Source organism: Streptomyces sp. NPDC002787, assembly GCF_053592095.1.
Window position 1 is genome coordinate 1 of the sequence record NZ_JBSFVC010000003.1, and the last position, 57,671, is coordinate 57,671.

General features: G+C 71.3%; 42 protein-coding genes, 2 tRNA genes, 1 rRNA gene, 3 pseudogenes and 1 riboswitch (1 of these 49 running past the window's edge). Of the genes and pseudogenes, 18 read left to right on the forward strand and 30 right to left on the reverse strand.

The genetic code is table 11. The annotated features are described in order from the left end of the window. Positions 1 to 76: ribosomal RNA gene (locus tag ACWD26_RS04100) — 16S ribosomal RNA — on the reverse strand; the annotation flags it as partial. Positions 77 to 751: 675 nt separating this feature from the next. After that, on the reverse strand, positions 752 to 1,309 hold the full coding sequence (locus ACWD26_RS04105) for a MarR family winged helix-turn-helix transcriptional regulator (RefSeq protein ID WP_451266007.1): 558 nt from the start codon (positions 1,307 to 1,309) through the stop codon (positions 752 to 754). Between the two features lie 152 nt (positions 1,310 to 1,461). Between ACWD26_RS04105 and ACWD26_RS04110 the strand changes: the two genes are divergently transcribed. Continuing rightward, positions 1,462 to 2,739, forward strand: coding sequence for an MFS transporter (locus ACWD26_RS04110; RefSeq protein WP_451266622.1), 1,278 nt, complete (start codon positions 1,462 to 1,464; stop codon positions 2,737 to 2,739). Between the two features lie 36 nt (positions 2,740 to 2,775). Here ACWD26_RS04110 and ACWD26_RS04115 read toward each other — a convergent pair whose 3' ends face one another. From ACWD26_RS04115 to ACWD26_RS04125, 3 genes are read right to left on the reverse strand one after another with little or no spacing between them, the layout of a single operon-like run. Then, positions 2,776 to 5,451, reverse strand: a complete 2,676-nt coding sequence (locus tag ACWD26_RS04115) for a hypothetical protein (protein ID WP_451266009.1) — start codon at positions 5,449 to 5,451, stop codon at positions 2,776 to 2,778. Between the two features lie 34 nt (positions 5,452 to 5,485). Beyond that, positions 5,486 to 6,178: an ABC transporter ATP-binding protein gene (locus ACWD26_RS04120; protein ID WP_451266011.1), complete on the reverse strand. Its 693-nt coding sequence runs from the start codon at positions 6,176 to 6,178 to the stop codon at positions 5,486 to 5,488. A 1-nt stretch (position 6,179) separates the two neighbouring features. Then, the gene (locus tag ACWD26_RS04125) at positions 6,180 to 6,548 is read right to left on the reverse strand and encodes a hypothetical protein (RefSeq protein ID WP_451266013.1); all 369 of its coding nucleotides are present in this window, start codon (positions 6,546 to 6,548) and stop codon (positions 6,180 to 6,182) included. 297 nt (positions 6,549 to 6,845) lie between these two features. Here ACWD26_RS04125 and ACWD26_RS04130 point away from each other — a divergent pair, with 297 nt between their 5' ends. Continuing rightward, on the forward strand, positions 6,846 to 7,493 hold the full coding sequence (locus ACWD26_RS04130; RefSeq protein WP_451266015.1) for a LuxR C-terminal-related transcriptional regulator: 648 nt from the start codon (positions 6,846 to 6,848) through the stop codon (positions 7,491 to 7,493). A gap of 30 nt (positions 7,494 to 7,523) precedes the next feature. On the opposite strand, the gene ACWD26_RS04135 is transcribed toward ACWD26_RS04130, so the two are convergent. Together ACWD26_RS04135 and ACWD26_RS04140 are read right to left on the reverse strand one after the other, a co-directional pair. After that, positions 7,524 to 9,194, reverse strand: coding sequence for an ATP-binding SpoIIE family protein phosphatase (locus tag ACWD26_RS04135; RefSeq protein ID WP_451266017.1), 1,671 nt, complete (start codon positions 9,192 to 9,194; stop codon positions 7,524 to 7,526). Between the two features lie 294 nt (positions 9,195 to 9,488). Beyond that, positions 9,489 to 10,853: an NAD(P)/FAD-dependent oxidoreductase gene (locus ACWD26_RS04140; RefSeq protein WP_451266019.1), complete on the reverse strand. Its 1,365-nt coding sequence runs from the start codon at positions 10,851 to 10,853 to the stop codon at positions 9,489 to 9,491. Positions 10,854 to 11,329: 476 nt separating this feature from the next. On the opposite strand from ACWD26_RS04140, the gene ACWD26_RS04145 reads away from it, so the two are divergent. After that, positions 11,330 to 12,154, forward strand: a complete 825-nt coding sequence (locus tag ACWD26_RS04145; RefSeq protein ID WP_451266021.1) for a TetR/AcrR family transcriptional regulator — start codon at positions 11,330 to 11,332, stop codon at positions 12,152 to 12,154. A 377-nt stretch (positions 12,155 to 12,531) separates the two neighbouring features. Next, the gene (locus ACWD26_RS04150) at positions 12,532 to 14,415 is read left to right on the forward strand and encodes a sigma-70 family RNA polymerase sigma factor (RefSeq protein ID WP_451266023.1); all 1,884 of its coding nucleotides are present in this window, start codon (positions 12,532 to 12,534) and stop codon (positions 14,413 to 14,415) included. 53 nt (positions 14,416 to 14,468) lie between these two features. Here ACWD26_RS04150 and ACWD26_RS04155 read toward each other — a convergent pair whose 3' ends face one another. Together ACWD26_RS04155 and ACWD26_RS04160 are read right to left on the reverse strand one after the other, a co-directional pair. Then, on the reverse strand, positions 14,469 to 17,819 hold the full coding sequence (locus tag ACWD26_RS04155; protein ID WP_451266025.1) for a BTAD domain-containing putative transcriptional regulator: 3,351 nt from the start codon (positions 17,817 to 17,819) through the stop codon (positions 14,469 to 14,471). Between the two features lie 214 nt (positions 17,820 to 18,033). Beyond that, complete coding sequence (locus ACWD26_RS04160) at positions 18,034 to 20,127, reverse strand: asparagine synthase-related protein (RefSeq protein ID WP_451266027.1); 2,094 nt, start codon at positions 20,125 to 20,127, stop codon at positions 18,034 to 18,036. A 724-nt stretch (positions 20,128 to 20,851) separates the two neighbouring features. On the opposite strand from ACWD26_RS04160, the gene ACWD26_RS04165 reads away from it, so the two are divergent. The 4 genes from ACWD26_RS04165 (at position 20,852) to ACWD26_RS04180 (ending at position 26,763) form a co-directional block, all read left to right on the forward strand. Then, positions 20,852 to 22,276, forward strand: coding sequence for an MFS transporter (locus tag ACWD26_RS04165; protein ID WP_451266029.1), 1,425 nt, complete (start codon positions 20,852 to 20,854; stop codon positions 22,274 to 22,276). A gap of 200 nt (positions 22,277 to 22,476) precedes the next feature. Continuing rightward, entirely contained in the window at positions 22,477 to 23,688 is a 1,212-nt protein-coding gene (lhgO, locus tag ACWD26_RS04170; RefSeq protein WP_451266031.1) for an L-2-hydroxyglutarate oxidase, read from the forward strand. A gap of 790 nt (positions 23,689 to 24,478) precedes the next feature. After that, a complete protein-coding gene (gene trmB / locus ACWD26_RS04175) occupies positions 24,479 to 25,324 on the forward strand; it encodes a tRNA (guanosine(46)-N7)-methyltransferase TrmB (protein WP_451266033.1) in 846 nt (281 codons plus the stop codon). 134 nt (positions 25,325 to 25,458) lie between these two features. Then, complete coding sequence (locus tag ACWD26_RS04180) at positions 25,459 to 26,763, forward strand: PrsW family intramembrane metalloprotease (protein ID WP_451266035.1); 1,305 nt, start codon at positions 25,459 to 25,461, stop codon at positions 26,761 to 26,763. Between the two features lie 176 nt (positions 26,764 to 26,939). Here the strand turns inward: ACWD26_RS04180 and ACWD26_RS04185 are convergent, their stop codons facing one another. The 5 genes from ACWD26_RS04185 to ACWD26_RS04205 all read right to left on the reverse strand — a co-directional run bounded on the left by ACWD26_RS04185 (position 26,940) and on the right by ACWD26_RS04205 (position 32,187). After that, positions 26,940 to 27,884 carry an aldo/keto reductase gene (locus ACWD26_RS04185; RefSeq protein WP_451266037.1) on the reverse strand — a complete coding sequence of 315 codons (945 nt, stop codon included), beginning with the start codon at positions 27,882 to 27,884 and terminating at the stop codon, positions 26,940 to 26,942. Between the two features lie 141 nt (positions 27,885 to 28,025). Further along, positions 28,026 to 29,087, reverse strand: coding sequence for a M23 family metallopeptidase (locus ACWD26_RS04190; protein WP_451266039.1), 1,062 nt, complete (start codon positions 29,085 to 29,087; stop codon positions 28,026 to 28,028). 11 nt (positions 29,088 to 29,098) lie between these two features. Continuing rightward, a riboswitch (cyclic di-AMP (ydaO/yuaA leader) is annotated at positions 29,099 to 29,256 on the reverse strand. Between the two features lie 269 nt (positions 29,257 to 29,525). Beyond that, on the reverse strand, positions 29,526 to 30,647 hold the full coding sequence (locus ACWD26_RS04195; protein ID WP_451266041.1) for a PP2C family protein-serine/threonine phosphatase: 1,122 nt from the start codon (positions 30,645 to 30,647) through the stop codon (positions 29,526 to 29,528). Between the two features lie 109 nt (positions 30,648 to 30,756). After that, positions 30,757 to 31,416, reverse strand: a complete 660-nt coding sequence (locus tag ACWD26_RS04200) for a GTP cyclohydrolase II (protein WP_451266042.1) — start codon at positions 31,414 to 31,416, stop codon at positions 30,757 to 30,759. A 216-nt stretch (positions 31,417 to 31,632) separates the two neighbouring features. Continuing rightward, the gene (locus tag ACWD26_RS04205; RefSeq protein WP_451266043.1) at positions 31,633 to 32,187 is read right to left on the reverse strand and encodes a MarR family winged helix-turn-helix transcriptional regulator; all 555 of its coding nucleotides are present in this window, start codon (positions 32,185 to 32,187) and stop codon (positions 31,633 to 31,635) included. 93 nt (positions 32,188 to 32,280) lie between these two features. On the opposite strand from ACWD26_RS04205, the gene ACWD26_RS04210 reads away from it, so the two are divergent. Next, on the forward strand, positions 32,281 to 33,444 hold the full coding sequence (locus ACWD26_RS04210; RefSeq protein ID WP_451266045.1) for a dihydrofolate reductase family protein: 1,164 nt from the start codon (positions 32,281 to 32,283) through the stop codon (positions 33,442 to 33,444). 115 nt (positions 33,445 to 33,559) lie between these two features. After that, positions 33,560 to 33,633: transfer RNA gene (locus ACWD26_RS04215), tRNA-Met, on the forward strand. Positions 33,634 to 33,708: 75 nt separating this feature from the next. Here ACWD26_RS04215 and cyaB read toward each other — a convergent pair. The 5 genes and pseudogenes from cyaB to ACWD26_RS04240 all read right to left on the reverse strand — a co-directional run bounded on the left by cyaB (position 33,709) and on the right by ACWD26_RS04240 (position 40,277). Next, positions 33,709 to 34,278 (reverse strand): class IV adenylate cyclase, encoded by a 570-nt coding sequence (gene cyaB / locus ACWD26_RS04220; protein ID WP_451266624.1) that lies wholly within the window; start codon positions 34,276 to 34,278, stop codon positions 33,709 to 33,711. Between the two features lie 389 nt (positions 34,279 to 34,667). Further along, on the reverse strand, positions 34,668 to 37,001 hold the full coding sequence (locus ACWD26_RS04225) for a beta-alanine-activating enzyme beta-propeller domain-containing protein (RefSeq protein WP_451266047.1): 2,334 nt from the start codon (positions 36,999 to 37,001) through the stop codon (positions 34,668 to 34,670). A gap of 237 nt (positions 37,002 to 37,238) precedes the next feature. Next, positions 37,239 to 38,512: pseudogene (locus ACWD26_RS04230) on the reverse strand (epoxide hydrolase family protein). After that, positions 38,509 to 39,009, reverse strand: coding sequence for a hypothetical protein (locus ACWD26_RS04235; RefSeq protein WP_451266049.1), 501 nt, complete (start codon positions 39,007 to 39,009; stop codon positions 38,509 to 38,511). The pseudogene ACWD26_RS04230 and the gene ACWD26_RS04235 overlap by 4 nt, the downstream one beginning before the upstream one ends. Before the next feature lie 125 nt (positions 39,010 to 39,134). Continuing rightward, positions 39,135 to 40,277, reverse strand: a complete 1,143-nt coding sequence (locus tag ACWD26_RS04240; RefSeq protein ID WP_451266051.1) for a substrate-binding domain-containing protein — start codon at positions 40,275 to 40,277, stop codon at positions 39,135 to 39,137. Between the two features lie 516 nt (positions 40,278 to 40,793). Here ACWD26_RS04240 and ACWD26_RS04245 point away from each other — a divergent pair. From ACWD26_RS04245 to ACWD26_RS04260, 4 genes are all read left to right on the forward strand, one after another. Next, the gene (locus tag ACWD26_RS04245) at positions 40,794 to 43,481 is read left to right on the forward strand and encodes an ATP-binding protein (RefSeq protein WP_451266053.1); all 2,688 of its coding nucleotides are present in this window, start codon (positions 40,794 to 40,796) and stop codon (positions 43,479 to 43,481) included. Then, complete coding sequence (locus ACWD26_RS04250; RefSeq protein WP_451266055.1) at positions 43,462 to 43,938, forward strand: roadblock/LC7 domain-containing protein; 477 nt, start codon at positions 43,462 to 43,464, stop codon at positions 43,936 to 43,938. Before ACWD26_RS04245 ends, ACWD26_RS04250 begins: the two co-directional genes overlap by 20 nt. 117 nt (positions 43,939 to 44,055) lie before the next feature. Next, positions 44,056 to 44,499, forward strand: coding sequence for a DUF742 domain-containing protein (locus tag ACWD26_RS04255; RefSeq protein ID WP_451266057.1), 444 nt, complete (start codon positions 44,056 to 44,058; stop codon positions 44,497 to 44,499). After that, complete coding sequence (locus ACWD26_RS04260) at positions 44,447 to 45,064, forward strand: GTP-binding protein (RefSeq protein WP_451266059.1); 618 nt, start codon at positions 44,447 to 44,449, stop codon at positions 45,062 to 45,064. Before ACWD26_RS04255 ends, ACWD26_RS04260 begins: the two co-directional genes overlap by 53 nt. Before the next feature lie 732 nt (positions 45,065 to 45,796). Here the strand turns inward: ACWD26_RS04260 and ACWD26_RS04265 are convergent. The 4 genes from ACWD26_RS04265 to ACWD26_RS04280 form a co-directional block, all read right to left on the reverse strand. After that, entirely contained in the window at positions 45,797 to 46,612 is an 816-nt protein-coding gene (locus ACWD26_RS04265; RefSeq protein ID WP_451266060.1) for an RNA polymerase sigma factor, read from the reverse strand. 464 nt (positions 46,613 to 47,076) lie between these two features. After that, positions 47,077 to 48,156 (reverse strand): MFS transporter, encoded by a 1,080-nt coding sequence (locus ACWD26_RS04270; RefSeq protein ID WP_451266626.1) that lies wholly within the window; start codon positions 48,154 to 48,156, stop codon positions 47,077 to 47,079. A 148-nt stretch (positions 48,157 to 48,304) separates the two neighbouring features. After that, a complete protein-coding gene (locus ACWD26_RS04275) occupies positions 48,305 to 48,772 on the reverse strand; it encodes an ArsI/CadI family heavy metal resistance metalloenzyme (RefSeq protein ID WP_451266062.1) in 468 nt (155 codons plus the stop codon). 27 nt (positions 48,773 to 48,799) lie between these two features. After that, the gene (locus ACWD26_RS04280; RefSeq protein ID WP_451266064.1) at positions 48,800 to 50,188 is read right to left on the reverse strand and encodes an NAD(P)-binding domain-containing protein; all 1,389 of its coding nucleotides are present in this window, start codon (positions 50,186 to 50,188) and stop codon (positions 48,800 to 48,802) included. Positions 50,189 to 50,292: 104 nt separating this feature from the next. On the opposite strand from ACWD26_RS04280, the gene ACWD26_RS04285 reads away from it, so the two are divergent. Continuing rightward, positions 50,293 to 51,351: a flavin-containing monooxygenase gene (locus ACWD26_RS04285; RefSeq protein WP_451266066.1), complete on the forward strand. Its 1,059-nt coding sequence runs from the start codon at positions 50,293 to 50,295 to the stop codon at positions 51,349 to 51,351. Between the two features lie 49 nt (positions 51,352 to 51,400). Continuing rightward, the gene (locus ACWD26_RS04290) at positions 51,401 to 51,778 is read left to right on the forward strand and encodes an ArsR/SmtB family transcription factor (protein WP_451266068.1); all 378 of its coding nucleotides are present in this window, start codon (positions 51,401 to 51,403) and stop codon (positions 51,776 to 51,778) included. A 3-nt stretch (positions 51,779 to 51,781) separates the two neighbouring features. On the opposite strand, the gene ACWD26_RS04295 is transcribed toward ACWD26_RS04290, so the two are convergent. The 4 genes from ACWD26_RS04295 to ACWD26_RS04310 form a co-directional block, all read right to left on the reverse strand. Further along, positions 51,782 to 53,098, reverse strand: coding sequence for a hypothetical protein (locus tag ACWD26_RS04295; protein ID WP_451266070.1), 1,317 nt, complete (start codon positions 53,096 to 53,098; stop codon positions 51,782 to 51,784). A gap of 118 nt (positions 53,099 to 53,216) precedes the next feature. Further along, the gene (locus tag ACWD26_RS04300) at positions 53,217 to 54,284 is read right to left on the reverse strand and encodes an ArsO family NAD(P)H-dependent flavin-containing monooxygenase (RefSeq protein WP_451266072.1); all 1,068 of its coding nucleotides are present in this window, start codon (positions 54,282 to 54,284) and stop codon (positions 53,217 to 53,219) included. Beyond that, positions 54,281 to 55,060, reverse strand: coding sequence for an aquaporin (locus ACWD26_RS04305; protein ID WP_451266074.1), 780 nt, complete (start codon positions 55,058 to 55,060; stop codon positions 54,281 to 54,283). Before ACWD26_RS04305 ends, ACWD26_RS04300 begins: the two co-directional genes overlap by 4 nt. After that, entirely contained in the window at positions 55,057 to 55,365 is a 309-nt protein-coding gene (locus ACWD26_RS04310; protein WP_451266075.1) for an ArsR/SmtB family transcription factor, read from the reverse strand. The genes ACWD26_RS04305 and ACWD26_RS04310 overlap by 4 nt, the downstream gene beginning before the upstream one ends. Positions 55,366 to 55,456: 91 nt before the next feature. Between ACWD26_RS04310 and ACWD26_RS04315 the strand changes: the two genes are divergently transcribed. Both ACWD26_RS04315 and ACWD26_RS04320 read left to right on the forward strand, forming a co-directional pair. Continuing rightward, on the forward strand, positions 55,457 to 55,870 hold the full coding sequence (locus tag ACWD26_RS04315; protein ID WP_060905627.1) for an arsenate reductase ArsC: 414 nt from the start codon (positions 55,457 to 55,459) through the stop codon (positions 55,868 to 55,870). After that, positions 55,867 to 56,025, forward strand: a pseudogene (locus ACWD26_RS04320) (FAD-dependent oxidoreductase); the annotation flags it as partial. The gene ACWD26_RS04315 and the pseudogene ACWD26_RS04320, both read left to right, overlap by 4 nt. On the opposite strand, the pseudogene ACWD26_RS04325 reads toward ACWD26_RS04320, so the two are convergent. The 3 genes and pseudogenes from ACWD26_RS04325 to ACWD26_RS04335 form a co-directional block, all read right to left on the reverse strand. After that, positions 55,998 to 56,655, reverse strand: a pseudogene (locus ACWD26_RS04325) (bifunctional metallophosphatase/5'-nucleotidase); the annotation flags it as partial. The pseudogenes ACWD26_RS04320 and ACWD26_RS04325 sit on opposite strands and share 28 nt — an antisense overlap. A gap of 264 nt (positions 56,656 to 56,919) precedes the next feature. Continuing rightward, positions 56,920 to 56,992 (reverse strand) — tRNA-Lys (locus tag ACWD26_RS04330). Positions 56,993 to 57,270: 278 nt separating this feature from the next. Continuing rightward, positions 57,271 to 57,671 carry the 3' portion of an amino acid permease gene (locus ACWD26_RS04335; RefSeq protein WP_451266078.1) on the reverse strand. The gene runs 1,186 nt beyond the window's last position, so 401 of the gene's 1,587 nt are visible here — the last part of the coding sequence; its start codon lies off the right edge, out of view; its stop codon occupies positions 57,271 to 57,273.

A 57,671-nucleotide genomic window follows, 5' to 3' on the forward strand; every position in this document is an offset into this window, starting at 1 on the left:
TGGTTCATCGTTCGACTTGCATGTGTTAAGCACGCCGCCAGCGTTCGTCCTGAGCCAGGATCAAACTCTCCGTGAATGTGTACCCGTAATCGGGTGCAAACCACGAGAGCGGAACAGTCAGGCGGAATAAGCCCGACCGTTCACAGCGTCCTCGCTGTGTTTGTTTCAAAGGAACCTCGCCCCAACCGAGATGGCCGGGAACGGGGTATCAACATATCTGGCGTTGATTTTTGGCACGCTGTTGAGTTCTCAAGGAACGGACGCTTCCTTTGTACTCACCCGAGTCACTCTCGGGCTTTCCTCCGGGCGCTTCCCTTCGGTCTTGCGTTTCCGACTCTATCAGATCGTTTTCCGGTCCGATTTCCTCGGTGCCTTCCAGGTTCTCGCTTTCGCGTTTCCCTTTCCGGCGATTCCGACTCTATCAGATCCTTTCGGGCCTGATTCCCAGTCAGCGGGAGTTGTCTTCGCGGCTGTTGGGCCGTTCCGACGTTCCAAACCTTAGCGGATCTGCTCGGCAGTTCCCAATCGGGACTGTCGAACCCAAATCGAATTGAATTCGGGCGCGCCGAATTCACCCCGGTTGGGAGATCGTGCTGATTGGTTTGGGTGCCGCTTTAGCGGCTGAGGTGCTGTCGCAGAACCGTTACGGCTCCGCGGCAACCCGAAGAACTCTACGGATCGCGGGGTGGACTGTCAAGCCTCCCCAGGGTGACTCGCGGCCAAACCTTGGGCGCCCCTCAAGCGTACGGCTTCAGTCCAGGTCGGTGAGCCGGCCGCCGGCGTCCGGCTGGGCGTGCTCGACGCGGCGGAGTAGACGGGTCAGGACCTCGCCCAGGACGGTGCGTTCCAGGGGGGAGAGGTCCTGGAGGAGGTCCTCCTCGAAGACCGAGGCGAGGCGCATGGCCTCCAGCCACTTCTCGCGGCCCTCGGGGGTGAGCTCGACGATGACGCGTACGCGGTTGGTCTCGTCGCGCTCCCTCGTCACCAGGCCCTCGGCGACCATGCGGTCGATGCGGTGGGTCATGGCGGCCGGGGTGAGGCCGAGCCGCTTGGCGAGCTCGCTCGGGCCCATGCGGTACGGGGCGCCGGAGAGGACAAGTGCCTTGAGGACCTCCCACTCGGCGTTGCTGATGCCGAGCGCCGAAGTCTGGCGGCCGTAGGCGACGTTCATGCGGCGGTTCAGGCGGGAGAGCGCCGAGACGATCTTCTCGACCTGGGGGTCCAGGTCCTGGAACTCGCGCTGATAGGCGGCGATCTGCTCTTCGAGGGTCGGCTCGGTGCTGCCGGAGGTGCTCGGGGTGTCGCCCATGGGCGCAGTATGGCACGCCATCGCTTGGCGTCGAAGTCCTTCGACGTGTACTGTTTAGGTTCTAAGTTTTAGCTTCGAAGTCTTCAGTGCTAACGCTTGAGCGTTCCAGCGGGCGGCTTCCTCTACCTAGGCAGGTGAACGTGACCAGGGGGATGGGCGCAGCGATGCGCCGGATTCACGTGGGCAACGCGCTCGGCGCGTTCGGACTCGGCTTCACGGTCCCGTATCTGTACGTCTATGTGGCGCAGGTGCGGGATCTCGGTGCGATGACGGCGGGGCTCGTGCTCGCGGTGTTCGCTGTGGCCGCGTTGGTGGTGCTGCCGTTCGCCGGGCGGGCCATAGTCCGGCGTGGTCCGCTTCCGGTGCTGCTCGCCGCCCTGGTCACCGCTGCCGTCGGGTCGCTGAGCCTCGGGCTGGCCGCCGGCGCGACGTCCGTTCTGTTGTCCGCGGCGGCGCTCGGGGCCGGGCAGGCCGTGATGCAGCCGGCGCTCGCGACGATGATCGTGGACTGTTCGCGTGCGGAGACGCGGTCGCGGGACTTCGCGACGCAGTTCTTTCTGCAGAACCTCGGGCTCGGGGTCGGTGGGCTGATAGGCGGGCATCTCGTCGATGCCACGCGCGCGGGGTCCTTCACGCTGCTGTTCTCCATACAGGCGGCGATGTTCCTGCTGCTCGTCGGTGTGATGGCGACCGTGCGGATGCCTCGGGCGCCGAAGCTCGAGGGTGTGCCGGCGGGGGTGACGGCGAAGGGGAGCTGGAAGCAGCTGCTCGGCAACCAGGCCATGGTGCGGCTGTGTGTGCTGGGGTTCGTGCTGTTCTTCGCCTGCTACGGGCAGTTCGAGTCGGGGCTCAGCGCGTACGGGGTCGAGGCGGCCGGGATATCGACGTCCGCGCTCGGGACGGCGCTGGCGGCCAACACCGCGGTGATCGTGGTCGCGCAGTTCGCCGTGCTGCGGTTCGTCGCGCGCCGGAGGCGGTCGCGGGTGATCGCGGCCGTGGGGCTGATCTGGGCCCTGGCCTGGGGCGTGGCGGGCTTCGCGGGGTTGGGTCACGGCAGTCAGGAGATGGCCGTGGCCGCGTTCGTCTCGACGTACGCGCTGTTCGGGCTGGGTGAGGCGATGCTGTCGCCGACCGTCGCTCCGCTGGTCGCGGATCTCGCGCCGACCGGGATGGCGGGGCAGTACAACTCCGCCTTCGCGCTGGTGAAGCAGCTCGCGTTGGCCGTCGGTCCGGCGGTGGGCGGGCCGATGGGTGCCTCGCTGCACGCGCCGTACATCGTGGCGTTCCTGCTGTGTTCGCTCGGCATCAGCGTGCTGGCGCTGCGGCTCGGGCGGCATCTCACGGACGTGCAGGACCAGCCGTCGCTCGCGCGGAGCCGAGTGGTGGCCGAGGGTGGAGCCGCCTCGGAGCCGGTGGTGGCGCGGGCTTGATGCGCCGGCCCCTGGGGGCGTCGAGGGGGACGCCCCTCACGTCGCTCGGGCCTCGGTCACGCGGAGCTTGTGTGCGGAGAGGACGGCGGCGAGGAGTGCCGCGGCATAGGTCGCCGCGGCGAGTACGCCCAGTTGCCACCACGGGACGCTCAGGACGAAGCCGGAGATCTGGGAGGCGAGGACCACGCTGGGGAGCATGGCGATCACCAGGCCGAGCAGGGTGCTCACCGCGATGAGGACGGCGTGCTGGCAGAGCAGCACCTGGCGTGCCCAGCGCGGGGGGATGCCGACGGCGATCAGCCGGGCGAGGTAGCGGCGCAGGATGCGGGTCTGGCTGCGGGTGGCGGCCAGTACGGCGGCGAGAGCGAGGAGCACCAGGCCCACGGCGGTGGCCAGGAGTGCCGCCGGGGGTACGGGGTCGTCGGGTTCCACGTGGATCAGGACGGCTCCGGCGTCCATGCCGGCGTTGACGACGGCCTGTTGCAGGGCTCGGGCCTCGGTGTCGGGGACGCCGGTGACCATGATCGGTCCGTGGGTCTGGATCGGCAGGTCGAGCGAGTCCGCCGTGGCGCGGAGCATGATGCCGTCGGAGCCGGTCCGCCACTCGGCCGGGGAGACGTCGACGGGGGCCTCGGGCAGTTCGGCGGTGCTGCCGAGGACCTTGTCGCCCCGGCGGACGACGAGACGGGTGTGCGCGTTCGGGCCGGTGGGGGCGTCGGAGGCGTGCGCCCAGACCAGCAGGCCGCCGTCGCGCAGTACGGAGGTCTGGGTGGAGTCGAGTCGGCTGCCGATCAGCCGTTCGACGTCGGTGGGGGTGTCCGCGGTGAGCAGACTGCCGTCGTTGCCTTCGCGGCTGGCCATCCGGGGGTTGTCGGCGTCGCCGTCCATCAGGTAGCGCGGCTCCGTGCGGGGCAGGCCGTCCAGGGCGTTCGAGGCGTCGACCGCGCGGAGCAGTGCCTCGCCGGGCGGGAAGGTGTCGCTCTCGTGGCCGGCCAGCAGGACCTGGCCGGGAAGCACCGCGGGGTACGACTGTTTCTCGGCCGTGCGGATGAGGGTGTCCAGGAGGGTGACGTAGCCCAGCGAGGCTCCGAACAGGACGGTGAGGACGGCCAGGGCGGCGCAGGCCCTGGAGCGGTCGGCGGCGAGCTGGCGGCGGACCAGGCGTCGGCGGGGCCCGCCCTCCGGCAGGAGTCTGAGCACCCCGGAGAACACCTCGGGGATGATCAGCAGTACGGCGGCGATCAGGATGCCGGTGAGGATCATGGCCTGGGCGGGCGAGTCGACCCAGGTGGCGTACACCACGGTGGCGCACCAGGCGGCGACGGCCAGCAGGTGACGGGCGTCGCGGGCCCGGCGGCCGGACGGGCGGTCGGTGCCCTGGGCGCTGTCGTCCTCGCCGTGCGGACGGGCGGGTTCGTCGCGCCGGGTGCGGGCGAGGACCGCTCCGGCGACCAGGCCGGTCGCGAGGACCACGGCGAGCAGTCGCAGGGCGGGCGAGGCGAGGTCGTCGAGCGGGCCTGCCGGGTGGTCGAGCAGGTGGGAGATCAGCAGGCGGGCGCCGATCCCGACCACGACTCCGGCCACGGCTCCGCAGACGGCCGCGGCCAGTGACCAGGCCAGCGCGGCCAGGGCGGGGGCGACCGCCGCCGTCGTACGGGCGACGCCCACGGAGGTCAGGGAGGCCGTGGTGCGTCGGAAGCGGCGGCCGTTCAGGCCGAAGACCAGCAGGACGGCCGCCGCGGGCACCAGGAGCGAGGGGACGGTGTAGCCGGCCGGGGTCTTCTCGATCCAGGTCTTCTGTGGGCGGGCCACGACCTGGTCCCTGGTGACCAGGGTGGCGGCCACGGCGTTCTGGCCGTCCTGGCGGATCGCGTCGGCTTCCGGGCTGTCGGTCCGGCCCTCGGCCCAGGTGCGGGCCGCGGCGGTGAACGCGTCGACGACCGCCTGCTCCCGGTCCCCCGCCCACAGCACGTCCATCTGGGCGGTCAGCACGGGGAATCCCTTGCTGAGGGCGGGGTCGAGTCCGGCCCAGGTGCCCGGTCCGAGCAGCAGGTTGGTGGTGCCGGCGGCCCGGTCGTCGACGGTGGCGACGACCTTGAGCCGGACGTCGCCCAGCACCGTGAGGGTCTCCCCCACCGGGGTCCGCACGTCGCCCGGCTCGGTGACGGCCACCTCGCCCGGCCGGCTCGGCCACTTGCCCGACAGCAGTTCGTACCGCTCGGGGTACGGCCGGGAGGTCCAGTCGCTCTCCAGTGCCGTCACATTGCGGGCCGGTGTGGTGTTCAGCTGGACGTCGGTCGCGCTGAGCACGACCTCGGGGTGCGTGGCCCCGGCGTCGCGCACGCGGGACCGGAGGTCGGCGAGGAACGTGTCGTCGCCCGGCGACAGGGACACCCCGCTGCCGTAACCGACTTTGGCGCCGAAGCGGCCCAGTTCGTTGTCGGCGACCTGTTCGCCCGACAGGGACAGCGTCCGCAGGGTGACGAACATGCCCATCACCAGCAGCGCGGCGACGAACACGATCGCCACCGACCTGGCCAGCGCCCGTGAGCGGGCCAGCCGCCGGGCGATCCGGGAGGTCAGGCGGGCCCGGTCGGCGAACGTCATACGGCCGTACGGCGTGCGGCCGTGAGCCGTACGGTCGTCAGCCGTGCCCTCGTCGGCCGGGCGGTCTTCTGTCGGGCGGTCTTCTGTCGGGCGGTCGTGGGTCATGCGGCGCCGTGCCCCCGGGTGGTCTGCGTGGTGGTCACGAGCGGGATTCCAGGCGGCCGTCGACGACCTCGTAGACCGTGTCGGCGAAGTCGCGACAGCGCGGGTCGTGCGAGCAGATCACGGCCAGTACGCCGTCGTCGCACAGTTTCCGGAACAGCTCGAACAGTTCGCGTGTGGTCGTTGAGTCCAGGGCGCCGGTCGGCTCGTCCGCGAGCAGGACCGAGCGCTGTCCGGTGAGCGCTCGCGCGACGCCCACCCGCTGCCGCTGTCCGCCGGACATCTGCCACGGCAGGCGGTCCTCCAGCCCGGCCAGGCCGACGCGGGCCAGTTCGGCCAGCGCCTGCTCACGGGCTTCGGCGACCGGGAAGCCACATGCCTCCAGGGGCAGCGCGACGTTCTCCACCGCGCTGAACTCCTCGATCAGGTTGTGCTCCTGGAACACCACACCGACGGTGCGCAGCCGGAGATCCGCGCGCCGCGCCTCGTCGGCCGTGCTCACGTCGACGCCGCCGACCCGGATCTCGCCGGAGTCGGCGAGGTCCAGGCCGGCGAGCAGATTCAGCAGGGTCGACTTGCCGGAGCCGCTGGCACCGTAGATGCACACGAACTCCCCCGCCCGGGCGGTGAAGTCCACGTCCCGCGCGGCCCATACGGTCTCGGCCGCGGAGTGGTAGGCCTTGCACACTCCGCTCGTCCGGACGAGCGGTGCGCCAGCGGCTGTCGTCAACTCAGCACCCGTTCCTTGTACGCCACGAGGTGATCTCGTCGCTGTTCCAGGGGGCGACGTTGTCGTCGGTGTCGTTCCTGTGCATGTCCTGCTTGTCGCCGGAGCCGTTGGAGTGCTCCGCCATGCAACCGGTGTGGCTGGCGGAGCGGTTGGCCCACGAGTCCATCTCGTCGTTGCGGTCGCCGCTGAGGTTCGTCCACGTGGTGGAGCCGTGGGTGCGCTCGCCGATCAGCCACCGGAAGTCGTTGTTGCCCCACATGCACATGTTGTTGGTGTTGCACTCGCTCAGGGCCGCGTTGGCCACGCCCCCGGTGGTGAGCAGGCTCGCCCCCACGAACATGGTCGCCGCTATGGCTGTCTTGATTCTCATGGTTTTCGTTCCCCCATCGTGTGCGGTCTGTTCGATTCACCACCCTGGGGCACCACCCGTCACCGCTGTACCCCACTCTCGGGGGAGGCCTGATCACCTTCCACCCGGCAGGGGAGTTGACATCGGTGCGAGGTCGTCCTAGGGGCCGTAACCGCTTGACCGACCCATCCCCAAGTGTGAAGCTGCACGCGGTTGTTGAAGCCTTAAGAACGCGTTCTTGACCACAGCGCGTCTTTCGTGTCGAACCAGCCTGACCTGACGGGGGAACAGATGTTTCGTGTCGCGTTGGTGGCTCCCATGCTCTCCGCACGCATCGCGGTCCGCACGGTATTGGAGGAAGTACAGCAGTTCACTCTCGTCGCCGAAGGGGCTCCCGGCACTCTGGCCGACATCGTGCGCTGGTCCCGGCCCGACGTCGTGGTGATCAGCCACGCGGCGGAGAGCGAGGCCCTGCACACCCTTCTGCGGCTCGACGGACCCGCGGGGGTCGTCCTCTGCGAGCAGCTCACCGGCCACGGCACGCGCCAGCTGCTCCGGCACGGCGCGACGGGCATCCTGCGCCGGGGCACCGCCTCCCGGCATCTGTCCTGGGCGGTGGCCGCCGTCGCCCAGGGCGGTCTCGCGTTGGACCCCTGTCTGACGGAGGCCATGAAGAGCGCCTACGCCAGGCCCGCCCCACCGGGCCGGGGCCATGCCCCGGCCGAGGAACTGGTGTCCGCGCTCACCCCGCGCGAGCGGGAGATCCTCGCGCTCGTCGGCGAGGGACTGCCCAACCGGGAGATCGCCGACAGCCTCAACCTGAGCCCCGACACCGTCAAGGACCATCTGCGGCGCATCTACACCAAACTCGGCGTCGAGACCCGCCTCCACGCGGCCCGGGTCGCCTGGCACGCGGGGGTCGGCACCACCCGCCGGCCGGATCTGCAGGTGCCCGAGTCCGTGTGAGGGCCCCCGGCCGGGGTGGCGCCCCGCCGCTCAGGTCGTCCGTGGCAGGGCGAACTCGCACCACACGGCCTTGCCGCCGCCCGGGGCCCGGCGGCACCCCCAGTTGGAGGCGATCGTGGCGACGATGGCGATGCCTCGGCCGGACTCGTCGGCGGGATCGGCCCGGCGGCGCCGGGGCAGATGGTCGTTGCCGTCGGTGACCTCGACGATGAGGCGGCGGTCGGTGCGGCGCAGGCGCAGCCGCATGGGCGGGGTGCCGTGCTGCAGGGAGTTGGCGACGAGTTCGCTGGCCGCCAGGACGCCCAGGTCGTGGAGTTCCGTGGGGAAGCGCCAGCTGGTCAGGACGCCGGAGGCGAAGGCCCGGGCCCGGGGGGCCGCTTCCACGCCGCCGAGGAGTTCCAGGGCGGCGTTGCGGAAGAGCTCGCTGTCGGGGCCGGTGCGGGCGGGGTGCTGGAGGACGAGGACGGCCACGTCGTCGTCGTGGTCGGCGGTGACGCCTGTGGAGCGGACCAGGCGGTCGCACACGACCTGGGGGGTGCCCGTCGCGCCGGCCAGGGCGCGCTCCAGCGACGCGATGCCCTCGTCCAGGTCCTCGTCGCGGCGCTCCACGAGGCCGTCCGTGTAGAAGACGGCCGTGGAGCCGGGGCCGAGGGGGATCGAGCCGGAGGAGTGGGTCCAGCCGCCGGTGCCGAGCGGGGGGCCGGTCGGTTCGTCGGCGCGCAGGACGGTGCCGCTCTCGTCGCGCACGAGGATGGGGAGGTGGCCGGCGGAGGCGTAGACCAGGCGGCCCTCGTTGGGGTCGTGGACGGCGTAGACGCAGGTGGCGATCTGGTTGGGGTCGATCTCCGTGGCGAGGCCGTCGAGGAGTTGCAGGACCTCGTGCGGGGGGAGGTCGAGGCGGGCGTAGGCGCGGACGGCCGTACGGAGTTGGCCCATGACGGCGGCGGCGCGGACGCCTCGGCCCATGACGTCGCCGATGACGAGGGCGGTGCGGCCGCCGCCGAGGGTGATGACGTCGTACCAGTCGCCGCCGACGGCGGTCTCGGTGCCGCCGGGGTGGTAGACGGCGGCGATGCGCAGGTCGTCGGGCTGTTCCAGCTCCTGCGGGAGGAGGGAGCGCTGGAGGGTGACGGCGGTCTCGCGCTGGCGGCGTTCGCTGGCGCGCAGGCGTTCGGCGGCCTCGGCGTGGTCGGTGACGTCGGCCGCGAAGATCAGCACGCCGCCGTCGCTCGGCCCGTCGCCGCTCGGTACGTCGACGGGGGTGCAGGTGATCGTGTAGCTGCGGCCGCTGGGGGCCTTGCGGGACTTGACCGTGCGGGGTCTGGAGCTGCGCAGGACCTGGTCCAGGAGCGGCAGGAGGCCGAGGGCGTCCAGCTCGGGCAGGGCCTCGCGGGCGGGTTCGCCGAGCGGGCGGACGCCGAAGGCGGCGGCATAGGCGTCGTTGACGTAGGCCGTGCGATGGTCGGGGCCGTGCACGAGGGCGACGAGGGCCGGGATGCGGTCGAGGATCTCGCGGGTGGGGAGGTCGTCGACGGCGGGCACGGTCGGGGTGTCGTCCGGGGGGTCGTCGGTCTGCCGTTCGGCGCGGGCGGCGGGCACGGAGCCGTCCCCCCGCCGGTCCGGGGTGACCGTGTGTTCGGTCCGCGCTGCGGCGCGGCGCTGCGTACCGGGGAGCCGGGCGCTCCAGCGCGTGAAGTTCACCGAATCCTTGCCTCGTGCCTCGTGTTGTTGTCTGTGGCCGGCTCCGGATCCTGCCGGTGGCCCGGAGGGTTGCCCCGGGGTGCGGCGGTGGGGGACGCCTGGTCGTGGGTGCCGAAGGGGTGCCGGCGGATGTCGAGCGGGTACGGAATGGGGTGGTTCCTACGGGCTTGGTGGGTGCTGTGTGGGCAAGGCGGTGGCCTCGCCCGAGATCATGGATCACATCGCGGACCAGTCTGGCCGACCGGACCGACATCCGTCAGACGTCGGCCTGAACGGTGGAGTTCCTGGATCCGGTCAGGACGACCCCTTCGGGTCCTCAGGAGGCTTTCCACCGGCCGCGAGTTCGAACTCCGCACGGGGATGTTCGAGTGAACCGAGCGAGACGATCTCCCGTTTGAAGAGCCCGGAGAGGGTCCACTCGGCGAGGACGCGGGCCTTGCGGTTGAAGGTCGGCACCCTGCTCAGGTGGTAGACGCGGTGCATGAACCAGGCCGGGTAGCCCTTCAGTTTCCGCCCGTAGACATGCGCGACGCCCTTGTGCAGGCCCAGGGAGGCGACCGAGCCGACGTATTTGTGCGAGTACGTCTGCAGGGGCTCGCCGCGTAGGGAGCGGGCGATGTTGTCGCCGAGCGCGCGGGCCTGGCGTACGGCGTGCTGGGCGTTGGGGGCGGTCTCCTTGCCGGGTTCGGCGGTGACGTCGGGGACGGCGGCCGCGTCACCGGCGGCCCACGCGTGCGAGACGCCCTCCACGGACAGCTCGGCGGTGCACTTCAGCCGGCCGCGCTCGTTCAGCGGGAGGTCGGTGGCGGCGAGGACCGGGTGCGGTTTCACCCCGGCCGTCCACACGACCGTACGGGTGGGGAAGCGGGCGCCGTCGCTGAGGACGGCGACACGGTCGGCGCACGACTCGAGGCGGGTGTGCAGCCGTACGTCGATGTTGCGGCGGCGCAGCTCGGTGACCGTGTAGCGGCCCATCTCCTCGCCGACCTCCGGGAGGATGCGGTCGGAGGCCTCCACGAGGATCCACTTCATGTCCTCGGGCTTGACGTTGTGGTAGTACCGCGCGGTGTAGCGGGCCATGTCCTCCAGCTCGCCGAGCGCCTCCACGCCCGCGTAGCCGCCGCCCACGAAGACGAAGGTCAGGGCGGCGTCGCGGATCGCGGGGTCGCGGGTGGAGGAGGCGATGTCCATCTGTTCGATGACGTGGTTGCGCAGGCCGATGGCCTCTTCGACGGTCTTGAAGCCGATGCCGTGGTCCGCGAGCCCGGGGATGGGCAGGGTGCGCGAGATCGAGCCGGGGGCGAGGACGAGCTCGTCGTACGTCAGCTGCTCCGCGGCCGAGCCCTCCTCCTCGGTGGCGAGGGTGGTGAGCGTCGCGACGCGTTTGGCGTGGTTGATCGCGGTGGCCTCGCCGATGACGACCTTGCACTGGTCCAGGACGCGGCGCAGCGGCACGACGACATGGCGGGGCGAGATGGAGCCCGCGGCCGCCTCCGGAAGGAAGGGTTGATACGTCATATAAGGGTCGGGGGACACGACGACGATCTCGACGTCGCCACGTCCGAGTTCCGGTTTCAGCTGTCGCTGCAGGCGCAGTGCTGTGTACAGCCCGACGTATCCGCCGCCGACGATGAGGATGCGCATCGGTTCCTTCACCATCCCATGACGCACCTTGCTCGTTGGTTTGTCCACAGGCCCGGCAATTTGTGTGACCGGTCTCCACAGGGGCGCGGGGTTGGCCGATTTACCGGCGCATGCGGCAGGTGCGCAGGTCAGATGGTGTGAGCGGGGTGGCAGGAGGGGGCGCAAACCGGACGTAAACCGCCCGTACTCCGATCGAGGGGCGCTCCGTGCGGAACGTGCCCCTTCTGAATTGACTCCCTCTCAACTATGTTCGTGTGTCGACGGGGTGTAGGGGGGATGCGTTCAAGAGGTTCGGTGGGGTCCGGGATCCGGGTTGGTTGGATCTTCGGGTTCGGGTTCGGGTGGTCCGCGACGGGCGGGTCGGCTCGGGGTCGGCTCTCCGACGAAGGGAATCGGGGACCGCCGAGGACCTTGGACGCTCGTTCCGCCGCTCCGGCTTCCGATGACGGGGAGAGTCTCCGGGGGGAGACGTCATTACCGGGGGAACACGTATGCATATTCAGGAGTCTCATTGGTCGTCCGCGTCCACCATCGCACCCAGCGGTGCGATCGGCGCGGCGGGCGGCAACGGACGCGGTGACGGAGTGCGGTCGACTCCGCTCCGCGTGGACGCACAGCGCAACCTCGAGCACGTGCTGCGCGCGGCGCGCGAGGTCTTCGGCGAGCTGGGGTACGGCGCGCCGATGGAGGACGTGGCCCGCCGCGCGCGGGTCGGTGTCGGCACGGTGTACCGGCGCTTCCCGAGCAAGGACGTCCTGGTCCGGCGGATAGCCGAGGAGGAGACGTCCCGGCTCACCGAACAGGCCAGGGTGGCGCTCGGGCAGGAGGAGGACCCGTGGCAGGCGCTGTCGCGGTTCCTGCGGACGTCGGTGGCGTCGGGTGCCGGGCGGTTGCTGCCGCCGCAGGTGCTGCGGGTCGGGGTCGCCGAGGACTCGGTCGGCGCCGGCGGCGTCGGCAAGGCCGGCGGGGTCGGCGGGATCGTCGTGGACGAGGCGCGGGTGCCGCAGCAGCGGGTTCAGCCGACGGGCGAGTTGCGGTTGGTGTCCGCCGATTCGGGAGCGGGTGGCTCCGTGGGTGCCGCCGGTTCCGGTGGTGGGCTGGACGATGCCGGGGCTTCGGCGCTGCTCGAGGTCGTGGGGCAGCTGGTGGAGCGGGCTCGTGCGGCGGGTGAGCTGCGGGAGGATGTGACCGTGGCGGATGTGCTGCTCGTGATCGCCACGGGGGCGCCCGCGTTGCCGGACGCGGCGCAGCAGGCTGCCGCGTCTGCTCGGTTGCTGGACATTCTGTTGGAGGGGTTGCGGTCTCGGCCGGCGTGATGGATGTCGGGTGAGGTTTCGCCTCGGGGGCGGTGTGGGGTGTTTTTTCGCCCCCGCCGCCCCTACCCGTCCCATCCCCCAGGGGCGCTTCCCAGGGGCGCTGCCCCTTCGGCCCCGCCAGGGCTTCTGGGGGCTGTCGTGAGTTCGTATGTGCGGGAGCCTTGGGGCTTGTCGCGCAGTTCCCCGCGCCCCTGTCGGGGCTGGCGGGGCTGTCGGCCTCACACTCCCGCCACCCGGATGAGTGAACGTCCGTACTGAGGTCCGGGAAGTCCGCTCGGACGAGTGGTGTGCCGTGCTGCTGAGGGCTGAAGAAAAGCCAATATGGCACTCTGCCTTGGTGTTCGGGACTGGGTCGGCTGGTGGCGGGGGCTTCCGCGATGGGTGTTGACGAGCGGGACAAGTCGCTGGGTGAGGGTGGGGGGTCTCCGAATGCGGAGGCACGGCATCAGGTGCCCGGCCAAGGGGGGCGCCGGGTTCCGGCGCAGCGGGCTCGGTTCGACTCGGGGGTGCTGCCGCCTCCCCGGACGCCCTCCGACGCCGACCTCATCGAGTGGATGCGGTCGGGGGACGACTCGGGCGACGACTCGGCGTACGAGGAGCTGTACCGGCGGCACGCGGAGGCCGTACGCCGGTATGCGCGGACCTGTTGCCGGGACGCCCATACGGCCGATGATCTGACCGCCGAGGTCTTCGCCCGGATGCTGCTGGCCGTACGGGGCGGGTCCGGGCCCGAGCACGCGGTACGGGCGTATCTGCTCACTTCGGTGCGGCGGGTCGCCGCCACCTGGACGAACTCCGCCAAGCAGGAGCACCTGGTCGACGACTTCGCGGTGTTCGCGGCGCAGGCCTCACGCCGGGCCGAGGTGTCGGACACCGACGCACTCGACCTCGGGGCCGATGTGCGGGCGATGCACGAGGCCGAGCAGTCGATGGCGATGCAGGCCTTCCGGTCGCTGCCGGAGCGGTGGCAGGCCGTGCTGTGGCACACCGAGGTCGAGGACGAGTCGCCGAGCGAGGTCGCCACGCTCTTCGGGCTCGACGCCAACGGGACCCGGGTGCTGGCCAGCCGGGCGCGGGAGGGGCTCAAGCAGGCGTATCTGCAGGCCCATGTGAGCACCACACTCGCGGGGAACTCGGCGGAGTGCGGGCGGTACGCCGACCGGCTCGGCGCGTACGCCCGGGGCAGTCTGCGGACGCGGGCCGAGCGGGGCCTGCTCGTGCATCTGGAGGAGTGCGCGGCGTGCCGGCTGGCCGCCGGGCAGATCAAGGAAGTCGCGAGCGGTATCCCCGCTGTCGTACCGCTCGCGGTCATCGGGTGGTTCGGTGCGGCCGGGTACGCGAAGGTGGCCGCCCTGGTCGCCGGTGGCGCGGGAGCCGGGGCGGCCGGCGCCGCGGGTGCGGCGGGCGCGGCGAGTGGCGGTTCCGGTGGTGCGGGCGCGGGCGGCGGGGCCGCCGCGGAGGGGCTCGGCGCGCCGGCCAAGGCCGGTATCGCGGTGAGCGTGGCCGGGATGGTCGCCGCCGCGGTGGCCCTCGCGCTCGCGGGCGACGACGTGGAGCCCAAGGAGCCGGTGGCCAGGCCACCCGCCTCGCAGCCCGTCGAGGCCCCGAAGCCGGAGCCCTCACACCCGCCAGAGGAGGAGGCCGCGCCGGGCGCGCCGGCGATGGTGGTGCCGGCGTCCGCCCCGCTGCCCGCGCCGACGCCGACCCCCACACCCTCGCCGTCGCGGTCGGTGACGCCGACTCCTCCCGCCAAATCGGCCCCTCCGCCTACGCCCACACCGACTCCCACGCCGACCGGGCCGACGCCCCCTCCCCCTCCTCCGTCCCCGGCCGTCTACCGGTGGAGCGAGCTGCGGTACGGCGTCCTCGGCGACGGCACCGAGCCCGCGATGCGGCTCGGGGAGAGCGGTTGGGCCTGGCAGCGATACGGGATGTCGATCGGCGGGAAGCGGTACGCCCACGGCGTGACGGTGCACGGCCACTCCTCCGTCACCGTCGACCTCAACCGCCGCTGCGCCTCGTACGAGGCTCTCGTCGGCCTCGACGACCTGACGCACGGCCTCGGCAAGGTCTACTTCTCCGTCTACGGCGACGGGGTGCGGCTGTGGAAGTCCGGGCTGGTGCGGGGTGGGGACCCGGCGGTTCCGGTCCATGTGGATCTCAGCGGGCGGGAGACCGTACGGCTGGTCGTCGAGCCGCACGGCCACCATGACCTGGCGGTGTTGGCGGACTGGGCGGAGTCGGGGTTCACCTGCGAGTGAGGGCGGGCGGATAAAAGGTCAGCTCATGGATTCAGGGCCCTCTCCGATGGCTTTCAGGGCCCTTTTCCGATGGCCTTCAAGGCCTTTGACAGGTCGGACAGGGCGTCGGTCGGGGTGTAGGCCGTGCCGACCGTGTGCTCGGCCTCGTAGCGGGTGGGGCCCAGGGCGGCGAGGGCGGCGGCCTCGGCGCGTTCGGCGCCGTGCTCGTCGGGGAGCGGGAGCGGGCGGGGGTGGTCGCCGCGCCAGCTGTTCCCGGCGGCGAGGAGGCGTACCGCGCACGGGTGGTCGCCGAGGCCGGACAGTACGGTCGCGGCGCTGTCGGCCATGGCCGCCGTGACCGTCTCCGCGCAGCGGTTGTCCACGGCGGTGCGGAGAGCGTCGGTCAGTCTGCGCAGGCCCGGTTCCGGGCCCGACTCGGCGGTCGTGAGGAGGCCGTCGACCAGGTCGAGGAAGGCCTTGAACTGGGGCGGAGGCGTTCCCCGGCGGGTCTCCTCTCGGGCCAGTCGCCACAGATCACGGGCGTGCGCGGTCTCGCCGTCGACCAGCGCCATATGGGCGCGCAGGAGGCAGACGAAGGCCCGGGAGTCCGGCGCGCCGAAACGGTCGGCCGCGGCCGTCGCCTCGTCCAGCGCGGCCAGGGCGGACTCGCGGTCGCCCAGGCGGTAGGCGATCTCGCCGAGGCGGGCGATCAGGAACGGTGACTCGGTGTTCGCGCCGACCTCGCGGGCGAGGCGCAGCGCCTCCTCGTACTCCGCCCTGGCCTTCGTGAAACGGCCACGGGCCATCGCCGCCTCGCCGGCCGCGCTGTGGACCTGTGCGCGTATCCAGCGGTCGCCGACGCGGTCGGCGATCGCGCGCAGTTCGGCGAGGTCGTCCTCCACGCCGTGCTGGTTGCCGGAGGAGTCGACGAGCATGTGGGTGCGGAGCATCAGGGTGAAGCCGAGTTCCCAGTCGCCGCCGTGCTCGCGGGAGTTGGCGACCGCCTCGTCCATCAGCGCACGGATGTCGACCTCGGCGGCACCGTCCAGGACGTACGCGGTCAGGGGCCAGACCAGCCCGGGGAAGCGGGCGGCGGCCGGGCCGGTGTGGCCGGACTCCTCCCTCAGACGCGCCACGTACTCGCGGGCCCTCGGGTCGTGCGGTACGCCGATGGGGCCCGACTCCGCGACCAGGGCGAGCTGGAGGAGACGGAGGGCGATGCGGTGGGGGTGGCGGGGGTGCTGGGCGTGGTGGGGGTTCTGGGAGGGGGCGGGAGCCGCGAGGAACGCGGCGATGTGGTCGGCCGCGAGGGTGCTCGGGGGAGGTCCGTTGCCGTCCAGGGTGGTGGTCAGGGTGAGGATGCGGTCCACCCAGTGGGCGCCCTCGTGGCGGAAGTTGCGGAGCCACCAGAACCAGCCCATGGACAGGGCGAGGGCGGTGGCGGCGGGTTCGTCGGCGGCGGTGAGGGCGCGGTGGAGGGCGGCCCGGATGTTGTCGAGGTCGGTCTCCAGGCGGTGGATCCAGGGGAGTTGGCCGGCGGAGCGGAGTCGGGGGTCGGCCTCGGACAGGAGGGCCTGGATCCAGGTGCGGTGGCGGAGTTCGGCCGTGGCGCGGAGCTCCGGGGTCTCGGTGGCGCGTTCCGTGGCGTACTCGTGGATCGTCTCCAGCATGCGGTAGCGCATGACGCGGACGTCGTGCTCGTACGGCGTCGCGATGATCAGGGACTTGTCGACGAGGGCGCCGAGGACGTCGGCCGTGGGGCCTCCCGTGCAGACCGCCTCCGCCGCCTCCAGGTCCCAGCCGCCGGCGAAGACCGACACCTCGCGGAGAACCGTGCGCTCGCGCTCGTCCAGCAGGTCCCAGGACCAGTCGACCACGGCGCGCAGGGTCTGCTGGCGGGGCAGGGCCGTACGGCTGCCGGAGGTCAGGAGGCGGAAACGGTCGTCGAGGCGGTCGGCGATCTGGCGCGGGGTGAGCAGGCGGAGCCGGGCGGCGGCCAGTTCGATGGCCAGCGGGAGGCCGTCGAGGCGCCGGCAGATCTCGTCCACGGCGTCGGGGTCGGCGCGGAGCACGGTGTCCGCGCCGGGGCGCACGGAGGCGGCGCGCTCCGCGAGGAGGCGGTGCGCGGGGGCCGGGAGGAGGGGCTCCACCGGGCGTACGGACTCGCCGGGTACGCCCAGGGGTTCGCGGCTGGTGGCGAGGATCGTGAGGCCGGGGCAGTGGGTGAGCAGGGTCTCGGCCAGCTCGGCGGCCGCGTCGATCACGTGTTCGCAGTTGTCGAGGATCAGGAGCAGGTCTCTGTGGGCGCAGTGCTCCACGAGGAGGGTCAGGGGGTCGTCGTGCGGGGGTGACGGTTCGTGGGGTTGGCGTAGGTCCTGGGGGTGCCGCAGGTCGTGGGGGATCAGTGCGGTTTCGCGCAGGCCCAGGGCGCTGATCACCGCGCCCGGTACCGCCTCCGGGCGGTCCAGCGGGGCGAGTTCGGCCAGCCATGCCTCCGGGTGGCCGGTGGCGGCCTCCTCGGCCAGGCGGGTCTTTCCGCTGCCGCCCGGGCCGGTGAGGGTGACCAGGCGGGCCCCGCGCAGGCCGGAGCGGATCGCGTCGAGGTCGGCTTCCCGGCCGACGAAGGAGGTCAGGCGGGGGCGGAGGTTTCCGGCTCGGGGGCGGGTGGGGGTGGAGGTGGGTACGGGTGCGGTGGTCGCGACGGGCGCGTTCGGGGTGAGGAGGGTCTGGTGGAGGGTGCGTAGTTCGTGGCCCGGGTCGGTGCCCAGGGTGTCGCGCAGGGTTCGGCGTACGTCCTCGTAGGCCGTCAGGGCCTCCGCCGTGCGACCCGTCGCGTGCAGGGCGCGGATGAGGAGGGCGTGCAGGGGTTCGTCGTGGGGGTGGGCCTCGGTCAGTTCGCGGAGTTCCGGTACGACGTCGGGGGCGCGGCCGAGTCGCAGGTCCGCCTCGATGCGGGTGCGGAGGGCCTCCGTGCGCAGGGCCTCCGGGCGGGTGGCGGCGGTGCGGTCGGGGAGGTCGGCGAGGGCGGGGCCGCGCCAGAGGGTGAGGGCCTCGCGGAGGGTGGTGGCGGCGGTGGCGGGGTCGTGGTGGGCCAGGGCGGTCCTGGCGTCGTGGACCAGGCGTTCGAAGGTGAAGAGGTCCACGGCGGTGGGGGTGGTGACGAGGCGGTAGCCGCCGGGTTCCGAGGTGATCGTGTGTTTGCCGAGGGCTCGGCGTAGGCGGCCGATGAGGGCCTGGAGGGCGGCGGGGGCGTCTGTGGGTGGGGTGTCCGGCCAGATCTCGGTGATCAGGGTGAGGGTGGGGACGGGGTGGTCGGGGCGTAGGGCCAGGGCGGTGAGGAGGGCGCGTACGCGGGGGCCGGGGAGGGGGATGGGGGTGCCGTCGTCGTTCGCCGCCTCGGTTGTTCCCAGGATCGTGTACCGCACCGGGTCATTCTTGCCTCTTGGCTGGGGCGGGCGGGGGTTTTCTCGCCCCCGCCGTCCCTAACCGGCGCATGCCCAGGGGCGCTGCCCCGTCGACCCCGTATTCGGGGGACTGCCGCCCCGGACCCCCGCTGGGGGATGAGAGGGGCGCTGGGGTGGGTCCCGTACGTGGCGGTTCGTCGTGGCTTGTCGCGCGGTTCCCCGCGCCCCTCTCGGGTCATCCCCGTCTGGCCGTTGCCCCCGCTCCCAGGGCGCCCCGCTGGGGGGTGATGCCGGCTGGGACCGCTCGTTGGCGGGCCGGGGTGCCTGTCCAGCAGGTGCCTCGGCGGGAGAGCAGGCGGCGTAGCCACAGTTCCAGGGAGACGAGGTCGGCGAGGCCGTCCAGGGGGAGGGGTTCGCCTTCTGCTGCCGCTCGGAGGGCTTTGCGGACCACTCTCGCTTCCACCAGGCCCGCCTGGGCCAGCAGGGGCGTGTCGAAGAGGGTGATCAGGGTGTCGGCGGCCACGCGGAGGCCGGTGCGGGCGGCGGCGGTGGAGGTCGCGTGGGAGGGGGCGCCCCAGCCGGGCGGGAGGTCGGTGACGCCGGCGCCCTCCAGGACCGTACGGAGGATGGCGGCGCGGGCGCCCGGCTGGACGCGGAGGGCCTCGGGGAGGGCGCGGCAGGCGCGGACGACCTGGTTGTCCAGGAACGGGGTGTGGAGGCGCTGGGAGCGGATCTCCGCCGCCTGTTCGAGGATGCGCAGGTCCGCCGCGTGGCGGGCCAGGGCTGCGCGGGCGCGGAAGTCGCCGGGGCGCTGGCCGGGGCCGACGGAGGGGCGGCCCGTCGTCGCACCCAGGCGAATCGATACTTCTGCCAGGGCCTCGCCCGTCAGCCAGCGGGCGGCGGGGCCCGGTCTGGCCCAGGTGAGCGCCGCCAGGGAGGCTCCCACCGCGCCTCCGGGTTCCTCGAAGCGGCGTTGCATGAGGCGGTCGGCGAGGACTTCGACGCCGGACCGGTACGAGGTGCGGGCCAGTCTGCGCGCGGCGCCGTACACGCGCGCGGGGACCATCACCGAGCCGTCGGCCTTGGCGAGGGCGGCGACCGGGCGGACCAGGTGGCGGCGTTTGCGGTCCATGAGGAGGTCGGCGAGGCGGGCGGGGTGGGCGTCCAGGACCTGGCGGGCGCCGTAGCCGGTGAAGTGGTCGGCGCTGCCGGAGGCCAGGCGGGCGCGGTGGCGGGCGGCCATGACGAGGGAGGGGCCCGGTTCGTCGGTCAGGGGGCCTTCGAGGTCCGCGTACGGGAGGACCTCCTCGCCGCCCGTGACGACGACGTGGTGGAGGCGGGGGTTGGCGGCCAGCGTGCCCGCGCGTTCCAGTTCGGCTTCGCGGCCGGAGGTGGCCAGGTCATTGAAGGTGACGGCGAGGAGACGCTCGCCGGCGCCCGTGCCGTGGCCGAGGACGGTGCCGGGGGCGCCGGGCAGGCCGGCGGCGAGCAGGGCCAGGGTGCCGGAGGCCGGGCCGCCGGAGAGGTCGGCGCCGATGCCGGGGACGGGCATGCCCCGGGCGGCGCGGCGCTCGGCCGGGCCCATGCCGGGGACCGGGCCGGGGTCGACGTCGGGGACGTGCCGGGGGGCGGACAGGCGCGCCCGTACGGCTTCGACGAGGGCGTCGCGGACGGCGTCCACCGCGCTGGCCGGGTCGGCCGAGGGGGCGGCGACGGCGAGGGACGCGACCGGCTCGTAGCCCGCGATCTCGCGCGCACCGGCGCGCAGGATCAGTGCGTGCCCCGGGGGGATGCGGCGCACGCCGTCGTACGGGGTGGAGTCGTGGAGGGCGTCCGGCACGTCGGGGGCGGCGAGGAGGGCCGCCAGGTGCCCGAAGTCGAGGTTGGCCTCGATGAGGTCGGCGAGGGGGAGCGCGGCGGTCGCGTAGGCCGTGCCGCCCGCCCAGGGGGTGTAGAAGACGGGGCGCGCGCCCGCGAGGTCGCCGCAGACGGTCACCCGGCGGCCGACCTGGACGACGGCGGTGTAACTGCCGGGCCAGGCGGTCAGATGGCGCAGGGCGCCGCCCCGGGCGGCGAACAGGCCCACGCGCAGCTGCTCGTCGGAGGCGCCGCAGATGCCGAGGACGGCGATCTTCGTCTGGGCGTCGGCCTGGACGACGCGGACCTCGTCGGGGCGCCAGTCGCCGACGGCCCACAGCGGGTCGGGGTCGCCCCACAGGAGGTGGGAGCCGACCGGGTGCACGGTCTCGCCGTCGGGTCCGGTGGCGCTGGCGGAGCCGAAGACGGGTGCGCCAGCGGCGGTACTGCTCCATCCCACCAACCACCGCATCGACGCCTCCACAGGCTGTGGACAACCAGTGCACCGTACGAACGGCTCCCATGCTGCCACGAAGGAGGCTTGTCGGAGGGCGTGTGGCGTGGCTGCACACCGGTAAGTGCGCCCCTGGGGAGCCTTGAGCGCTCCCCCGTCGCACCCTCGAGTCGCCCCCAAGTAGCCCTGGAAGAAGGGTGGTCGACAAAGGTGGACCCCGGGTCTACGACGTGAATGCGCCCCCGGTACGCTCCCCCAAAACACCTAACGCGCCCTCAAGAGACGTGGTCGGAGCGGTATTCACCCTCGACGACCACCGTCGATTTTCGGCCAAATCGGCCCTGAAGGGCGGAGTTGGCCCGCCCTCCGTACCGCCCCCGATGGCAACTCAGTGTCAACGCACAGTCCGGGAGGCGGAGTTCGCCTCCCGGACCGGTCCGCCGCCCGCGGGGATGTAGGCGGCGGTGTCCCCCAGCCCACTGGATCCAGTACAGCGGGCCGACCCACGCACGACCATGGAACCGCTCCCCCGGTGGCCGGAGAAGAGCGCACGGACAGGCGCACGGCCACACAGCGGGAGCACGTGACAACACTCCGTACTCTGTCCGTACTTTCGTACGGACCACAATCCCGCCATCCGGATTTGGGCCCCTTAACGCTTGGGATGCGGCGAACTACGCTGGGTTTACGAATGCCGCGTGCCTATGCCGCCGCGGCAGCCGTCTGTTCGAGGGGTGGCGCAATGTCCAGGGAGCAACGCGGGCCGAACGAAAAGCTCGGCGCCGTTCTCGCCCTCGCGGGAATCAGCAACGCAGGACTCGCGCGACGCGTCAACGATCTTGGCGCTCAACGCGGGTTGACACTTCGCTACGACAAGACCTCGGTGGCGCGGTGGGTCTCCAAGGGCATGGTCCCCCAGGGCGCCGCGCCGCATCTCATCGCGGCCGCGATCGGCCAGAAACTCGGCCGCCCGGTGCCGCTCCACGAGATCGGCCTGGCGGACGCGGATCCCGCCCCCGAAGTGGGCCTCGCCTTCCCCCGTGACGTCGGCCAGGCGGTGCGCGCGGCGACGGAGCTGTACCGCCTCGACCTCGCCGGCCGCCGCGCCGGCTCGGGCGGCATCTGGCAGTCCCTCGCCGGATCGTTCGCGGTGAGCGCCTACGCGACGCCCGCCTCACGCTGGCTGATAACCCCGGCCGACAGTTCGGTGGCGCGCGAGGCGGGCTCCGCGGAGGGCTCCGGGTCGCCGCTGAAAGTCGGCCACAGCGATGTGCGGAAGTTGCGGGAGGCCGCCGAGGACGCCAGGCGCTGGGACTCCAAGTACGGAGGCGGCGACTGGCGTTCGTCCATGGTGCCGGAGTGCCTGCGGGTCGAGGCGGCGCCGCTGCTGCTCGGCTCGTACTCCGACGAGGTGGGCCGCGCGTTGTTCGGAGCCTCCGCGGAACTCACCCGCCTCGCCGGCTGGATGGCCTTCGACACGGGCCAGCAGGAGGCCGCGCAGCGGTACTACATCCAGGCGCTGCGGCTCGCGCGCGCCGCGGCCGACGTGCCGCTGGGCGGGTACGTGCTCGCCACGATGTCCCTGCAGGCGACCTACCGCGGCTTCGGCGACGAGGGCGTCGATCTCGCGCAGGCCGCGCTCGAACGCAACCGAGGGCTGGCCACGGCGCGCACGATGAGCTTCTTCCGGCTCGTCGAGGCGAGGGCGCACGCGCGCGCGGGCGACGCGGTGGCCGCCGGGGCGGCCCTCAAGGCCGCGGAGGGGTGGCTGGAGAGGGCCCGGGACGGCGACAACGACCCGACCTGGCTCGGCTTCTACGGCTACGACCGGTTCGCCGCGGACGCGGCCGAGTGCTACCGCGACCTCAAGGCGCCGCGGCAGGTGCGCCGCTTCACCGAGCAGGCGCTGTCGCGGCCGACGGAGGAGTTCGTACGCTCGCACGGGCTGCGGCTCGTCGTGTCGGCGGTCGCGGAGCTGGAGTCCGGCAACCTCGATGCGGCGTGCGAGCAGGGGGTGCGGGCGGTGGAGGTCGCGGGGCGCATTTCGTCGGCCCGCACCACCGAGTATGTGAAGGATCTGCTGCATCGGCTGGAGCCGTACGGGGATGAGCCGCGGGTGATCGAGCTGAGGGAGAGGGCGCGGCCCTTGTTGATGACGCCTGCGTAAGCGCTCCGCTTGGCCCCGGGCCACTACCCGGCTGTCGGGTTTTGTGTGGTTCTGGGACTGCGGGTGCGTCATGGCTGCTCGCGCGGTTCCCCGCGCCCTTTTGGGGGGCGGCCTGCGTGACCGGCGTCATGAAGACGTCTTCCGGGTTTGAGGGCATTGTCAGTGGTGCAGTGCACTATCGGAGTCGGGAGGTGGGGCGCGTGCGGAGGCAGGGCGCTTACGACTGTGATGTGCTCGTGGTCGGCGGCGGGATCGTCGGGCTGTCGACGGCGTACGCGATCACGCGGGCGGCGCCGGGGACGCGCGTGACCGTGCTGGAGAAGGAGCCGGGGCCGGCCCGGCACCAGACCGGGCGGAACAGCGGGGTCATCCACAGCGGGATCTACTACCGGCCGGGTTCGCTGAAGGCGCGGTACGCGGTCAAGGGCGCCGCCGAGATGGTGAAGTTCTGCGCCGAGTACGGCATCGAGCACGCCGTCACCGGGAAGCTGATCGTCGCCACGGAGCGTTCGGAGCTGCCTCGTCTGCACGCGCTCGTGCAGCGCGGCCGGGAGAACGGCATTCCGGTGCGGGAGCTGGGCGCCGCCCAGATCGCCGAGTACGAGCCGGAGGTGCGCGGGCTCGCGGCCATACATGTCGGGACCACCGGGATCTGTGACTTCGTGGGCGTCGCCCGGCAGCTCGCGCGGGCGTCCGGCGCCGAGATCCGGTACGGCGCGGCGGTCGAGCGGATCGACCGGCGGGCCGCGCTGGGGGTCGCCGTGCGGATCCGGGGCGGTGACGTCGTACGGGGGCGGGTGCTGGTGAACTGCGCCGGGCTGCACTGTGACGAGGTGGCGCGGATGACCGGGGACGAGCCCGGGATGCGGATCGTGCCGTTCCGGGGGGAGTACTACGAGCTGGCGCGGCCCGAGCTGGTCCGTGGACTCGTGTATCCGGTGCCCGACCCGGCGTTTCCGTTCCTCGGGGTGCATCTGACCCGGGGGATCGACGGGGGCGTCCACATCGGGCCGAACGCCGTGCCCGCGCTGGCCCGCGAGGGGTACGGGTGGGGGACCGTGCGGGTGCGGGAGCTGGGGGCGACGCTGGCGTGGCCCGGCTCCTGGCGGATAGCTCGGCGGCACTGGCGGTACGGGGCGGGGGAGCTTCGCCGGTCGGTGTCGAAGAAGGCGTTCACCGGGGCGGTGCGGAGGCTGCTGCCGGGGGTGTCCGAAGGGGACCTCGTGCCTGCGGCGGCGGGGGTGCGGGCGCAGGCCGTGCTTCGGGACGGGACGCTGGTGGACGACTTCCTGATACGGGAGGGGGCGCGGGCCGTGCATGTACTGAACGCGCCTTCGCCTGCGGCTACGGCTTCGCTGCCGATCGGGCGGGAGGTCGGGCGGAGGGCGCTGGCCGCGTTGGCTCAGGTGTGAGGGTTCGCCCCCGCCGCCCCTACCCGTCCCATCCCCCAGGGGCGCTGCCCCTTCGACCCCGGGGGCGTGGGGGGTGTCTGGAGGGGCGCCGCCTTTCGACCTTGGCCTGTTCGGGGGCTGCGCCCCCAAACCCCCGTCGGCTCCGGCCTCGTCCTCAGACGCCGGACGGGCTGGGTGGAGCGGGGCGGGACGGGACGGGTTCCAGTGGGGCAAGTGATCACTGCCCGCATGCGGCCTGGGCCAGTACGGGCAGGGCAGCGCGGTGACGGACGGGATGGTGGGGGCCGGGCGAGCTCCAGACGGGGAAGCTGAGCTTCGGTGAGCGGGGCCTCGGGGGGCGTTGGGCTGGGTTCAGCGACCGGGGCCCGGAGCGAGCCGGGCTGCGTTCAGCGACCGGAATCTCACAGCAAGCCGTGCCGGGCTTCGGCGACCGAGAGCCTCGCAGCCAGCCGAACCGGACTTCGGTAACCGGGCAGCCTCACAGCAAGCCGAACCGGACTTCGGTAACCGAGGGGCCCGGAGCGAACCGGGCTGCATTCAGCGACCGGGACCTCACAGCAAGCCGGCTGACTTCGGCAACCGGGCGGCCTTGCCGCAAGCCGGACCGGGCCCGGCGACCGGGGCGCCTCGCAGCAAGCTGAGCTGCGTTCAGCGACCGGGACCCGTGTCGGGCCGGGCCCGGCTTCGGGGGCCGAGGGGCTTGTGGTGTGCCGGGCTGGGCTTCGGTGGTGCCGGGAAGGCTGGGGCAGGTGGCTCGGGGGGCTTCGGGGCGCCGTAAAATTGGGGCACTGTGTCTGACTTCGTCGATGACTCCGAGCCCCGCACCACCGGTGCCTCCCTTCGGCGTGCCCGGGGCAAGGGTGAGCCTCGGTTCCCCGACGGGCCCAAGGCGGACCCCGCCGGTGCGCACTTCGAGCGGCGGATCAGGAGTTTCCAGCCCCGGCGGAGCCGGGTGACGGCCGGGCAGGCGGACGCGTTGCAGCGGCTGTGGCCCAAGTGGGGGCTCGACATCGACGGGCGGGCCCTGGATCTCGTCGAGTTGTTCGGGGACGAGAAGCCCGTCGTGCTGGAGATCGGGTTCGGGATGGGCGAGGCGACGGCGCGGATGGCCGCCGCCGCCCCGGAGACCAATGTGCTCGCCGTGGATGTGCACACGCCGGGTCAGGGCAACCTGCTGAACCTCGCGGACCGGGAGGGCCTGTCCAATGTGCGGGTCGCCAACGGGGACGCGATCATCCTGCTGAGGGAAATGCTCGCGCCCGACTCGCTGGACGGGCTGCGGGTCTATTTCCCCGACCCCTGGCCGAAGAAGCGGCACCACAAGCGGCGGCTGATCCAGCCGGAGTTCCTCGACCTCGTCGCGTCACGGCTCAGGCCGGGGGCGATCGTGCACTGCGCGACGGACTGGGAGCCGTACGCCGAGCAGATGCTGGACGTACTTACCGCGCATCCGGCGTTCGAGAACACCCGGGCCGACGGCGGGTTCGCGCCACGTCCCGACTTCCGGCCGCTGACCCGTTTCGAGGGGCAGGGACTGGACAAGGGTCATGTGGTGAACGATCTGCTCTTCCGCCGCGTACAGCAGCGTGAACAGGAGCAGGAGCAGCAGTCCGAACAACCCCCCACAGGCGTCTGAAGGCCGTCGTTCACAGTCCGGCGGGCGCGGCTCGGCGGGCGCGGCCCGCCAGGCAGAGTCCGGCGGACGGAGTCCGGCGGGCCCGCACCACGCGTCGTCGCGGGCGGCGCCCATCCCTCGTTAGGGTCAATGCAATGGCCACCAGTCCCCCCTATCCGACGCACCCCGGCGGACCCGCCGGTGGACACGCGTTCAGGCCCACGCGCTGGTGGCAGCGGAAAAGCGTCAAGTACGGCGCGCTCATCGCACTGCTCGGGGTCTCCGGGTTCGTCATCCTCGCGCTCGTCCGCGAACAGACCGGGACGGAGGGGTTTCTCGTCGGGCTGGGGCTCGCGGTGCTGCCCGTACCGATGCTCATGGCGGCGTTCCGGTGGCTGGACCGGGTGGAGCCGGGGCCCTGGAAGAACATGGTGTTCGCGTTCGCGTGGGGGGCGTGCGCGGCGGCGCTCATAGCGATCGTGGCGAACAGTTTCGCGACGCGGTGGATAGCGACCGCGACGGCGGACCCGTCGCACGCCGACACGTTGGGCGCCACCGTCATAGCGCCCGTGGTGGAGGAGACCGCCAAGGCCGCGGCTGTCTTACTCGTCTTCCTGTTCAGGAGACGGGACTTCACCGGGATCGTGGACGGGGTGGTGATCGCGGGGGTCACGGCGACCGGGTTCGCGTTCACCGAGAACATTCTGTATCTGGGCACCGCGTTCGGTACGGATCAGCTCAGTGGGGGGAGTGGCCTGGCGTCGGTCACCGCGGCCACGTTCTTCGTACGGGTGATCATGTCGCCGTTCGCGCATCCGTTGTTCACCGTGCTGACGGGGATCGGGTTCGGCGTGGCGGCGTTCTCGGCGGAGTGGCAGCGGGTGCGGCGGGTGCTCGTGCCGGTGGGCGGGCTGCTGCTCGCGATGGGGATGCACGCGATCTGGAACGGGTCGGCGACGTTCGGCGAGTACGGGTTCTTCGGGGTGTACGCGGCGTTCATGGTGCCGGCGTTCGGGTTGCTGTCGTGGTTGGTGATCTGGCTGCGTCAGCGGGAGTTGCGGACCGTGCGGGAGGAGCTGCCGGCGTATGCGGCCGCGGGGTGGCTGACGCCGGCCGAGCCGTATGTCCTGGGGTCGATGCGGGCCCGGCGGGTGGCGCGGGAGTATGCGGCGCACCACTTCGGGAAGCCGGGGGCTCGGTCGGTCGGGGAATACGAGGCGTACGCGACGAAGTTGGCGTTCCTGCGGTACCGGGGGCGGCGGGGGCGAGCCGGGAGTGACTTCGCGCTGCGGGAGCGGGAGCTGCTGTTCGAGCTGTGGCGGAGGCGGGAGCTGGCCCGGCCGGCGATGGGGTACGCGGGGCGGGAGGTCGGACCGGGGTACGGATACGGGTACGGGTATCCGCAGCCGGTGGTCTACGGGATGGCCCGGTATCCGGCGTACAACCCGTACCGGTACTAGCGCCAGGGCCGGCGGTGGCGCTGCGCGCGCTGCCGGTTGGCGGGTCGGGGCCGTGCCGGGCTGGGGGCCCGCGGGCACCCGCCCAACACCTCGCTGCGGGAAGCCCTGCAGCGCCGGTACGGGCCACGGGACCCCTGCCCCTGCCCCTGCCCGGTGTCTCTCCCCCGGCCGGACGGCTACGCCGACGCCGTCGTCAAGCGGTTCACTTCGTCGGGGGTGAGGGTGAGGTCGGCGGAGGCGAGCAAGGGCGGGAGTTGGTCGACGGTGCGCGCCGAGGCGATGGGGGCGGTGACGGTCGGCTGGGCGGTGAGCCAGGCGAGGGCGACCGTGGCGTGGGCGACGCCGCGGGCCTCGGCTATCTCGTCGAGCGCGGCGAGGACCCGGATACCGGCCGGGGTTTCGAGGTAGGCGCCGGCGCCGGCTGCCCGGGGGCTGTCGATCGTCGTGCCGGGGCGGTACTTGCCCGTGAGGAAGCCCTTGGCGAGGGCGAAGTACGGGACGGCGGAGAGGCCGTGGTCGGCGGCGAGGCTCTGGAGGGAGCCCTCGTAGGTGTCCCGCGAGACCAGGTTGTAGTGGGGCTGGAGTGCCACATAGCGGGCCAGGCCCTCGGCTTCCGAGAAGTCCAGTGAGGCCCGCAGACGCTCGGGGGTGATGTTGGACGCGGCGATCGCGCGGACCTTGCCGGCCTTCACCAGGTCGTCGAGGGCGGTGATGATCTCCTCGACGGGGACCTCGGGCTGGTCGAAGTGCGTGTAGTAGAGGTCGATGTAGTCGGTGCCGAGGCGGGTGAGGGACGCGTCGGCCGCCGCCTTGATGTTGGCCGCCGTCAGGCCCCGGTACTCGGGGTGCTGGCTCACCTTGGTCGCGATGACCACGTCGGAGCGGTTGCCCCGGGAGCCGACCCACTTGCCGATGATCGTCTCTGACTCGCCGCCCTTGTTGCCCTCGACCCACGCCGAGTAGGAGTCGGCGGTGTCGAGGAAGTTGCCACCGCCGGCCGCGTAGGCGTCGAGGACGGCGAAGGACTGTGCCTCGTCTGCGGTCCAGCCGAAGACGTTGCCGCCGAGGGAGAGCGGGAAGACCTCGATGTCGGACGTGCCCAGCTTGCGAAGAGAAGTCATGTTCAGGGTCAACGGGTGGAACGGACGTCCGCATTCCGCCTCAGCGTGAATGATGCGTGAAGCGTCCGGGCATGACGAACGCCGCGCACCCCTCATCGGGTTACGCGGCGCACGGCTGGGTCTGCGAGTCCTACCTGGCCCTTACGGGTTCAGACCCTTGCTGCGCAGCCACGCCGCCGGGTCGATGCCGCTGGAGGAGCCGCCGGGGTGGACCTCCATGTGGAGGTGGGCGCCCGTGACGTTGCCGGTGGCGCCGACGCGGCCGATCACATCGCCGGTGGCGACCTTCTGGCCGACGCTGACGCCGATGGAGGACTGGTGGGCGTACCAGATCTCGGTGCCGTCATCGAGGGTGAGGACGGTCTTGTAGCCGTAGGAGCCCTCGTAGCCGGCCTGCGTGATCGTGCCGCTGTGGACGGCCTTGATGAGCGTGCCGGTGGGGGCGGCGAAGTCGAGGCCGGTGTGGTAGCCGGAGGACCAGTAGGGGCCGGCCTGACCGAAGGAGGAGGTGAGGGTGTACGAGGAGGTGGGAAGCGCGAACTGCTTGGCCAGGGCGGCGAGGCGCTCGGCCTCCTTCTTCGCCGCGGCCTCCTCCTCCGCCTTCTTCTTGGCGGCGGCTTCCTTCGCCTCGGCTTCCTTCTTCTCCTTGGCGGCCTGCTCGGCGGCCTTCTCCGCGGCGGCGGTCTGGGCGGCCTCGGCGGCGGCCTTGTCGAACGCGTCCTGCTGGGACTCGGCCTGCGCCATGATGCGGGCGCGGAGCGCCTCACCGGCGTCGGCGGCGCCCTGCTCGGTGTCGGCGGCGATCAGGCCGGCGCTGCTGAGCGGGCTGGTGGAGGCCTGCGGCTCCGGCTCCTCGGCGTCGTCCTCGAAGACCGAGCCGACGTTCGGCATGTCGGGCATCGATATGGACACCGGGGCCTTGCCGGACTGCGCGCTGGCCATGCCGGCGCCACTGACGGCGGCTATGACACCGACGCCGAGCACCGTGGAGCTGCGGGCGAGACCGCCACGGGCGAGTACGCCGCTCTTCTTGGCGACGCGGTGCCGACCGCGAGCGGGGCGAAGGGAGTCCTCGGTGGGGTTCCACTCCTGCCAGGGGCCCTCGTTGTCGCTGTTGTAGCTGCCGTAGCCGAACGTCTGGCTCTCGCCGTCGCGTTGGCTAGGTACGAACGGGGCTTCGGTCGCGGACCGGTTCGACGCCACGTGGGCGTACTCCTTTCCTTCCTTCTCGCCTACCGGGTTAGCTGACGGGTTCGGAGCAGGAAGGTCTCCTACGCGCGTAAACCTGACGTGCTGCCACGACGGTTTGCGCGCGATTCACCCCAGGGTGGTGGTTCCCCGGTTCCCTTGCGGGATTCGGCGCGTGAGCACGGAGCCGTCTCTTGTGACGGCTGGGACGACCGCGCTGCGTTATCGAACGTTAATAGACGCGGGCGCTCCATTCCAAGCTGTTCTGAATGATCGTTCCGGCTTTCGCCTCGGACTTTACGGGTCATGAAGGGCGGAAAACGGGCGAGTTGACCTTGCCTCAGGAGTAACAGTTGTTCTGACGGTAAGTCAGTTTCTATACGGAGGAAGTTCGAACGGACACGCTCCGTGATCCCACGCCGAGAGATGTGAGAGAGAGGTGCGGGAGGGGTGTCAGGGGCGGCGGATCGCGAGGAGTGCCATGTCGTCCGTCGTGCGGTCGCCCGTGTGGCGGCGCACCTCGTCCGCGAGGGTTGTCAACAGGGCGCGCGGGCCGGGGAACGTACGGCCGGACAGTCGCTCGGCCGGGTCGTAGAAGACACCGTGGCTGTCGCGGGCCTCGGAGAGGCCGTCGGTGTAGAAGAGCAGCGTGGCGCCGGGCGGGAACCCCGTCTCCTCGGCGCGGTCCGGCCAGGTGCCCAGGTCGTCCATGCCGAGCGGAAGCGCGGGCTGCGGGGCGTCCAGGGTGCGCAGGGTGCCGTCGGCGTACAGCAGCAGGGGTGAGGGGTGGCCGCGGTTGACGATCCGTGCGCGGCCGGCGTCGTGCGGGAACTCCGCCAGTACGGCCGTGACGAACCCCTCGTACTCCACGGTCCCGTCCCGTCGGGCGGCCTCGCGCCGTGCCGCCTCCCGGGCCAGCGCCCGCTCCAGCCGCTGGGCGACCGCTTCGAGCGTCGACTCCTGCTCGGCCGCCTCCCGGAACGCGCCGATCAGCACCGCCACCGCCGAGACCGCCCCCAGCCCCTTGCCGCGCACATCGCCCACGATCAGCCGTACGCCGTGGGGGGAGTCCTGCACCGCGTACAGATCGCCCCCGATCGACGCCCCGGCCTGCGCGGCCTCGTACCGCGCGGCGATCTCCAGCCCGCCGATCCGCTCCTGCGGCACCGGCAGTACGGCCCGCTGCGCAGCCTCGGCGATCTCGCGGGCGGTGGCGAGCCGGGCGTCGCTGCGGCGGACGAGACGGTTGATGAGCACGGCCAGTACGGCGACGGTGGCGACCGTCGCGATCTCGGTGATCGCGTCCACATGGCCCGTGTCGCCGTAGTGGACCCGTACGGCGGTGATGCCGGCGACCGAGGCGGCGCCGGTGATCAGCGTGCCGTGGAGCGAGAAGAGCGGCGCCGCCACGAGGGGCGCGGCGGTGAAGAAGGGGACCGCCGTGAACTCGCGCGGGGTGAAGTGGTCATAGAAGAGGCCGATGGCGATCAGCAGGACGGGCAGGCCGCAGGCGAGCGCGCGGGCGTACGAGAACCGCCGACCGGCCGGCTCCCTCGCTCCCTCTGGCTGCCCCACATCTACAGGGTTTCCGGCGGTGGGGCGCGGGGCTAGTCGGCGGGGCCGAGTGGGCTAGGGAGGGGAGGGGGCCGGGCCGGGAGGGGGCGAGGGGGCCGGTTTTCCGGGATCAGCCCGCCGACAGCTCCGTCAGTTCCGGCAGGTCCGCCAGTTCCGGCAGGGGAAGCGTGTGCTGGGTCTGGAGGACCTTGGCGCGGAGGTAGCGGACGTTGTGGGCGGTGGTGAAGACGCCCGTGGGGACGCGGTGCCGGACGCCGACGCCGAGGTCGCGCAGCTGCTGCGCCTTGTCGGGGTTGTTGGAGAGCAGGTCCAGCTCGTCGATGCCGAGGGCACCCAGCATCTGGGCCGCCGACGTGTAGTCGCGGGCGTCCTCCGGCAGGCCGAGGGCCGCGTTCGCCTCGTAGGTGTCGAGGCCCTGGTCCTGGAGGGCGTACGCGTCGAGCTTGTTGTAGAGGCCGATGCCACGGCCCTCCTGGCGGAGGTAGAGGAGGACCCCGCCCCGGTCGGCGATCCGCTCCACCGCCTCGCGCAGCTGCGGGCCGCAGTCGCAGCGGGCCGAGCCGAAGACATCACCGGTCAGGCACTCGGAGTGCAGCCGGACCAGCGGGGCCGTACCGGGCGCGGGGTCGCCGAGGACGATCGCCACGTGCTCCTGGCCGTCGACGAGGCCGTGGAAGGTGACCATCTCGGTGTCGACGCTGTAGCCGTCGTGGAATCGCAGCGGTACCCGGACGCGGGCACGCGGGGTGGCAGCGGGAAAGTCGGGCATGCGGGTTCTCCGGTCCTGGTGCGGATGTCGCCATGCTTCAGATTTGAAGCATGGCGCTCGGCAGGACTCTAACCCCTGCTTCAAATTTCAAGCAACCCGATTTGGGATGGCTCACATTCCCGCGCCCCAGGGAACCCTCACGGAAAGCCGCTACCGCCCTGGCCGACTGGACGAACTCGGCTTGGTGGACGGACTCGGGTGAGGGGACGGACTCGGCTAGCTGGACGGACTCGGGTGAGGGGACGGACTCGGCTGACTCGACTGCTGGCAGGCGCGGCGGCGCCACGGCAGGTCCTCCGAGCCGGTCGCCTGCGGGTCGCCGCCCTGGATCGCTGCCGCGATGGCCCCGCAGATCTCCTCGAACTGGACGATCTGCTCCGGGCTGAGGTGGTCGAAGACGGCCTTGCGGACCGTTTCGACATGGCCCGGTGCCGTGCGCTCCAGCAGGGCCATGCCCTCATCGGTGAGCACGGCGACGCTGCCCCGCTTGTCCCACTGGCAGTCCTCGCGCCGCACCACACCGTCCTTCTCCAGCCGGGTCACGGCGTATGTCAGCCGACTGCGCGTGATCTTCAGGTGCGCGGCGAGGTCGGTCATCCGCATCCGGCGTTCGGGCACCTCGGAGAGGGCCGCCAGCACGGAGTAATAGAGGTGCGGCAGGCCGGCCTCCTGCTGGAGCTGCCGGTCGAGCGCGTCCTCGAGGAGGGAACTCGCGGCCACGTAGGCACGCCAGGCACGCTGTTCCTCGGGGGTGAGCCAGCGGGTCGTCATACGTACAGTGTAGTTATTGTTTAAAACTTGAACCAAGCCGCAGCCGTAACCAAGGCCGTAGCCGTCGTCACATCACCGTCAGGGAGCGCGTCCATGCCCCAGCCCTACGTCCTGTTGTCCGCCGCCGTCTCCCTCGACGGCTTCCTGGACGACACCGGCCCCGAACGGCTGCTGCTCTCCGGCCCGGCCGACTTCGACCGGGTCGACGAGGTGCGCGCGGCCAACGACGCCATCCTGATCGGCGCCGGCACCCTGCGCACCGACAACCCCCGGCTGCTGGTCAACTCCCCCGAGCGCCGCGCGGCCCGTGTCGCCGCAGGACTCCCGGAGTATCCGCTGAAGGTCGCGGTCAGCGCGTCCGGCGACCTCGACCCGACGGCCCAGTTCTGGCACACCGGCGGCGAGAAGGTCGTGTACACGACGGAGAAGGGCGCGGAGCGGCTGCGCGGACCGGTTCTGCCGACCGGCCCGAACGGCGTGGATGTCGTGTCCCTCGGCCCCGACGTGGAGTGGCCCGCCGTCCTCGACCACCTCGGCGACGTACGCGGCATCCGTCGCCTCATGGTGGAGGGCGGCGGTCGCGTGCACACCCAGCTGCTCCAGCAGGGGCTCGCGGACGAGCTGCAGCTGGCCGTCGCGCCGGTGTTCGTGGGCGAGTCGGACGCGCCGCGCATGTTCGGTACGGGCGCGTACCCCGGTGGGCCGAAGAGCCGGCTCCGTCTGCTGGAGACCCGGCCGGTCGGCGACGTCGTCCTCATCCGGTACGTCCCGACCGTCCCCGGCACCGGTCCGTCCGTCTCCGCCGCCGACCGGCGCTGGCTGGCGCTGGCCTGCGAACTGGCCGCCGCGTGCCCGCCCTCGCGGACCGCCTTCAGCGTGGGGGCGGTCGTGGTCGCCGAGGACGGCACGGAACTGGCCCGCGGCCACTCCCGCGAGGACGGCGACCCCGTGGTCCACGCCGAGGAGGCCGCCCTCGCCAAGCTTGACGCCGGCGACCCGCGCCTCGCCTCCGCCACGGTCTACAGCAGCCTCGAACCGTGTGCCCGCCGCGCCTCCCGCCCCGCGCCCTGCGCCCGGCTCCTCCTCGACGCGGGTGTCCGCCGAGTCGTCACGGCGTGGCGCGAGCCGGACACGTTCGTCGCGGACGCCTCCGTCGGCAACGCGGTGCTCTCGGCGGAGGGTGCCGAGGTCGTCGTACTGCCGGAGTACGAGGAGCGGGCGAAGGCGCCGAACGGGCATCTGCTGGCCGCTGAGTGAAGTGTGAGTGATGCCGACTGGAGCCGGGTGGAGCCGGGTGAATCAGTGGTGATCGGCGGTCGTCGTAAACCCGTGTGCTTGGGGTCCCGCACATGGCGTACACTGGTTTCAACGACGCGGGGTGGAGCAGCTCGGTAGCTCGCTGGGCTCATAACCCAGAGGTCGCAGGTTCAAATCCTGTCCCCGCTACTGAAGGCCTGGGGCCCGGAATCCGCAAGGATTCCGGGCCCAAGGTGTGTGCCCACGTCCTGACACTCCACGCCCTCACTGGGCACGTCGGGCCGCTGCCACCGCGTCCGTGTACAGCTCCCGGGTGAGGTCCTCCGGGGCGATGCCGAGATCGGTGAGTACCGCGCGGATGTCGTCGAGGGCCGGGGTGACCTCGGACTCCTCCTGCACCTGGGTCTCGATCTCCAGGAACGTGCCGTCCAGTTCGGGGACGCGTACGAGGGTGGCGAGCATGCGTCGGCCGTACGCCTCGAAGGCATGGTTGCGGCAGCGCTTCTCGAACACGATCGCCGGCACGTAACCGAGGTGCTCCAGGATGGCGTGCGTGATCTGGGAGTCCCCGACCCGCGTCTCGTACTCGGGCTTCGAACCGGACGCCTCGTCGACGGCGGCCCCCTTGAAGGTGAGCAGTGTCCGGCGGTCGCCCGTGGCGTGGTCGACCAGGAAGCGCAGCCGCAGTTCCTCGTCCCGTGCGCGCAGACTGCCGTCCGGCAGGTCGTAGTACGTGTCCTGGTACGTCTCGGACCGGCCCTCGGCCCGCTCGTCGAGCGCCCGCGCGACCGCCTCCGGGGCACGGACCCTTGCCTTCAACTCCGCCTCGATCACGAGCCGTTCCTCTCCTCGCACCGCTCTCCCCCTCCCTCCCACTTATCCCCGCCGACCGCGCGGGAGGGGAGATCCCGTCGCCGTCGCTGTCGGGGCGGCCGGGAAGTGGACGCCGTGGTCGCAGGGGGCGCCGCCTTCGGCCGGCCGCAGTCGCGCCCCCTTCCTGGTAAGCCTGTCGACATGCCTTCTTGGAAGGCCCTCTAAGGCGGACGGAACAGCCACGGTGGACGGGGTGGACGCAGTGGACAGGGAGCGTGTGGCGGATGGAGCGGACGTGGTGGGGGCGGAGAGCGGGTGCCGGAGATTCGGTGGACGGAGCGGGCTCGGCGGGCGGAGGGGGCGCCAAAGACTCGGCCGACAGAGCTTCTCGCGGTGCTGGGCGACGGTGTTCAGCGGTTGACCGCGAAGACCGTGCCGCTGTCGTTGCCGACGTAGACCGTGGCGTCGGTCGCCGTGGGGGAGGAGCGGATGTCCGCGCCGGTGCGGTACGTCCACAGGGGCTTGCCGGTGTCCGTTCGTACGGCGTAGAGGTTGCCGTTCTTGCTGCCGACGTACACGGCGTCGCCGAGGACGGCCGGTGAGGAGTAGACGACGGCGCCGACGGTGAACTTCCACCTCTGGTCGCCGGTGAGGGCGTCGACGGCGTACAGGTTGCCGTCGTCGCTGCCGACGTAGACGACTCCGCCGGACACCACCGGCGAGGAGCCCACCCCGCCTCGGGTGGCGAAGGTCCAGAGGAGGTCGCCGGTGTCGCAGTTGACGGCGTAGAGGTTGCCGTCGTAGCTGCCCACGTAGACGACGCGGTCGGCGATCGCCGGTGAGGACTTGACGTCGCCGTCGGTCGCGAAGGCCCAGCGCTGCTCGCCGGTCGCCGCGTCGACGGCGTAGAGCCGGGAGTCCTCACTTCCGACGTAGACCTTGTTCCATGCGACGACCGGGGACGAACGGATCCGGCCCTCGGCGGCGAACGTCCACTTCCGGTCACCCGAGCGGGCGTCCACGGCGTACAGCCGCGCGTCGTCACTGCCCGCGTAGACCACTCCCCCGGCGACCACCGGCGAGGAGTTGACCTCTCCGCCGGCGCTGAACTGCCAGCGCTGCTCGCCGGTCTTCACGTCGACGGCGTAGAGGTGGTAGTCCGCGCTGCCGAAGTAGGCCAGGCCACCGGCCACGGCGGGACAGGTGTAGACGCCGTTGCCCGTGCTGAACTGCCAGCGCGGCTTGCCGGTCTCGGCCTCCAGGGCGTACATGCTCCCGTCCCTGCTGCCGGCGTACACCAGCCCGCCCGCGGCGAGGAGCGCGGGCGCCACCGGGCCTCCGGTGCCGCGCTTCCATCTCAGGCCTCCCGGGGTCGGCGCGGCGCCCGGGTCCTTCAGGGTGTCGTTGCCGGAGCCCTTGTCGGGGTCCTGCTCGTTACGCCCCAGCAGGTACGTGCCCACGCCCACGGCGGCGACGCCACCCACTCCGGCGAGCACGGCCAGCACGCGGCGACGGGGCGGAGCGCTGGCGTAGCGGGGGTCTGCGGGAGGGCGGGGGGCGGCAAGGGGCGTGGCAAGGGGGCGCAGGTCGGCAGCGGCGTGCGGATCGGCAGGAGGACGCAGGTCGGCAGGGGCGTGCGGGTCGGCAGGAGGACGCAGGTCGGCAGGGATGCGCGGGTCCGCCGTGCCCACGGCTGCCACAGTCCGCGTGCCGGGTTCCGGTGCCGCCCCTGAGGTCCTCGGCACTTCTGCTGTCTCCGGTACCTCTGCTCCCGTCGTCATGCCCGGCGCGGTCACCGCATCGGGCACCGGAGTCCCGCCGGCCCCGCCCACGCCGCCGACCCCGCCCATCGCGCCCATGCCGCCCGTCTCCCCGGCGCGCCGCACGGAAGAGGCCACGGACGTGGGCAGCCAGGCGCCGCCTTGGAGGGCGAGGGTCACCGTGTCCGTGCCGTACTCCGCTTCGGGCGCCGGGAGGATACGGCCGGCGAACTCGGCGAGCAGTTCCGAGACGGTGGGCCGGCGGCCGGGAACCTTGTCGAGACAACGGCCGAGCAGGGGACGCAGACCTGCGGGGACGGCGGACAGACGCGGTTCGTCATGGACCACGCGGTAGCCGACGCCGAGCGAAGGACCGGACCCGAAGGCGCCCTCGCCGGTGGCGGCGAAGACGAGTACCCCACCGAGGGCGAACACATCGGCTGCCGTACCGGCCCGTCCGCCCGTCAGTTGCTCGGGCGACATGTACGCGGGGGTGCCGACGACGACTCCGCTGCGGGTCAGCGAGCTCGATCCGGCGGTGATCGCGATGCCGAAGTCGATCACCTTGGGGCCGTCCGGGGCCAAGAGCACGTTGGAGGGCTTCAGGTCCCGGTGGACGAGACCCGCGGTGTGAATGGCCTGGAGCGCCTCGGTCAGCCCGGCTCCCAGGGCGAGCACCGAGGACTCGGGCAGCGGTCCGTGGCGCGCGATGGTGTCGTCGAGCGAGATGCCCGCGACATGGACGGTGGCGAGCCAGGGCGGTTCCCCGTACGGGTCCGCGTCGACGACGGCGGCCGTGAACGCCCCGCTGACGGCCCGGGCGGCCGCCGCCTCCCGGGCGAACCGCTCACGGAACGCGGGATCGTAAGTCAGTTCGGGCCGGATGGTCTTGACCGCGACCGCACGGCCGCCCGGCGACACTCCGAGATAGACGCGCCCCATCCCACCCGCACCGAGGCGGCCCACGATCCGGTAGGGCCCCACCTGCCGAGGGTCGCCACTTTCCAACGCCTGTGCCATGGGCCCCCTGCCCCACCTGAGGGCTGTCCGCCCCCGGATACGTTCTCGTCCATGATGTCCGCCCCACACGGAATCCGCACCTCACTGTGCGGTCGGACGCGACACATGGACGCGAAGGTTCCCGTACGGGTCCCCTGTCACGGTGACAGCACCTGGGCCGACGAGTCAGCAGTGTGAACACCCGAAAGGGAGAGGTGGCCGTCAGCGGAAGCGGCGGAAGAAGGCACGGACATCGGCGGTGAACAGATCAGGTTGTTCCATCGCGGCGAAATGGCCGCCTCGGGGGAATTCGGACCAGTGGATGATGTCGTGCTCGCGTTCGGCGAGTCGGCGGACGGGGCGGGCGATGTCGGCTGCGAAGACGGCAACGCCGGTGGGCGTGCCGGTGGGCGTGCCGGTGCGAGCCCCCTCCGACGGATGAGCCGCCTCCCAGTAGTGGCGGGCCGAAGATCCCGCGGTCCCCGTGAGCCAGTACAGCATCACGTTCGTCAGCAGGCGGTCGCGCGGGACCGCGTCCTCGGGTACGTCGGTGCTGTCGGTCCACTCCTTGAACTTCTTCACGATCCAGGCGAGTTGCCCCACCGGGGAGTCGGTCAGCGCGTAGGCGAGGGTCTGTGGGCGGGTTCCCTGGACCTTTGCGTACGCGGATATCTCGGGCTCTGCGGCGAGGAGCCGATCGAGGCGGGCGCGGTCGTCGTCCGTGAGCTCGGCGGCCACGGCGGGGTCGTCCGGGGGCAGGGTCAGCAGGGTGTTGAGGTGAATACCGATGACCCGCTCGGGCACCAGGGCCGCCAGCTCCAGGGTGATCGCGTGGCCCCAGTCACCGCCCTGGGCGCCGTAACGCTCGTATCCCAGCCGCCGCATCAACTCGGCCCATGCACCCGCGACCCGACGGATGCCCCAACCGGGGGCCCGCGTCGGTCCCGACAGGCCGAAGCCCGGGATCGACGGGATCACGAGGTCGAAGGCGTCGGTCGGCGCGCGGCCACCGTGTGCACGCGGATCGGTCAACGGGCCGATGACGTCGAGGAACTCCACGACGGATCCCGGCCAGCCATGGGTGAGCAGCAGCGGCAAGGCGTCCGGTTCGGGGGAACGGACATGGAGGAAGTGGACGTCCGCCCCGTCGATCGTCGTCATGAACTGGGGGAACCGGTTCAGGTGCGCCTCGTGCGCGCCAGCCGTAGGCGGTGCGCCTCGTGCGCGCCAGTCGTAGGCGGTGCGCCTCGTGCGCGCCAGTCGTAGGCGGTGCGCCAGTACGCCACCAATTCCTTGAGATACGTGAGCGGTACACCTTGCGACCAGCCCGGGGCGGTGGGCTCGTCCGGCCACCGGGTGGCGTCGAGCCGTGCGGCCAGGTCGTTCAGGGCCGCTTGAGGGACGTCGAGTTCGAAGGGACGGACGGCGGGATGGACCGTAGGTCGGATCGTGGGACGGACGGTGGAGCCGGACGCCGCCCGCACAGGCCCGCTCATGCCCTCTCCCCCTTCTTCCTCTTCCGGTCCTCTTGCCTCTCCTCGCTCCCTTCGTCCTCCTCGGGTTCACCGGCGAGCCGGTGTGCGGCCTCGACGTCACCCTCGTCCCAACCCCAGTGCCCGGGGTCCTCCTCCCGCTTTGCCTGCTCGTCGATCCAGCGCTTGTGGGCCTCCCAAGCCGCCTGTTTGGTCGTGCCGAGGGCCGCGCCGATCTGGGACCACGACGCACCGGCCCGCCGTGCGGAACGAACGGACAACTGACGCCCGTACACGGCCTTGCGGGCGATCACCTCACCCAGGGCGAGCAACTCCAGCGCCTCACCCCGCGACAACGGCACGCTCTCCGGATCACCCTGTCCGCCAGCCAGGCCGACACCACCGCCGTTGCCCTCGTCGTCCGGCGCCGCGAGAGCGTCCCGCGTCCGCAGTGCGTCGTACCGCGCCACCGCCGTCGGCAAGGTGAACCGACCGTCGAGGTCATCAGGAGTCGTCGCCATGACTCGAGTCTCCCGTCAGGCTACCTTGACGTCAAGGTAGCCTGACACCATCGGGGAACGCGGCAGCGCCCGGGTGGGCCGAAGGCGGGCCGGGTGTTGTGCCGCAGGGTCGGTGGGGCGGTTGTCTACTTGCCCCAGATTTTTCGGTAGGCCTGGCGATAGCCCTCCGAGTCCCATGCCAGGGCGCCGCCGCTGTTGGAGGCGGTGGCGATGTGGACCGGGGCGACGTATCCGCTGTCGGTTTCACCGGCGAACGCGCGGTTGAACTCGTCGACGATCTGCCAGCCCTGTTCGGAGAGGGGCTCGGGCACGGTGGCGGCCTGGTACTCCCTGCCGTTGATGCGCTGGAACGCCGACGGGTCGCCGTCTCCGGCGCCGATGTTGAACGGGGCGCCGGCACCCTGCAGGCCGTCGGCGCGCAGGGCGGGGGCGGCGTGCTCGAAGTAGAGGTCGTTGATGGCGGCGGAGTAGGTCCACTCGCTGCCGAAACGGGAGAGGAGGGAGGAAACCGCCCCGACCGTACGGCTGTTCGCTTCGGGGATGGGGATGTCCTCGTAGCTCAGCAGCCTGATGCCGGAACAGGTGGCGAGTTCCTTCTTGATCAGATCCGACTTGCGCTTGGCGAAGGGTATCGAGGCGTCGGTGAACAGGACCACGCCCGCACGGCCGTTGGAGCGGGCGATGATCCAGTCGGCACTGATCTTCGCGACGTCCTCGACCCTGGTGGTGATGTTGCTGAAGAGTTCCGGGTCCCTGCTGGGGCCGGGAGTCTGGGCGGCGTGCCAGCCGATCAGCGGGATACCCGCGGCCCTGGCCTGACGGACCTGCCGGTCAGCGGATGCGGGGTCGAAACCGCCGATGACTATGCCGTCGGGCTTGAGGGCCACGGCCTCGGCGAAGGCGGCCTTGATGCCGGCGGGCGTGCCCTGGCCGTTGATGACGCGGACCTTCCAGCCCATGACCTTGGCGGCCTCCTCGGCACCCTGGGCGACGCCGGTCACCCCGGGGTTGGCCAGGGTCTGGGCGACGAAGACGACGGTCTTGCCGGGGACCGCCCGGGGGCCGGTGGTCGGACCGCCCCACGGCGCGTCGACGCTTTCGGCCTTCTTGACCGCCGACTTGGCTTGCGTGAGGACGGTGGGGCAGCCGGGCTCGGCCGAGTCGGCCGTGGCCGCGGCGGTGGTCGAGCCGCTGTCGCAGCCGACGAGAGCGGTGGCCAGGGCCAGCAACACGGCGGCCGGCATTGGCGCCTGACGGGTGGCGTGCACGGGAGGTCTCCTCGCAGGGCAACAGAGGGTACGGGGCAGTGGGGGGAGGAGATGGTCAAAGGGCGACGCCGACGGCTTCCCGGGCCTGGCCGGAGCGTGCGCCGGGGAATGTAGCAGAGCGCGGATGAAGGCCAGTCACGCCGACGGGCACGGCGCACCGCACATCGCGCACAGCACATCGCGCATCGCGCAACCCTCGCACCGCGCAACCCTCGCTCCGCACCGCGCACCGGAAAGCGGACCGGACATTAGCGCACCCCAGAGCTCGCGACGAGGAAGCGCTATGTCCATACATAAGGCTTGAAATAATTCGTAATCAACTCTTGATGGCATATCGCCGATCGAACCTCCGCCCGAACGATAGTCTCCGCACGGCCGGATTCGGACACGTGGCGCAATCGCTTCGTACCTATCAGCGATGGGGGCGTCGAAAGTGTCACGCTCCGTTCCCGGCGGCTAGCGGTCCGGCACGAACGACACTCGGTCACCGCCAGGAAATCGACGAAGGAGGCCCGGGTGTCCGCGAACGCAGTGGAGGAGGCGACGACACCGTTGCGCCGGAGAGCGGGCGCCGTGCTCGACCGATGGCCGTTCCGGCGGAAACTCAACGTCCTGGTGACCGCCCCCATCGCGGTCGTCGGCCTGCTGCTCGGCGCCGCGATCGTCAGCCAGCTGGAACGGGCCCGGGACGCCGACCGGATCGCCGACCTGGTGCGCGACAGCGAGCAGGTCGCGAGGCTGATCAACGACGTACAGGCCGAACACCGGCAGGCACTCGCGCTGTCGGTGCGCTACGAGACGGCCCGCCCCGGGGCCGCTCTGCCGTCGCTCACCGACTACCGCCAGGCGCAACAGGACACCGACACACAGGTCGCCGTCGTGCGTTCCGCGTTCGGGTCGAGCCTGCCGACCGAGGAGAAACAGGCCCTTGAGTACATCGGCGGTCTGGCCGTCCTGCGGGACAAGCTCGAACGGGGCTATGTCCCCGCCGCCGGCATCGACCCCGCGTACGCCTCCGCGGTCGACTACCTGATCGACGGCATCGGACTCGAACACTTCTCCGACACCTCGTCGTCCGCGGTCACCACTCTGCTCGACGCGGTGCTGCGCGCCGACTCCGCCCACGCCGCCTTCGAGAGCGCGGTGTTCTCCGCGCACACCCGTGACGCCAACGCCCTCACCGAGTACTCCCGCGCCGTCAGCGCCCGCGCGCTCTACGACCACGAGGCGGACCGGTTCAGCCGGATCGCCACACCGGGCCAGGTCCTGACCCTCAGCGGTATCGAGCGCGGTTCCGAGCAGAACGGCATCGAGTCGCAGTTCGCGGAGCTCCAGATCGATCCCGGCTCCCTCCAGGGCCAGACACCTCAGCAGTTGCGCAAGGAGATCGCCGCCGGGGCACAGCAGGCCGAGACCCGTCTCGGCATCACCCGGTCGCTGATCCGTCAGGTCGCGGCCCAGGCCGACGCCATCTCCACCAGCGCCCTGCGGGAGGCGCTGGTCCTGCTCGGCCTGGCCCTCCTCGGCTTCGCCACCTGGCTGGCCTTCTCCATCCTCGTCCGGCGCTCGGTCGTACGCCCGCTGGCGGCCCTCACAGGCGCCGCACAGCAGGTCGTCGACGTGGCGGGGGAGGAACTGGCCCGGATCGCGGACGACGAGGGGGCCGACACCAGCACGCCACTGCGGCCGCGGGCGATCCCCGTCCCGGTCCGGGACGAGATCGGCGAGTTGGCCGAGGCGTTCAACCAGGTGCAGGTCACCGCCGCCGCGTTGCTGGAGCGGCAGGTGCTGAGCCGGCGCAACGTCGCCGAGATGTTCGGCAACGTGGGCCGCCGGGTCAGCAACCTGACCTCACGTCAGCTCATGCTGATCGACGCCGCCGAACGCGAGGAGACCGACCCCGACCTCCTCGAACAGCTCTACCGCATCGACCACATCGCCGTACGCCTTCAGCGCAACGCCGACAGCCTGATGCTGCTCGCCGGCATCCGGGAGACCGGTGTCGAGGCCCGGCCGACCTCCCTGGCCAACGTCATACGGGCGGGGCTCGGCCGGATCGAGGGATTCCAGCGGGTGTCGCTGCGGGCCGAGGCGGACGTCACCATCGCCCCCGACATCATCGGCGACCTCACCCTGATGCTCGCCGAGCTGCTGGAGAACGCGGTCGCCTTCTCCCCCTCCCACACCGCCGTCGAGGTGGTCGTCCGCCCCGGCACCGACGTCACCTCGGACGGCGGTGCGCTGGTCGAGGTCATCGACCACGGCCTGGGGATGAGCGCGGAACGCCTCGCGGACGAGAACGCCCGCCTGATACGCCGGGAACGGCTCGACCTCGTGCCGACCAAGGTGCTCGGCCTCTTCGTCGTCGGCAGCATCGCCCGGCGCTGGGGCATGGAGGTGACGCTCAGCCGCACACCGGGCGGCGGGGTCACCGGCACCGTGTGGATACCCGCCGCTCTCCTGCTGACCATGAGCTCTGTGGACCTGCAGGGGTCCGTCGCGCTGGTGAGCAAACCGAAGGTGACGCCTCCGGTGCCTCCAGTGCCTCCGGTGCCTCCGGTGCCGCTGGTCGACGCCTCGAAGGCCCACGAGGGCGCGAGCCCGGCGCACAACACAGCCCACGGGGACGCGGTGGGCGCCGAGCAGAGCCCCGCGGACATGGACACCGGAGACCCCGCAGGCATGGTCCCCGGAGACCCCGCGGACGTTGGCCCCGAAGGCGTCGGTCCCGGCCCCGACCCCGAGCACCCGACCGCGCACGTGCACGCGCTCGCGAAGGCGAACGCCCACGCGAACCGAGGACCCCGGCCCGCGCGGACGGCCCTCGCCCCCGACACCCGGCCGATGCCCCCGTCGCCACAGGGCCTCCCACGACGTGTCCCGGCCAGCACCCGCCCCGCCCCCGCGAACGGGGCCGCGATCACCGAACAGCAGCCCGGGACGGACGCGCCCCGCCCCCTGCGGAGGCGAGTACGCGGGGCGACGCTCGCCAGGACCAGCCCACCGACGGATCGGGCGAACGCGGTCGCACAACCCCCCGCCGACGCCGACGCGGTCCGCGCGGAACTCGACGACTTCGAGGCCGCCGTACGCAGGGCGGAGCAGGACATCGCCCTGAACGGGCCGGAGCCGACAGCGTCAGCACATCAGAAGAACCAGAGGGAAACCCAGAGGGAGTCCGGCAGTGACCACGTCGACAGGTGACAGCAGTTCCGAACAGACGAAACCCACCGACCTGCGAACCGCCGCGGCCGACTTCACCTGGCTCCTCGACCGGTTCGCCGAGGACACCGCCGGTGTCGTCGACGCCATCGCGGTGTCGTCCGACGGTCTGCTGATCGCGGCTTCCCGGCTGCGCGACCACGCCGACTCCGAGCGCCTCGCCGCGATCGTGTCCGGCATGACCAGCCTCGCCGCGGGCGCCTCCGGCAACTACGACCTGGGCGGCCTCAACAAGGTCATCATCGATCTGGAAGGCGGCCACGTGCTGGTGTCGGCCATCGGCTGCGGTGCCGTCCTCGGCGTGGTGACCTCCCGAGAGGCGAAGCTGGGCAACATCGCCTACGAGATGACCCTCTTCGCCAACCGCGCCGGAGGCGCGCTCACCCCCCAACTGGTGCTGGAACTCAAGAAGAACGTCGGTGCCGCGTCGGCCGACTGACCGTCCCGACACCAGGGCGCGGCCGGGGCACGGTCGGAGCGCGGCCGCAGCACGGTCGGAGCGCGGCCGGGACACGGCAACGGGGCATGGCGACGGGGACTTCGGAAAGGGATCGTGATGGCCGTCGGTGGATCAGCACCACACGATGCGGCGGAGGACTCCGGCGACTCGCCGGAGCCGGTCGGCCGCGCCCCCGCCGTCCGTCCGTTCCTGCTGACCGCCGGCCGGGTGTCGGGGGGCGGCAGCGCGCTGCCCATCCCCATCGAGACCCAGGTCGTGTCGACAGCGGCCGGCCTGGCCGCCCTCCACACGCTCACCTTCGAGCACCGCGACATCATCGCCGCCTGCCGACGGCCCCAGTCCGCGGCCGAACTCGCCGCCCAGCTGCGGCTGCACCTCAACGTGGTCCGCGTGCTGGCCGAGGACCTGTGCTCCGCCGGACATCTCGCGATCCACAGGCCGAACGCCAGAGCGGCCCAGGATCTCTCCGTACTGCGAAGGGTTATCGATGGTCTCCGCGCCGTCCCCGATTCCCGGGGCGCACTCCGCGACTCCGGTTGAAGAGCCGCCCCTGCCCGTCAAGTTGGTCATCGCCGGCGGCTTCGGAGTCGGCAAGACAACGGCCGTGGGCTCGATCTCGGACATACGACCACTGACCACGGAGGCCGCGATCACCGAGGTCGCGGCCGGCGTGGACGACCTCACGCACACGCCGGGCAAGACGACCACCACGGTCGCCATGGACTTCGGCTGCATCACCATCGACCCGACACTCAAGCTGTACCTGTTCGGCACGCCGGGGCAGGACCGGTTCGGCTTCATGTGGGACGACCTCGTGGAGGGCGCCCTCGGCGGTCTGGTGATCGTCGACACCCGTCGGCTGGACGACTGTTACGCGGCGGTGGACTACTTCGAGCACAAGGGGCTCCCGTTCGCGGTCGCCGTCAACGCGTTCGACGGGGAGGTCGGGCACGATCTGGACGAGGTGCGGTGGGCACTGGACATCTCGGAGCACGTACCCCTCATCGTCTTCGACGCACGAAGCACCGGCTCGGTCCGCGACGCCCTGCTGGTGGTGCTCGGCGTCGCGCTCTCCCACGCCCAGGACGCAGCGGCGAGCCACTAGCGCACGCACGCGCTCTCTCCTTGATCGTTACTCGCGGCGACCGCGGGAACAAAAGACCGGGAGCAGAGGACGGGCAAGACCGCGCCCGAGCAGCTGCCGCCTGGAGACGGACCCGCGGGAGGCGGCCTCCAGGCCCTGGCCGTGCGGCTGCGGCTGCGGCTGCGGCTGCGGCTGCGGCTGCGGCTGCGGCTGCGGCGCATGAACGGCGAGATCAACCGCCCCGTGCAACGGCTTCGCCGACGACCACGGCCCGCACGCCACCGACGCCCGGGCGCTCGCGGCAGCCCTGGACGACCGAGGAGCCCATGACACCGAGCCGCCTGAGGCAACACCTCGGGCTCACCTCCGGAGCCGCGAGCGCGTACGTCGACCGGCGGAGCGCGCCGGACACATCCGCCGCGTCCGGGAGAGCGCCGACCGCAGGGTGGTGCAAACGCACAGTCCCGAAAACGAGCCGCGCCCGAGCCGACCGAAGCCGACCCGGGCGCTGCCCAGCAGGTCAGAGGGGATATCCCCCGCCCGCGAACCGTAGGCCCTGTGGGACTCGAACCCACAACCAATGGATTAAAAGTCCTGGTCAAGACGTGGTGGGTGGTTCCGGACGGTTCTCCGCCGTCCGGAACCACCAGGTCAGAGCACCTTTCCCGTCTAGTGAGATCCACCTCGTGACGGCCCGTGCCACACCGTCCGCTCACGCATCGCTCACGCAAAAGAGGTGGCTGACCAGTACTTTCACTCCTGTGCGCGCTGAATCGTCTTCGGATCGGGCCCGGGGGCGGTCGCGGGATCGTGCCCCCACGGGTCCGGAAGACGTGTCCACGTTCGCGCGTACTCGGTCGTGTCATCACGAACCCGTCTTCGCGGCGAGGGCCGACTGACCTTCGTCTCACGCCACCACTGCTTGAGTCCGGCCCGGATCCGCTCGGCCACAGGTTGCTGCGCGAACGTCCCAGAGTCATTGCACTCCCATCGGCGCTGGCGCCATGCTCTGAATCCCCAAGCGGCGAGGGCCAGACCCAGGAGCAAGGCGCCTGCCAGGTAGATCAGTCCGTCGTCGGAGAGTTCTTGTGGTTCGAGATCTCTGTCGCCGCCCGATGCCGGTACCACTTGCAAGATGCGTCCGCTGGCGATCACCAGCCCGGAGACGATCATCGCTGCCAGGACGGCAACGAGATTGGCACGTATCGCTGCCACAGCCCGCAGGACATGGGTGGCGACGGTGCCGGGCGCCTTGCCCATGACCTCAGCGGTCTCGGCCTGTGTGTAGTCCAGCGCCTTGGTGGCCCACACTGCGGTGCGCTGCGGTGGAGGCAGGCGGTCCAGGGCCTTGTACACAGCCATGCGGTTGGCGATCAGATCGCTGAAGTCAGCAACGTGCACTTCGCCGAGGGCCTGCGCATGTCCAGCACGGGTTGCGGATGCCTCCGCTCGGGCGCGGTTCCGACGTCCGGCGGCACGTACGTCGTTGCGGATCACCGCGTACAGAAAGGCGCGGGGCTCGTGGATGCGCTCGGGAGCGCGTAGGGCCTCGGTGAAAGCCGACTGCACTACGTCCTCAGCGCCCAGGACGGATTCGGGAACTCCTTCCTCGGCCGTGCCGACGCGTGAGCGCGGACATCTCCGCGTAGTACTGCCTGTGCACGTCGTCCAGGTGCACAGCCGCATCCGGCACCCGCTCAGCCAAGGTCCTTCTCCTGCCTCTTGCCCGGCTCTCCACCGCGCCGTGCCTGGATCAAGGCCGCCCTGCCCTGAGCCCTATTGCGGTAGGCAACACTGTCCACCCAGTCCTTCATGGCAGGGACCAGAACGACGGCAACGGACAACAAAGCGCCGACAACCTCCACCGAACACCTCCTCCGATCGGCGGCCTCTCCTGTGCCCTGCACCAGGGCGTAGGCCGTATGTCTCTGAAGAGGCGGTGCAGGCTCATCCTCATGACGTCCGAGCGCAATTTGTTGCTCAGATTCTTCGACTGATCGACAACTCGGGGCATGCGGCGTCTTGGCGGCGCGCTAGTTCTGGCGGGCCGGTTCACTTCCCAGGGCGAGGAGTGCTGCTGCGGCGGAGATCAGCGCGAGGGCGGTGAACAGGCCGGGGTATCCGCCGAGAGGTCCGGCGAGGGCGGCCCCTGCGAAGGGGGCGAGAGCGGAGGCGATGGTGGCCGGGGCGGCCAGGATGCCGGACAGGCGGCCGTAGTGGGTGGTGCCCCAGCGGTCGGTGACGGCGGTGGCCTGGAGGAGGGTGAGGTTGCCCCGCACCATGCCGGCCACGATCGCGATGCCGACGAGCAAGGGGAAGGGCCCGGTGACCATGGCGAAGGCGGCGGTCGTGGCGCCGCCGAACGTGATCAGGGCGACGGTGCGGGCGGTGACGCCGGTGCGTCGGGCGAGGGTGGCGTACAGGGTGCGGCCCAGGGTCTGGCCCGCACCGCCCAGGCCGAGGGCCCAGGCAGCAGCCGTTGGGCTGGCGCCGCGGGTGATCAGCAGGGGTACGAGGGCGATGACGACCGCGTACATGGCGAAGCTGTTCAAGGTCATTGCCGTGGCGAGCATCAGGAACGGTCGGCTGCGGGTCACCGAGGTGCTGTTGTCGGTGTGCCGTTGAGACGGTGGTGCTGGGGCGGGTGGCCAAGGTCCTCGTAGCGCGAGGGCGTGGGCGGGGATGGTTACGAGGGCCAGGACTAGGGCGAGTACGGCGTACGTGTTGCGCCAGCTCAGGTGCTCGGCGAGTGCGGCGGTCAGGGGCGCGAATGCGGTGGAGGCCAGGCCGCCGGCGAGGGTGACGATGGTGAGGGCGCGGATGCGGTCCTCGCCCCACCAGCGGGTGAGGGCGGCGAAGGCGGGCTGGTAGAAGGTGGCGGCCATCGCGACGCCGGCCAAGAGCCAGGCGGCGGTGAAGGCGATCAGGTTTGTTGCGGAGGCGACGGCCAGCATGGCTAGGACGCCCAGGACAGACCCGGTGGTCATCACGGTGCGTGGGCCTCGACGGTCGAGGATGCGGCCGACGGGTATGCCGGTGAGGGCGGAGATCAGGAGCGCGCCCGAGAAGGCTGCGGTGGTGGCTGTGGTCGACCAGCCTGTGGCGGCGGTGATCTGCGGATTGAGGACGGGGAACGCGTAGTAGACGATTCCCCAGCTGGTGATCTGGGTGGCGCACAGGGCGGGCAGCGCTGCGCGGGGCCGTGACCGGACCCCCGTCCCGGTCACGACCCCGCTGGCACGGAAGTCGGTCATCGGCGGATCAGCAGCAGCCGCCCGCGGCGACCGGTTCCTTCGCGCCGGTGTCGGCCTCGGCCGTACCGGTGCAGCAGGTACTGCCCTGCTGCTTGGCGAGGGAGTCGGCGTCGGCCTTGACCACGTACACCTCCCAGGGTTCCTGGCCGGGGCCGTGGACCCAGACCTTGTCCTGGAGGGCGTAGCAGCAGGTGGTGTCGTTCTCCACGACGGTGGCCAAGCCGGCCTCGCCCAGGCGGGCGGTGGCGGCGTGGACCGCTTCGGTCGACTCGACCTCGACGCCGAGGTGGTCCATGCGGGTCGCCTCGTCCGCGGTGCCTTCGATGAGGACGAGCTTGAGCGGGGGCTCGGTGATGGCGAAGTTGGCGTAGCCGTCGCGGAGTTTGGCGGGCTCTGTGCCGAAGAGCTTCGTGTAGAAGGCCACGGACGCTTCGAGGTCGGGGACGCGGAGGGCGAGCTGTACGCGGGACGTCATGGCGAACCTCCTTGGGTGGGTGGGTGTTCAGCAGCTGCCGGAGCCGGAAGTGGCGGCCGGGGCGCCGATGCCGATCTGGAGCGTGGTGGGGGCGGCGCAACATCCGCCGCCCTCGCTGCCCTGTGCCGCGTCGGGCTCGTCGAACAGACCCGCGCCGCCGCAGACACCGGTCTCGGGGAGCGTGAGTTCGACCCGCTCGGCGGCTTCGTGGTCGCCGGCGATCGCGGCGGCGATGGAGCGGACCTGCTCGTAGCCGGTCATGGCGAGGAACGTGGGCGCACGGCCGTAGGACTTCATGCCGACCAGGTAGATGCCCTGTTCGGGGTGGGAGAGCTCGTTCACGCCGTGCGGGTAGACGGTGCCGCAGGAGTGGACGTTCGGGTCGATAAGAGGGGCAAGGGCGGTGGGGGCCTGGAGACGTTCGTCGAGGCCCAGGCGGAGTTCGGAGAGGAACGTCAGGTCGGGGCGGAGGCCGGTGAGGACGATGACCTCGTCGACCGGGTCCAGGCGGCGGCCGTCCTCCGCGATCAGGACGAGCTGGTCGCCGTCTCGTTCGACTGCCTCGGTGCGGAAGCCGGTGGCGGTGGTTGCGTGGCCGGCCTCGACGGCGGCCTTGGCGCGCAGGCCCAGCGCGCCTCGTGCGGGCAGTTCGTCGGCCTCGCCGCCGCCGTAGGTGGTGGCGCCGATGCCACGGCGAAGGATCCATACGGTGTGCGTGCCGTCCTCGTCCTTCGCGAGGTCAGCGAGGAGGGCGAGGGCGGTGAAGGCGGAGGCCCCGGAGCCGATGACGGCAGTGCGCCTGCCCGCGTAACGGGCACGGATGGCGGGGTCGTCGAGGTCCGGCACTCGGTACGTGATGTGCTCGGCGGCGGCCTTCTCGCCGAGGGCGGGCAGGCCGTCGGCACCCATGGGGCTGGGGACGGACCAGGTACCGGAGGCGTCGATGACAGCGCGGGCGGTGATCCGCTCCTCGCGTCCGTCGGTGGAGTGGACGTGCACGGTGAAGGGCTGCTCGTCGCGGCCCGCGTCGACGATCCGGTCGCGGCCGACGCGGGCGACACCGGTCACGGTGGTGCCGTAGCGGACCTTGTCCCCGAGGGCGTCGGCGAGGGGCTGGAGGTAGCGCTCGGCCCAGTCGCCACCTGTCGGGTAGGCGGTGGCGTCCGGGCGGACCCAGCCGGTCGGGGCGAGCAGCTTCTCGGCGGCCGGGTCGATGACCTCGCCCCAGGTCGAGAACAGCTGGACATGGGACCACTCGCGGACGGCGCTGGCCGCGCTCGGGCCGGCCTCCAGGAGCAGGGGTTCCAGACCGCGTTCGACGAGATGGGCGGCGGCGGCCAGACCGATGGGGCCGGCGCCGATGACCACAACGGGCAGCTGGCCGGTGGTGAGCACGCTGTCAATGGACGCAGCCACTGGATTCCCCTTTGTTTCGATATCCGTCGATCTCTTGCGCTGCCCAGCATGACACCTGTATCGATGGACGTCAACATAGATATTCATCGAATTCAGGAGTGCGGATGGAACAGGTGGACGTAGCGGTGATCGGGGGCGGTCAGTCGGGACTGGCCGCAGCGCACGCCCTGCGCCGACAGGGGCGGGAGCCGGTGGTTCTGGAGGCGTCCGACCGGCCGACCGGATCGTGGCCGCGCTACTACGACAGCCTCGCCCTCTTCTCTCCCGCCGGATACAGCTCGCTGCCCGGGATGCCCTTCGGCGGGGACCCGGATCGCTATCCACACCGGGACGAGGTCGTCACCTATCTGCTGCGCTACGCCGACCGGCTGGATGCCGACATCCGTGCGAGGACGCGCGTCGGGGAGGTCCGGGCAGCCGTCGACGGCACCTTCGCCCTGGCCCTGGAGGGCGGAGGCGAGTTGTCCGCACGGGGCGTGGTCGCGGCCTCCGGAACCTTCGGCCGCCCTTACCGTCCGGCGCTGCCCGGGCTGGAGGACTTCGCCGGCGCGGTGCTGCACGCGGCCGAGTACCGCACGCCGGGTCCGTTCGCAGGGCAGCGCATAGTGGTGGCCGGCGCCGGGAACTCCGCCGTGCAGATCGCCGCCGAGCTGGCCGCGCACGCCCAGGTCACCCTCGCCACGCGGCACCCGGTGCACTTCGCGGCACAGCGCACCCTGGGCCGGGATCTGCACTGGTGGCTGAAGCGGACCGGGGCGGACACCCTGCCCCTCGGCCGGTTCCTGCGCACGCCCCCGACCCAGCCGGTCATCGATGACGGCCGCTACCGGGCCGCCCTCACGTCCGGTGCTCCGGACCGGCGCCCCATGTTCACGGGGATCGACGGCGCCAAGGTCACCTGGGCCGACGGCCGCAGCGAGGAGGTCGACACGATCCTGCTGGCCACCGGCTACCAGCCCGACCTCGCCTACCTGAGCCCACTCGGCGCGCTCGACAAGCACGGCCACCCGATCCACCGCGGGGGCGTCTCGCTCACCCATCCCGGACTCGCCTACGTGGGGCTGGAGTGGCAGCGCGGCCTGTCCTCGAACTCCCTGCGTGGGGTCGGCCGGGATGCGGAACGGATCGCGCGGCACCTCACCGCCCACCTCGCCGGAAGCTGAGGCGGTCCGACCCTCGCACCATTGGTTCGGCATATGTCAACATAGATGCATGTCGAATACGAAGGTGCTGCCGCTGCTGGAACCCGCCCCCGGCGAGGCTGTGGTGCCGTGCTGCCCGCCGCTCACCGAGCGCCCGTTCACCGCGGAGGAGGCCGAGACGGCCGCTCGGATGTTCAAGGCGCTCGGCGACCCGGTGCGCCTGCGGCTGTTCTCCGCTGTGGCCTCCCACGAGGGCGGGGAGGCGTGCGTGTGCGACATCTCCGACGTGGGCGTCTCGCAGCCGACCGTCTCCCACCACCTGAAGAAGCTCAAGGAGGCGGGCCTGCTCACCTCCGAGCGACGCGGCACCTGGGTGTACTACCGGGTCGAGCCGTCGGTTCTCGCCGCGATGGGCCGGCTGCTGACCAAGGCCGCGTCGGCGGCCTGAGCGTCACTGGTCATCCGTCGAGAGGCTGTGGTTCCACAGTTCGCCGAACTGGGCGACTTCCTCTTCCGACAGCTGGCTGGGCCCGTGTACGCGGATCGTCGTGGTGTTCCAGGGCCGCTTGCCGCTGTGGTTCGGTGTCAGCAACACACCCACGGTGACGAGTTCGTCGCCGCGACCAGTGCGTTCGGCGACCTCATGATGGCGAAGCTCCACGTAGCTGCCGAAGACCGCCTGCATCTGCTCGTCGAAGTGGGTGGCGCAGGCGTACACCGTCTGACGGGTCGCCTCCGCATTCAACTGCCGCCGGAACCGCCACCTCGTGTGTTCATCGGGAACCTGTGTGACGTCGTCGAGCATCTCCAGCAGCAGTTGTCCCCACTCTTCCCGGACGCCGACCGGCAACTGGTCGAGGAGGGAGAGAACGGCCAGACGATCCGCTTCGCCGGCGTGGTCCGGCAGCGGACTGGTTGTGATGTCCTCCATCACCATGCGCAGCACCAGGTGGGCGCGGGTGGTCGTAGCGCCGACCGGCGTCTGCGGCAACAGCGGCGTGGAGAACAGCCGGCCGCCGGGACCGACGAGTTCGGTGTCGATGTCCGCGGGCGGAGCTTCCGCGTCGGCTGCGGCGAACTCGTAGTAGCGCACCGGCTCTTCGCCCAGGGCGACGGGCGGCTCGGCTGCCGCACGGAAGAGGTAGTCGATCACGGCGGTGGTCGAGCGCAGCTGGTCGAAGAGGAAGTCCCAGTCGCGCCGGGTCAGGGCGATCGCGGGGATTCCGATCGGTTCCCACGAGCAGATCGTGCCCTCGGGTACCTGCTCGTGGTCCAGCAGGAACACAGCGATCCACTCAAAGGCGTTGCCGTCGATGGACAGGGTGCGGTCCCGGCCGTTGACCATGTCGGCGGGCAGCAGCCGCAACTGGCGGACGGTGCCCTTGGCCTGGCTCATGGCCTTGGCCGCGACCTTCTGGATCCAGGTCACCTCCCGATCCGCCTCCTTGGGCGGGATCGTGCGGGCCTTGACCTGGATCACAGCACCGCGGTGGCCTGAGAGCAGCAGCCTGTCGCCGAGTTCGCGTCGGCCAGAGCCCTTGCTGGCGTAGGCGGACTGGAAGACGAAATCGGGCAGCCCCCAGGTGGCTGCCGCAGTGTGCGCGGCTGTTTCGGCACCGGGGCCGTGCTCGACGCCGGCCGACAGGGGCAGGGCCGGAGGTATGCGCCGTACGTACGGACCGTTGGCGGTGTCCACGATGAGCGTCAACGCACTGGGGTCGTCGTCCTGGATGAACTGCCACAACGCGGATGAAGGCTGATCAGTCACGCTTTCCATTAGACGCAACGGATGGACGCTGCTGCTCCCGCTTTTTCATATCAACCGTCCCGATGGCCCCAGATGTGAGCACTAAGGACCACAGAGGCGCAGTGCGCTGTCTGTCGCGTCAGCCACCGGGTGCCAGGAGCAGGGCTATCTCATGAGCCGCATCCCGTGCTGGGCGCCCGACACCGATCAGCGTGGCGGAGGCGGGGCCGGTCCAGTCGCCGTATCCGAGCAGGTGCAGACGCGGTTCGCCGGCCGCGCGGGTGCCCGTCGTGGCGATGTGGCCGCGTGCGCCTCGCAGTTGGAGTGGGGCCAGGTGGGAGAGGCCGGGCCGGAAGCCGGTGCACCAGATGATCGCGTCGGCCTCGCCGCGGGTGCCGTCGACCCACTCGACACCGCCAGGTACGAGGCGGCGGAACATCGGGCTCGCCTTGAGCAGCCCGATGTCGCGGGCCTTGCGTACGGGCGGGACTACGACGATGTCACCGAGGGAGGCAACACCGCCGGCGTCCGTACGCCCCTCATCCAGGGCTCGACGACGAGCGGTTGCCACGTCGAACAGGGCGCGGCCGTCGATGTCGTCGGCGAGGAAGCGGGGCGGGCGCTGGGTGACCCAGGTCAGGTCGCTGTCGTAGGCGAGGTCGGCTGCGATCTGGGCTCCGGAGTTGCCGCCGCCGACCACGACGACGCGTTGCCCGGCGAAGTCGCGCGGGCTGAGGTACTCGACGGTGTGCAGTTGGCGTCCGCGGAACTCCAACCGGCCGGGGACGGCGGGAAGGAAAGGGCGCCACCAGGTGCCGGTCGCGCTGATCACCGCGCCAGCGTGCCAAGTACCGGAATCCGTCTCCACGCGCAGGAGTGGGCCGTCCCGGTGGACGCCGAGGACGCGGACGGGTCGCTCGACGGGCAGTTCGTAGCGTTTCTCGTAGTCGGTGAGGTACTCCACCACGTGCTGCGCGTCGGGGTAGGTCCGGCCCGGCTGTGCCGGCATGAGGCGGCCGGGCAGTGAGGAGTACGTGGCCGGGGAGAACAGCCGGAGCGAGTCCCAGGCGTGCTGCCAAGCGCCGCCCGGTGTGGCCTGGGCGTCCAGGATGACGAAGCCGAGGCCGATGCGGCGCAGGTGGTAGCCGGCGGCGAGTCCGGCCTGGCCGCCGCCGATCACCACCACCTGGGTCCTGTTAGGGGTCACTCGGCCGATCGTCCGGGCATGAAGATGAGGGCCACCAGGGCCAAGCCGACCACGCCGCCGATGACTTGCATGCCGATGAACCCCGCGACCGAACCGGGCGCGATGCCCGCGAACGTGTCGGTGAAGGCGCGACCGATGGTCACCGCCGGGTTGGCGAACGACGTGGAGGAGGTGAACCAGTACGCGGCGCCGATGTAGGAGGCGACCGCGACGGGCGCGAAGCGCAGTTGGTTGGCCCGGGCCAGGCCGAAGATCAGCAGGATGAGGCCGGCCGTCGCGACGACCTCACCGAGCAGCAGATGGCCCGCCGACCGGTCATGCGTGGACCACTTCACCAGCGGCTCGCTGAACATCGCGTCCGCCAGGATCGCGCCCGCGATGGCGCCGACGATCTGCGCCGGCAGGTACACCGCCACCTCGCGCGGGGTGACCCCGGCGCCGCCGCGGCGGGCGGTCCACCACTCGGCGAGCGTGACCACCGGGTTGAAGTGGGCACCGGAGACCGGGCCGAGCAGGAGGATGAGGACGCCGAGGCCGAAGACGGTGGCCGTGGAGTTGGCCAGCAACTGCAGGCCGACGTCCTTGGTGAGTTCCGTGGCCTGGATGCCGGAGCCGACCACGACCGCCACCAGGGCAGCGGTGCCTATCAGTTCGGCGGCGGCCCGGGCGATCAAGGGGGTGCGCGGCGGGGTGGCGCCGGGGGCCGGCTCGACGGAGGCCGGTGCGGGGGCGGGTGGCGCGGACTCCGCGGGCGGGGCGGCTTCGGCGGCGGTCATGGGCAGGCCCTCTTGTTCTCGGCGGCGGTGCGAGCGGACTCGGCCAGATCAGCGAACTGGCTGGCGAGTGAGGCGATGACGTCGGACTTGAGCCGGTAGTAGGTGAACCGGCCGCACGGCTCCGTCTCGACGACTCCGGCCTCGCGCAGCACTCTCAGGTGGTTGGAGAGGTTGGTCTGCCGGGCACCGGTCTCCTCCACGAGGTGGGTGGTGCACAGCATCTCTTTGGCGAGCAGGGTCACGATCTGGAGCCTGAGCGGGTCGGCCAGCACCCGGATCAGGTCAGTGTCGACTGACGTCATCATGTGCTGATACTGTCACATCAGTGGTGGCTGACACCACCGGGTGCTGACATCATTCGCACCTGATGCCGTCGTGAGACAAGAGAGACCTCTGATGTCCGACAAGCCCTCTGTGCTGTTCGTCTGTGTCCACAACGCCGGCCGTTCCCAGATGGCCGCCGCGTGGCTGACCCACCTGGCCGGGGACCGTGTCGAGGTCCGTTCCGCCGGCTCCAACCCGGGCGCGGGCGTCAACCCGGCGGCCGTCGAGGCCATGGCCGAGGTCGGCATCGACATCTCCGCCGAGGTCCCGAAGATGCTCACCGTCGACGCCGTCAAGGAGTCCGACGTCTGCATCACCATGGGCTGCGGCGACACCTGCCCCGTCTTCCCGGGCAAGCGGTACCTGGACTGGCAGCTGGAGGACCCGGCGGGCCAGGGCGTCGAGGCCGTCCGCCCGATCCGGGACGAGATCAAGGTGCTGGTCGAGGGCCTGATCAAGGAGATCGCGCCGGAGCCCCAGGCATGAGCACCACCGAGAACACCACGGACATACGCAACATCATCATCGTCGGCTCTGGCCCCGCCGGATACACCGCCGCCCTCTACACCGCCCGCGCCTCATTGAAGCCGCTGGTCTTCGAGGGCGCGGTCACGGCCGGCGGGGCGCTGGTGCAGACGACCAGGACGCTTCGTACGGCTTGAACGAGCCGTAGTCCGGCTTGATGTGTTCGTCCGCCGAGGTGGCTGTCGGCGAAGTAATCAGTCGTCAACACGCTCCTCGTCACCGGGGGCAGAGGAGTGGGAGCGACGACCAGAGGACCGACACGGTCGGTGAGGTGGCCGAGCAGCTTCTCGTGGTCCTGGGCATGGTCGTCGGGGAGGCGGGCGTGGACGAGTTGGTTGTCGAAGGGCTCGATGGTCAGCAGCTCGCCGAGGGTGAGCACTTCTCCGAGCGGCGTGGAGCGCAGGGCAGTCTCGTTGAGGACGACCGCGTCCGCGCCGAGACCCGGGTGCAGTCAGCCGGCGACCTCTGCCAGTAACTGGCGCCGGTCCAACGGGGCATTGCGGTAGGGCTCGTTCACGATGCCGAGCGGGCTGGCGAGCGTCCGGCCGACGAGTGCGATCTTGTCCTGCACCGTGACGAGGTCCTCGGGCAGCCCGTGCGAGCTGGAGAAGGTGCCCGTGCGGGCGGGCCCAGCCGGTTCCGACGGGCTCTGCGGTGGCGTATCCGATGCCGAGTTCGCGTCCCTTGACCACGAGGGTGTCGCCGACGGGTACGGGGCCGTACGTGTCGCTGTGGCAACTGGAGCTGCTTGCCCCCGGGCTGTCCGAGCGGTCGTGATCAGGGCCAGCGCCCTGTTAAAGCCAGACGACGTTGGTGGGGGCGGGGCCCTGCGGGTGGTCAACGCCCTGCTCGCCTCCTTTGGTCAGCCGATGCGCTCTCGTCGAGCCGACCGCCACCAGGGGCACACCCGCTCACGCACGGCCCCGAAAACGAACGGGCGCCCGAGCCGACCGAAGCCGACCCGGGCGCTGCCCAGCAGGTCAGAGGGGATATCCCCCGCCCGCGAACCGTAGGCCCTGTGGGACTCGAACCCACAACCAATGGATTAAAAGTCCACTGCTCTGCCAATTGAGCTAAGGGCCCAGGCGCTGTTGCGTGATGTTGCCTCCCCGAGCATAGCCGGACGCGGCCGGGAGTCCGATCGGGTATCGGTGTCCCGGCCGCGTCGGAGGACCGCAAAAAGGTCCGCCGCAGAACAGAACGGGCGGAAGATCGGCGGAACAGCGGCGGATGATCGGCGGAGGAGCGATGGAAGACCGACGGATGATCGGCGGAGGACCGACGGATGATCGGCGGAGGACCGACAGGAGACAGGCGCGAGTCGGGCGCCAGTCCGGCGCCGGCCGGGGAGGGCCGGCCGCCTACGGATCGATCGGCTCCGGCGCTCCCTTCCGTGCCGTCTCCCGGGCCACGCTTCGCTCGTGCTCGGGGTTGAGGAACCAGTGCCGGGCGGAGGCGACCCACCAGACCGCCGCGAAGCCCAGCACCACCAGGACGGCGACCGGGGCGTAGTTGAAGTTCTCCCAGGTGACCGGGGACAGCTGCGGGAGCATGAACAGGACGGTGATCACGAAGACCCAGATCACCGCGATGAGGCCGATGGTCCGGGACCAGCGCCCGAGGTGCCAGGGGCCGCGCTCGAAGGCGTCGCCCTTGCGCAGCCGCAGCAGGGTCGGGATGACGTACGCGATGTAGAGGCCGATCACCGCGATGGACGTGACCGCCGCGTAGGCCGTGACATTGATCAGGTACGGGAGACCGA

Bases quoted from the DNA above. Each gene is read 5' to 3' on its own strand.
- ACWD26_RS04255 (WP_451266057.1), top strand. From the start codon at position 44,056: ATGGCCGTCGGTGGATCAGCACCACACGATGCGGCGGAGGACTCCGGC.
- ACWD26_RS04305 (WP_451266074.1), bottom strand. From the start codon at position 55,060: ATGACCGCCGCCGAAGCCGCCCCGCCCGCGGAGTCCGCGCCACCCGCC.
- ACWD26_RS04150 (WP_451266023.1), top strand. From the start codon at position 12,532: ATGGGTGTTGACGAGCGGGACAAGTCGCTGGGTGAGGGTGGGGGGTCT.
- ACWD26_RS04105 (WP_451266007.1), bottom strand. From the start codon at position 1,309: ATGGGCGACACCCCGAGCACCTCCGGCAGCACCGAGCCGACCCTCGAA.
- ACWD26_RS04130 (WP_451266015.1), top strand. From the start codon at position 6,846: ATGCTCTCCGCACGCATCGCGGTCCGCACGGTATTGGAGGAAGTACAG.
- ACWD26_RS04160 (WP_451266027.1), bottom strand. From the start codon at position 20,127: ATGCGGTGGTTGGTGGGATGGAGCAGTACCGCCGCTGGCGCACCCGTC.
- ACWD26_RS04260 (WP_451266059.1), top strand. From the start codon at position 44,447: ATGGTCTCCGCGCCGTCCCCGATTCCCGGGGCGCACTCCGCGACTCCG.
- ACWD26_RS04310 (WP_451266075.1), bottom strand. From the start codon at position 55,365: ATGATGACGTCAGTCGACACTGACCTGATCCGGGTGCTGGCCGACCCG.
- ACWD26_RS04145 (WP_451266021.1), top strand. From the start codon at position 11,330: ATGCATATTCAGGAGTCTCATTGGTCGTCCGCGTCCACCATCGCACCC.
- ACWD26_RS04125 (WP_451266013.1), bottom strand. From the start codon at position 6,548: ATGAGAATCAAGACAGCCATAGCGGCGACCATGTTCGTGGGGGCGAGC.
- ACWD26_RS04235 (WP_451266049.1), bottom strand. From the start codon at position 39,009: ATGGCGACGACTCCTGATGACCTCGACGGTCGGTTCACCTTGCCGACG.
- ACWD26_RS04315 (WP_060905627.1), top strand. From the start codon at position 55,457: ATGTCCGACAAGCCCTCTGTGCTGTTCGTCTGTGTCCACAACGCCGGC.
- ACWD26_RS04200 (WP_451266042.1), bottom strand. From the start codon at position 31,416: ATGCCCGACTTTCCCGCTGCCACCCCGCGTGCCCGCGTCCGGGTACCG.
- ACWD26_RS04115 (WP_451266009.1), bottom strand. From the start codon at position 5,451: ATGACCCACGACCGCCCGACAGAAGACCGCCCGACAGAAGACCGCCCG.
- ACWD26_RS04290 (WP_451266068.1), top strand. From the start codon at position 51,401: ATGTCGAATACGAAGGTGCTGCCGCTGCTGGAACCCGCCCCCGGCGAG.
- ACWD26_RS04180 (WP_451266035.1), top strand. From the start codon at position 25,459: ATGGCCACCAGTCCCCCCTATCCGACGCACCCCGGCGGACCCGCCGGT.
- ACWD26_RS04285 (WP_451266066.1), top strand. From the start codon at position 50,293: ATGGAACAGGTGGACGTAGCGGTGATCGGGGGCGGTCAGTCGGGACTG.
- ACWD26_RS04185 (WP_451266037.1), bottom strand. From the start codon at position 27,884: ATGACTTCTCTTCGCAAGCTGGGCACGTCCGACATCGAGGTCTTCCCG.
- ACWD26_RS04210 (WP_451266045.1), top strand. From the start codon at position 32,281: ATGCCCCAGCCCTACGTCCTGTTGTCCGCCGCCGTCTCCCTCGACGGC.
- ACWD26_RS04140 (WP_451266019.1), bottom strand. From the start codon at position 10,853: ATGGTGAAGGAACCGATGCGCATCCTCATCGTCGGCGGCGGATACGTC.
- ACWD26_RS04165 (WP_451266029.1), top strand. From the start codon at position 20,852: ATGTCCAGGGAGCAACGCGGGCCGAACGAAAAGCTCGGCGCCGTTCTC.
- ACWD26_RS04275 (WP_451266062.1), bottom strand. From the start codon at position 48,772: ATGACGTCCCGCGTACAGCTCGCCCTCCGCGTCCCCGACCTCGAAGCG.
- ACWD26_RS04110 (WP_451266622.1), top strand. From the start codon at position 1,462: ATGGGCGCAGCGATGCGCCGGATTCACGTGGGCAACGCGCTCGGCGCG.
- ACWD26_RS04205 (WP_451266043.1), bottom strand. From the start codon at position 32,187: ATGACGACCCGCTGGCTCACCCCCGAGGAACAGCGTGCCTGGCGTGCC.